Origin of the sequence: Phytoactinopolyspora halotolerans (assembly GCF_010550675.1) — a bacterium.
Taxonomy (GTDB): domain Bacteria; phylum Actinomycetota; class Actinomycetes; order Jiangellales; family Jiangellaceae; genus Phytoactinopolyspora; species Phytoactinopolyspora halotolerans.
This window is the reverse complement of sequence record NZ_JAAGOA010000028.1, coordinates 56,798-99,431: the sequence shown is the minus strand read 5'-3', so window position 1 is coordinate 99,431 and position 42,634 is coordinate 56,798. Positions and strand designations below refer to the sequence as shown.

At 67.9% G+C, this 42,634-nt stretch carries 35 protein-coding genes (1 of these 35 only partly in view); 6 read left to right on the top strand and 29 right to left on the bottom strand.

The features are described 5' to 3' along the window. Positions 1-67 precede the first annotated feature (67 nt). The 9 genes from G1H10_RS28275 to G1H10_RS28235 all read right to left on the bottom strand — a co-directional run bounded on the left by G1H10_RS28275 (position 68) and on the right by G1H10_RS28235 (position 11,841). Positions 68-2,158 carry an amylo-alpha-1,6-glucosidase gene (locus G1H10_RS28275; RefSeq protein ID WP_163744267.1) on the bottom strand — a complete coding sequence of 697 codons (2,091 nt, stop codon included), beginning with the start codon at positions 2,156-2,158 and terminating at the stop codon, positions 68-70. 6 nt (positions 2,159-2,164) lie between these two features. Then, positions 2,165-3,061 (bottom strand): carbohydrate ABC transporter permease, encoded by an 897-nt coding sequence (locus tag G1H10_RS28270; protein ID WP_163744264.1) that lies wholly within the window; start codon positions 3,059-3,061, stop codon positions 2,165-2,167. Positions 3,062-3,081: 20 nt separating this feature from the next. Then, positions 3,082-4,176, bottom strand: a complete 1,095-nt coding sequence (locus G1H10_RS28265; protein WP_216853741.1) for a carbohydrate ABC transporter permease — start codon at positions 4,174-4,176, stop codon at positions 3,082-3,084. A 32-nt stretch (positions 4,177-4,208) separates the two neighbouring features. Further along, positions 4,209-5,525 carry an ABC transporter substrate-binding protein gene (locus G1H10_RS28260; RefSeq protein WP_163744260.1) on the bottom strand — a complete coding sequence of 439 codons (1,317 nt, stop codon included), beginning with the start codon at positions 5,523-5,525 and terminating at the stop codon, positions 4,209-4,211. Between the two features lie 25 nt (positions 5,526-5,550). Then, a complete protein-coding gene (locus G1H10_RS28255) occupies positions 5,551-6,600 on the bottom strand; it encodes a LacI family DNA-binding transcriptional regulator (protein WP_163744258.1) in 1,050 nt (349 codons plus the stop codon). Between the two features lie 163 nt (positions 6,601-6,763). After that, on the bottom strand, positions 6,764-7,582 hold the full coding sequence (locus tag G1H10_RS28250) for a hypothetical protein (protein ID WP_163744256.1): 819 nt from the start codon (positions 7,580-7,582) through the stop codon (positions 6,764-6,766). Positions 7,583-7,690: 108 nt separating this feature from the next. Beyond that, positions 7,691-9,655, bottom strand: coding sequence for an ABC transporter ATP-binding protein (locus G1H10_RS28245; protein ID WP_163744254.1), 1,965 nt, complete (start codon positions 9,653-9,655; stop codon positions 7,691-7,693). A gap of 240 nt (positions 9,656-9,895) precedes the next feature. Beyond that, the gene (locus tag G1H10_RS28240; RefSeq protein WP_312856657.1) at positions 9,896-10,117 is read right to left on the bottom strand and encodes a helix-turn-helix domain-containing protein; all 222 of its coding nucleotides are present in this window, start codon (positions 10,115-10,117) and stop codon (positions 9,896-9,898) included. Positions 10,118-10,242: 125 nt separating this feature from the next. Next, positions 10,243-11,841 (bottom strand): ABC-F family ATP-binding cassette domain-containing protein, encoded by a 1,599-nt coding sequence (locus tag G1H10_RS28235; RefSeq protein WP_163744252.1) that lies wholly within the window; start codon positions 11,839-11,841, stop codon positions 10,243-10,245. Between the two features lie 231 nt (positions 11,842-12,072). Here G1H10_RS28235 and G1H10_RS28230 point away from each other — a divergent pair, with 231 nt between their 5' ends. Further along, positions 12,073-12,768 (top strand): energy-coupling factor ABC transporter ATP-binding protein, encoded by a 696-nt coding sequence (locus tag G1H10_RS28230; protein WP_216853740.1) that lies wholly within the window; start codon positions 12,073-12,075, stop codon positions 12,766-12,768. 25 nt (positions 12,769-12,793) lie between these two features. On the opposite strand, the gene G1H10_RS28225 is transcribed toward G1H10_RS28230, so the two are convergent. The 20 genes from G1H10_RS28225 to G1H10_RS28130 form a co-directional block, all read right to left on the bottom strand. Then, on the bottom strand, positions 12,794-13,339 hold the full coding sequence (locus G1H10_RS28225; RefSeq protein ID WP_163744249.1) for a Uma2 family endonuclease: 546 nt from the start codon (positions 13,337-13,339) through the stop codon (positions 12,794-12,796). Between the two features lie 137 nt (positions 13,340-13,476). Next, entirely contained in the window at positions 13,477-15,528 is a 2,052-nt protein-coding gene (locus tag G1H10_RS28220) for a primosomal protein N' (protein WP_312856656.1), read from the bottom strand. A gap of 59 nt (positions 15,529-15,587) precedes the next feature. Next, positions 15,588-16,778, bottom strand: a complete 1,191-nt coding sequence (gene metK, locus G1H10_RS28215; RefSeq protein WP_163744247.1) for a methionine adenosyltransferase — start codon at positions 16,776-16,778, stop codon at positions 15,588-15,590. 672 nt (positions 16,779-17,450) lie between these two features. Then, positions 17,451-18,710 (bottom strand): bifunctional phosphopantothenoylcysteine decarboxylase/phosphopantothenate--cysteine ligase CoaBC, encoded by a 1,260-nt coding sequence (gene coaBC / locus G1H10_RS28210; protein WP_163744246.1) that lies wholly within the window; start codon positions 18,708-18,710, stop codon positions 17,451-17,453. After that, positions 18,707-19,063, bottom strand: coding sequence for a DNA-directed RNA polymerase subunit omega (gene rpoZ / locus G1H10_RS28205; RefSeq protein ID WP_376778671.1), 357 nt, complete (start codon positions 19,061-19,063; stop codon positions 18,707-18,709). The genes coaBC and rpoZ overlap by 4 nt, the downstream gene beginning before the upstream one ends. A 1-nt stretch (position 19,064) precedes the next feature. Then, entirely contained in the window at positions 19,065-19,682 is a 618-nt protein-coding gene (gene gmk, locus G1H10_RS28200; protein WP_163744244.1) for a guanylate kinase, read from the bottom strand. Then, positions 19,679-19,993 carry an integration host factor, actinobacterial type gene (mihF, locus tag G1H10_RS28195; RefSeq protein ID WP_163744241.1) on the bottom strand — a complete coding sequence of 105 codons (315 nt, stop codon included), beginning with the start codon at positions 19,991-19,993 and terminating at the stop codon, positions 19,679-19,681. The genes gmk and mihF overlap by 4 nt, the downstream gene beginning before the upstream one ends. A 176-nt stretch (positions 19,994-20,169) precedes the next feature. Beyond that, a complete protein-coding gene (pyrF, locus tag G1H10_RS28190; RefSeq protein WP_163744239.1) occupies positions 20,170-21,021 on the bottom strand; it encodes an orotidine-5'-phosphate decarboxylase in 852 nt (283 codons plus the stop codon). After that, positions 21,018-22,127, bottom strand: a complete 1,110-nt coding sequence (locus G1H10_RS28185; RefSeq protein ID WP_163744298.1) for a quinone-dependent dihydroorotate dehydrogenase — start codon at positions 22,125-22,127, stop codon at positions 21,018-21,020. Before G1H10_RS28185 ends, pyrF begins: the two co-directional genes overlap by 4 nt. 2 nt (positions 22,128-22,129) lie before the next feature. Continuing rightward, positions 22,130-25,480, bottom strand: a complete 3,351-nt coding sequence (gene carB / locus G1H10_RS28180) for a carbamoyl-phosphate synthase large subunit (RefSeq protein ID WP_163744237.1) — start codon at positions 25,478-25,480, stop codon at positions 22,130-22,132. Between the two features lie 111 nt (positions 25,481-25,591). Then, positions 25,592-26,743 carry a glutamine-hydrolyzing carbamoyl-phosphate synthase small subunit gene (carA, locus tag G1H10_RS28175; RefSeq protein WP_163744235.1) on the bottom strand — a complete coding sequence of 384 codons (1,152 nt, stop codon included), beginning with the start codon at positions 26,741-26,743 and terminating at the stop codon, positions 25,592-25,594. A 103-nt stretch (positions 26,744-26,846) separates the two neighbouring features. Beyond that, positions 26,847-27,434, bottom strand: a complete 588-nt coding sequence (locus tag G1H10_RS28170) for a PH-like domain-containing protein (protein ID WP_163744233.1) — start codon at positions 27,432-27,434, stop codon at positions 26,847-26,849. Continuing rightward, positions 27,431-28,735 carry a dihydroorotase gene (locus G1H10_RS28165; RefSeq protein WP_163744231.1) on the bottom strand — a complete coding sequence of 435 codons (1,305 nt, stop codon included), beginning with the start codon at positions 28,733-28,735 and terminating at the stop codon, positions 27,431-27,433. The genes G1H10_RS28170 and G1H10_RS28165 overlap by 4 nt, the downstream gene beginning before the upstream one ends. Further along, entirely contained in the window at positions 28,732-29,688 is a 957-nt protein-coding gene (locus tag G1H10_RS28160) for an aspartate carbamoyltransferase catalytic subunit (protein WP_163744229.1), read from the bottom strand. Before G1H10_RS28160 ends, G1H10_RS28165 begins: the two co-directional genes overlap by 4 nt. After that, positions 29,685-30,272 carry a bifunctional pyr operon transcriptional regulator/uracil phosphoribosyltransferase PyrR gene (gene pyrR, locus G1H10_RS28155; protein WP_163744227.1) on the bottom strand — a complete coding sequence of 196 codons (588 nt, stop codon included), beginning with the start codon at positions 30,270-30,272 and terminating at the stop codon, positions 29,685-29,687. The genes G1H10_RS28160 and pyrR overlap by 4 nt, the downstream gene beginning before the upstream one ends. Before the next feature lie 141 nt (positions 30,273-30,413). After that, on the bottom strand, positions 30,414-30,614 hold the full coding sequence (locus tag G1H10_RS28150; protein ID WP_163744225.1) for a hypothetical protein: 201 nt from the start codon (positions 30,612-30,614) through the stop codon (positions 30,414-30,416). Positions 30,615-31,204: 590 nt separating this feature from the next. Next, on the bottom strand, positions 31,205-32,155 hold the full coding sequence (locus G1H10_RS28145; RefSeq protein ID WP_163744223.1) for an ABC transporter permease: 951 nt from the start codon (positions 32,153-32,155) through the stop codon (positions 31,205-31,207). Next, positions 32,148-33,074 carry an ABC transporter permease gene (locus tag G1H10_RS28140; protein ID WP_163744222.1) on the bottom strand — a complete coding sequence of 309 codons (927 nt, stop codon included), beginning with the start codon at positions 33,072-33,074 and terminating at the stop codon, positions 32,148-32,150. Before G1H10_RS28140 ends, G1H10_RS28145 begins: the two co-directional genes overlap by 8 nt. A 12-nt stretch (positions 33,075-33,086) precedes the next feature. Next, positions 33,087-34,448 carry a M14 family zinc carboxypeptidase gene (locus G1H10_RS28135; protein WP_246220057.1) on the bottom strand — a complete coding sequence of 454 codons (1,362 nt, stop codon included), beginning with the start codon at positions 34,446-34,448 and terminating at the stop codon, positions 33,087-33,089. Positions 34,449-34,517: 69 nt separating this feature from the next. Beyond that, positions 34,518-36,215, bottom strand: a complete 1,698-nt coding sequence (locus tag G1H10_RS28130) for a peptide ABC transporter substrate-binding protein (RefSeq protein ID WP_163744218.1) — start codon at positions 36,213-36,215, stop codon at positions 34,518-34,520. A 209-nt stretch (positions 36,216-36,424) separates the two neighbouring features. Here G1H10_RS28130 and G1H10_RS28125 point away from each other — a divergent pair, with 209 nt between their 5' ends. The 5 genes from G1H10_RS28125 to G1H10_RS28105 form a co-directional block, all read left to right on the top strand. After that, positions 36,425-36,979 (top strand): GbsR/MarR family transcriptional regulator, encoded by a 555-nt coding sequence (locus tag G1H10_RS28125; RefSeq protein WP_163744216.1) that lies wholly within the window; start codon positions 36,425-36,427, stop codon positions 36,977-36,979. Positions 36,980-37,061: 82 nt separating this feature from the next. Next, the gene (locus G1H10_RS28120) at positions 37,062-38,096 is read left to right on the top strand and encodes an ABC transporter ATP-binding protein (protein WP_312856655.1); all 1,035 of its coding nucleotides are present in this window, start codon (positions 37,062-37,064) and stop codon (positions 38,094-38,096) included. After that, positions 38,086-39,159 carry an ABC transporter ATP-binding protein gene (locus tag G1H10_RS28115; RefSeq protein WP_163744212.1) on the top strand — a complete coding sequence of 358 codons (1,074 nt, stop codon included), beginning with the start codon at positions 38,086-38,088 and terminating at the stop codon, positions 39,157-39,159. The genes G1H10_RS28120 and G1H10_RS28115 overlap by 11 nt, the downstream gene beginning before the upstream one ends. A gap of 112 nt (positions 39,160-39,271) precedes the next feature. Beyond that, positions 39,272-42,412 carry a S8 family serine peptidase gene (locus tag G1H10_RS34205; RefSeq protein WP_163744210.1) on the top strand — a complete coding sequence of 1,047 codons (3,141 nt, stop codon included), beginning with the start codon at positions 39,272-39,274 and terminating at the stop codon, positions 42,410-42,412. A 61-nt stretch (positions 42,413-42,473) separates the two neighbouring features. After that, a protein-coding gene (locus G1H10_RS28105) for a M48 family metallopeptidase (protein ID WP_163744209.1) crosses the window boundary here: on the top strand, positions 42,474-42,634 show its start. 862 nt of this gene lie beyond the right edge of the window; only the first 161 of its 1,023 coding nucleotides appear in the window; it begins with the start codon at positions 42,474-42,476; its stop codon lies off the right edge, out of view.

The following is a 42,634-nucleotide window of genomic DNA, read 5'->3' as shown; positions in this document are numbered from 1 at the left end:
GTGGGTTTTCTCGTGCCCTACCATGTCTGCAGACCTGGTAGGGCGCGAGAAAACCCACTTCACATGATCATTTAGGGGGCGGCGTGTGGGTGTGGAGTTCGGTGGCGGTGGGTGCCTCCAGTATCTCTGCCTCACTGCCGCGGGCCCGTACGCTGAGCGTGCCGGTGCCGAGCGGGATGCCGTGTACGACGATCTCCTCGTCGTCCGGCAGCACCGGCGCGATCCGAACGATCCCCGACGGCACGTCGGGTTCCAGCCGCAACATCGTCCGCAGCAGCAGCAGGGGCGCGGCGGCACTCCATGCCTGCGGGCTGCACGCCACGGGGTACGGCACCGGCTGGGGAACCTCGTCGGCACCCATCCCGCCGAGAAGCTCGGGCAACCGCCAGTCGAACGTCTCGGCCGTCGAGAGTAGCCCGTCGACGAGGCGGCGGGCCGGTCCCAGGGTGCCGTAGCGGACCAGGCCGGCGATGCCGATCGCCGTATCATGCGGCCAGATCGACCCCAGGTGGTAACCGAGCGGATTGTACGCGGCCGCGGACGAAGCGAGCGTGCGCAGCCCCCAGGTGGCGGCCAGCTCGCGGCTGGTCAGCTGGGCCACGGCGGCGTCGGCGATCTCGCCGGTCAGGACTCCCGTCCATAGGCAGTGGCCGACGTTCGACGACGAGACCGCGAGCGGCTTCTTGTGGCCGTCCAGGGCCATGGCCACCAGCCGTTGCTCAGGCAGCCAGAACATCTCGGCGACGACGGCCTGGATCCGGTCTGCCAGCGCGCGCAGCTCCGGCGCCGCCTCCGGTGCGCCCAGCCGCTCCTCGAGCTCGGCCAGCGCCCGGTAGGCGCCATAGACATAGGCTTGCACCTCTGCGAGTGCGATCGGGCCGGTGGCCAGCGAGCCGTCTGCGTGCACCATCGAGTCTCCGGAATCCTTCCACCCCTGGTTGGCCAGGCCATGCGCGTGGCCGGCGTACTCCACCAGGCCATCGCCGTCGACGTCGCCATGGGTTCGGCACCATTGCACGGCGGCGCGGGCCGCGGGAAGGAGCTCACGGACGTCGTCGTCGGGCGCACCCCAGCGGTGCGCCTCGGCCAGCAACATCACGAACAACGGAGTGGCATCCGCCGTGCCGTAGTACGGGACGCCCGGTTCGACGCCGAAGACCGGCATCAGCCCGGTACGCATCTCATGCAGGATCTTGCCCGGCTCCTCACCGGTCCGCCGGTCCACCTGCCGGCCTTGCCGCGAGGCCAGCGCTCGCAGTACGTCCAGTGCGAGATGCGGCCCCGTGATGAGACTCTCCCAGCCGGTGAGCAAGGTGTCGCGGCCGAACAGCGCCATGAACCAGGGAGCGCCTGCGCCCAGGTAACGCAGACCCATCGACGGGATGTCCACCCGGAGGCCGGCGAGGTCGTCCACCGCCGACGCGGTGCTGCGCACCCACCGGACGGCGCTGCCGCCCACCCGGAGCGTGGTGGGCGGCAGCCGCCCACCCCTTTCCGTTTCCGACTCCGCTTCCGTTTCCGACTCCGCTTGCGTCTTCGGCTCCGTGCCCGGGTCCGGAGACGGCTCCGGATCCTGAGCCACGACCCGCGGGCGGATCGCTACCTCCGCAACGCACGATTCTCCGGCGGCCAGCTCCACATCCCAGCGGAAGCCGGAGGCACTCCGGCGCAGACCGGGTCCGCCGCCAGCGAACTCGACCCGGACGTGCTCGGCCGCTGCGGCGAGGATCTCGCCGTCCGGCACCAGTTCGGCCGGTGCACGACGCCGGCTGCCCCCCTTCAGTTCGAGCAGGTCGGCGAAGTCCGCGGCGACCTCGAGGGTGACGGCGCGGGCCGGCAGCGGGCGGCCATACGCCCGTATCACCAGGCGCTCCCGGACCTCGGCCCCGACCTCCCGGCCGCGTGTCAACACCGCGGTCGGGCTTCCCTCCTCGTCGGTGGCCAGCACGTAGACCCAGTGCGCCGCGCCGGCGCCGGTCCGGCGCGAAGCCAGCAGACGCGGAACGACGCCGTCCACCTGCAGCCGCAGCGACGAGGTGACGCGGACGTCGCGGTGGTACACGCCGTGGTAGCCGGCGGCATCGATGTCACCGGTGGGCCCGCAGACGACGAACGTGGTGCCGCTGACCAACGTGAATACGGTGTCGTGGGACGTCATGCTCCTCTATCCTTTCACCGCCGAGGCGGTGACCCCTTGAATGAAATACCGCTGGAACGTGAAGAAGATGATGGCGACGGGGATCGTGATCAGCACCGACGCACCCAGTAACAGCGGGAAGTCCTGGGATTCCCCCTGTGCGCCCCGTAGGAGTGCGAGACCCACCGGCAGCGTGCGCAGATCCGGATCGCTCGGTGCGGCGATGAGCGGGTGCAGGAACTCGTTCCAGGACGCCTGGAAGGACAGGATCGTCAGGGCGAGCAGCCCGGGCGCGGCCAGCGGCAGGATGATCCGCCAGTACGTCTGGAAGATGGTCGCTCCGTCGATCCGGGCGGCCTCCTCCATCTCCCGGGGTATCGACTCGAAGAACGTCTTCATCAGGAAGATGCCGAAGGCGTCCACGGCCAGCGGGAGGATGAGTCCCGCGTACGTGTCCAGCATGCCCAGCTGTCCGAGCACCAGGTAACGGGGTATCGCCAGCACGATCGGTGGCACTGCGAGGACGGCCACCACGAGCGCGAAGATCAGTGCACGGCCGGGAAACCGCAACCTGGCCAGGGCGTAACCGGCGAGCGAGTCGAGGAAGAGCCGTCCGAGCGTGACCATCACCGTGACCACAACCGAATTCATGGTCCAGCGCGGAAGGTCGGTTCCGGCCATCTCCCGGTAAGCGCGCCCGGTGGGTTCGGCCGGAAACAGCGACAGCGGCGACGCGAGCGCCTCCGGCCGCGACTTGAGCGAGTTCGCCAGTGCCAGCGCGAACGGCGCGATGAACATGGCGGCGAAGAAGATCAGGACGGTGTAGCCGAGAACCCGTTTGGCGACCCGGTAACCGGAGGACTGCCCGCGCTCGGCGACGCGGCCGCCGGGCGGCGTCTGCCGCCGTTGTAGTTGCGCAGTCATGTCAGTGCGGCCTCCATGCGTCACGCCCGCTCCGGCTTGAGGATGCGGCGCTGGACGAGGGTGAAGACGATGATGAGGGCGAACAGCAGGAACGCGACGGCGGTGGCGCGTCCCATCGAGAAGTTCTGGAACCCTTCCCGGTAGATGAGGTAGGCCGGGGTCAGCGTCGTCTTCTGCGGGCCGCCGGCCGAGATCACGAAGATCTGGTCGAACACCTGCCAGGTGCCGATCAACCCGATGGTGAGCACGAAGAACAGCGGCTGCTTCATCATCGGAATCGTCACCAGCCGGAACCGCTGCAGCGCCGAGGCTCCGTCCACCCGGCTGGCCTCCTCGACGTCGGGCGGGATGTTCTGCAACCCCGCGAGGAAGATCAGCATCATCGTGCCCGTGGTGGTCCACGTCGCGAGGATCATGATGGCGAACAGGGTGACGCTGGGCCCGGAGAGCCACTGCCACAGGCTCAGCCCCAGCACCGAGGTGTCCGTCAGGATCGCCGGCGGCGTGTCGACGCCGACCAAGCCCACCGCGTTGTGCAGTACGCCGTCGGCGTTGTCCAGCCAGTTCATCCGGAACTCCGCGCCCGGGAGCAGCCCGCTGATCAGCTGGTTGATGGCGCCGCTGCGCTGGAACAGGAAGAGGAAGACCAGCGAGATGGCGATCGACGACGTGATGGACGGGAAGTAGTACGCGGTCCGGAAGAAGCCCTTGCCCCGGAGGAACTTCTGGTTGACGATCACCGCCAGGATGAACGCGATGGCTGTCTGGGCGGGAACCACGCCGAGCACGTAATAGAGGTTGTTCCGGACGGCCATGGCGAAGTCACGACGAGGGTCGCCCTCAGCGGTGACAAGCTCGCGGTAGTTGTCCAGGCCCACGAACTCCGCCTGTTCCGGCGGGCTCAGGCCGTTCCAGTCGGTGAAACTGATCCACAACGCCATCCCGATCGGCACGATCAGGAACGTGCCGATACCGACAAGCACGGGGATGACGAAGATCCAGCCGGCGACCCGCTCATCGGTCGCCGCCCGCTGTCTGAGTGCACGCACGCTGTCCTCCGGTATCCGGGCCTGGTGCGGAGGTGCGCGGCGGCCGGCCGAGGTGTGGCTGGTCACCGCCGCGCACCGCGCGGGTGCCCGAGCCTCGGTTAGCCGCCCAGGGCGGCCCGGCCGGACTCGTCGACCTGCTGGATGACCTCGTCGATCTCCCGGTTGCCGGCGGCGATGCCCTGGATGCCGTCGTCCAGAGTGTCGACGACGCCGGCGAAGCCAGGCACGAATTGGAACGGGCGCGCGTACTCGGCGCCGGTGAGGAACGCTCCCAGGTCCGGATGCGCCTCGGTCCATGCACCGGCCAGCGACTCCCGGCCCGGCATCACCGGGAACTGCTCGGTGAACTGGAGCAGTGCCTCGTCGCTGACCAGGTAGTCGACCAGATTCCACGCGGCGTCCGGGTTCTCACTCGCAGCCGGAACGGCGTAACACACGGTGAAGGCGAACGTGCCGGGGCCTGCCGGTCCGGCCGGGAGCTCCGTCACCGCCCAGTTGACGTCGGGGAAGTCGTTGTTCAGCGCGCCGACGATCCAGTTGCCTTCGATCGTCATCGCGGCGCGCCCCTGCCCGAACGCCTCACCGGCCCAGCCGGCGTCGAGCTCGGTCGGGGTCGCGGCATAGCCCTGCGCGTAGAGGTCCCGGAGGAACTCGAACGCCTCCCGATTGGCGTCGGAGTCGATGGTCATCTCGGTGACCTCGTCATCGGTGACCGCTCCCCCGGCCTGGAACATGAACGAACCCCAGCGTGGATACTCCGGCACCAACGCCAGCCCGGTGCGGTCGCCGTCGGTCAGCGCCTCGGCCGCCGTCGCCAGTTCCTCCCAGTCGGTGGGCGGTTCCAGGCCCGCGTCGTCGAACATGTCGACGTTGTAGACCAGTGCCAGCGTCGAGAAGTCCTTGGGCGGGCACCAGAACGTGCCGTCGTAGGTGAACGCCTCACGCAGTGAGGGGTAGAAGTCGTCCTCGTTCCGCACCCGTCCGTCGGCGGGTGCCAGCGCTCCGGCCTCGACGAGGTCGGGAAGACGGTTGGAGTCGACGTAGATGACGTCCGGCGGAGAGCCGCCGGCCAGGGCGGCCTGCAGTGCGGTGTCGTACTCCGGCACCGGGTTGAAGCGCGCGGTGTTGGTCGACTGCTCGTTGTACGCGTCGATGATCGCGTTCAGCGCCTCGTCTTCCGCGGGACCGGACGAGAATCCCATCAGGGTGAGCGACGAGCCGTCGTCGCCGCTCGACTCGTCGTCCTCTGCCTGCGCGGCACCGTCGGTCTGCCCCGCGTCGTTCTGATCGTCGTCGTCGGCGCCGCCGCCGCTGTCGCTGTCGGCGAAGTCGGATCCGCATGCGGCGACGGCCAGGGCCGTGCCGGTGAGGAGAACCAGTAACTGCGCGAGTCTTCGTGGTCGGGTGCGCATCATTCGCACGCTCCTTCGATGGATGTCGTCAGTCCGGTCGGGTGCTCGCGCGGGTGACCAGCTCCGGCGCGAGGAGCTCGCCGGCCGGTTCGGTAGCCGGGTCGGCGAGCGCTGTGGTGAGGTTCGCGACGATGCGATGTGCCACCGCTTCAAGCGGCTGACGCACCGACGTCAGGGGTGGGGTGAGCAGCGGAGCGAGTGGCGAGTCGTCGAAGCCGGTCACCGCGAGGTCGCGGCCGACGACGAGTCCGCGTGCGGCGGCCGCACGCAGGACGCCGACGGCGTGGGCGTCGCTGATGCACACGATCGCGGTCGGTGGCACATCGAGGCTCAGCAGATGCTCGAGTGCTTCGGCGCTGCCCGCGATGTCGTCATCCACGCGTACATCCAGCACGTCGTCACCGGTCAGCCCGAGCTCCCCCGCCGCGCGCAGGAACCCCTCGGCCCGCCGGTCTCCGGTAGCGGACCCGGCCGGCGCGCCGATGAAGGCGATCCGTTCGTGTCCCAGCTCCGCCACATGCCGCACCGCCGCCGCGGTGCCCGCCGCGCCGTCGACGTCGACCCACGAGTGCGGTGCGGCGATCTCCGGGCGGCCGAACGTGACGAAGGGCACACCCCGTTCGGCCAGGGCGACGGCGCGCGGATCACCGTAGTCGATATCGGACAGGACGAAGCCGTCGACCGTTCGGGTGCCGACCAACTCGTCGTAGGCGGTGACCAGGCCGTCCTCGTCGGGGGTGAAGAGCAGCACGTGGTAACCGTCGTTCTCCGCGGCCTCGACGAGCGCGTGTACGAAGCGGTCGAGGACGGGGTTGAGCACACCGAGCCGCGAGCGGGTGATCTCGTAGCCGATCATCCGCGACGCCCGGGTCTTGAGGTTGCGCGCCAGCCGGTGCGGCCGGTACCCGAGCTCGTCGATGGCCTGGCGGACGCGTTCGGCGGTGTCGGGCCGGACCCGCCCCGGGGCGTTGAGGACGTTCGAGACGGTCTGCCGGGAGACCCGCGCCACCCGTGCGACGTCGTTCAGCGTGGCACCGTCGGCCGTGTTGCCGCCGGAGTCTGCGCTGGTGGATGCCATCGTCTTCCCTTGTCCACGTGGATTTGAACGTGCAAATTTGTACGTTCAAATCAGCATGGTGGAGAGCCCGCGATGTGTCAACGGATCGTGACGGTTTCGTTAACTCAGCCCGTCGAGAAGACCTCACCGCACCGGTAACGGCGCGCAATATCCGGCGCCGACGTCAGCCGGGCGGCTCCGGGAGCGCTTCGACGGCGGCCTCGGCGAGCTCCAGGATGTCCCCCTGTGCGACCCCTTCGACCTGGATGGAACCGCCGGTGATGTAGACGTCGGAGACCTGGAACTGGAACATGTCCGCCCGGACCTTTCCCTCGTCCGCGCGCAGCACGTACCCGTCCATACCCGCGACCGTCACCTTCTGCGCACCGTCCACGTCCGCCAGATCGGTGCCGACCAGCTCGTGCGAGAAACTCACCTCGACACTGGCGATCGAATCGCTGGTGTCCCGCCAATCACAGGTGAGGATCGCGACGTCTTCCGTCGGCGGCACCTCGACGTACTCGAACTCGTCCGTGATGCGGTCCCCGACGCTGCGCACCGCCTCCGGACACTCCGGCGGGATGGGAATCTGCGGAGGTTGTCGAGGTTCCCCGCCGTCATCCCCCGCCGTCGGCTCGCCGTGCGGCTCTACGCCGACGTCATCGCCGCCGGTGGCATCGTCCCCGGCGCCCGCATCGCCGTCCCCTGCGCCCGCGTCGTCGTCATCGTCGGTACCGTCCGTGCCTTCAGCGCCGGCCGATCCGTCCGTCGCGTCCTCGGACGGTCGGCCGTCGGGGGTCGGCTCGGTGGTGCCCGCGTCTTCGGCGGCCGGACCGCCGTCCGTGCTCCGGCCGTCCGAGCCGCAGCCGCCCAGACCCACGGCCGTCACGACAGCGACCACGGCCATCAAGGCGGCATGTCGCGGGATGTGCAGAGAAGAAGACGACGATTCGCCGAGCCGAAACCGCCGCACGCGGCGAGCCCCGCCGTCTACCAGGTGCATGAGCCCACGATACAAACCTTCAGGACGCTAGGACGAATGTCTCCGCGTCGACCGTTTCCGGTGGCCGGCCGGCTCCCGGTGGGCCGGCCGGATCCGTGTGGCAGGCGGCTACGACGAGGCGTGCTCCTGGGTGGCGAACTGCGTGCGGTACAGCTCCGCATACAGGCCGCCCTGCAGCAGCAGCTGTTCGTGGGTGCCCCGTTCCACTATCCGCCCGGCCTCCACCACCAGGATGCTGTCCGCGTCCCGCACGGTGGACAGCCGGTGCGCGATGACCAGCGACGTCCGTCCGGTCAATGCCGTCTTCAGCGCGCGCTGAACGGCGGCCTCCGACTCCGAGTCGAGGTGCGCCGTCGCCTCGTCCAAGACCACCACCTGCGGCGCCTTCAGCAACAGCCGTGCGATGGCGAGCCGCTGCTTCTCGCCGCCGGACAGACGGTACCCACGGTCGCCGACGACCGTGTCCAGTCCGTCCGGAAGGGCTCGGATCAGATCGCCGATCTGCGCGGCGTCGGCCGCCTCGAACAGCTCGGCGTCGCCGGCCTCCGGCCGGGCATAGGCCAGGTTGGCGCGGACCGTGTCGTGGAACATGTGCGCGTCCTGGGTGACCACCCCGACCGCGTCGTGCAAGGACTCCAGCGTCGTCTCCCGGACGTCGCGCCCGCCCACCCGGACCACACCGCGGGTGGGATCGTAGAGGCGGGCGACCAGCCCGGTGATCGTGGTCTTGCCGGCGCCGGACGGTCCCACCAGCGCGACCAGTTGCCCGGGCTCGATGCGGAAGGAGACACCGCGCAGCACGTCGTGGTCGTTGCCACCGGCACCGGGCCGGGCCGCTGATTCCAACGACGCCAGCGACACCTCGTCGGCCGACGGATAGCGGAACCAGACGTCGTCGAGCTCCACCGAGAGCCGGCCCGTATCCGCGAGCGGGCCGGTGTCCGAGCGCTCGGCACCACCGTCCGGCGCGCCGTTCCTGCTTGTGGCCGCCGCCGGTACCGGCAACGGCCGCGCGTCCGCGCTGTCGGCGACCATCGGTTTCAGGTCGAGCACCTCGAAGACGCGCTCGAAGCTGACCAGCGCCGTCATGATGTCGACCTGAACGTTGGACAGCGCCGTCAGCGGTCCGTAGAGGCGCGTCAGCAGGGCCGCGAGCGCCACCAACGTCCCGACCTGCAGCGTCCCGTCCACGGCCAGCCAGCCGCCCACCCCGTAGACCAGGGCGGTCGCGAACGACGCCAGGAAACTCAGGCCGATGAAGAAGTACCGCGCGTACAGCGCCTGCACCACGCCGATGTCGCGCACCCGCGCGGCCCGTTCGCTGAAGCCTTCGTTCTCTCGCTGATACCGGCCGAAGATCTTCACCAAAAGCGCGCCGGAGACGTTGAACCGCTCCGTCATCGTCTGGCTCAGCTCGGCATTGAGCTGCATCGACTCCCGAGTGATGTCGGCCAGTTTCCGGCCGATGAACCGCGCCGGCAGCAGGAACAGTGGTACCAGCACCAGCACGACGACGGTGATCTGCCAGGACAGCAGCAGCATCGCGCCGAGCGCAAGCACGAGCGTCACGACGTTGCTGACCACCTGTGACAGCGTGCCGGTGAACGCCTGCTGCGCCCCGACCACGTCCGAGTTCAGCCGGGAGACCAGTGAACCCGTCTGTGTGCGGGTGAAGAAGGCGACCGGCTGGCGCTGGACATGGTCGAAGACCTGACGCCGCAGGTCGAAGATGAGACCTTCACCCACCCGAGCGGACATCCATCGCCCGATCAGGTTGAGACCGGCATCCAGCACCGCGAGCACCGCTACCGCCACCGCGCCCCAGACGACGACGCCCCGGTCGCCCGGGACCACGCCGTCGTCGATGACGACCTTCAGCAGCAACGGCACCGCTGCCGCACTGGCAGCCGACGCGACGGTGGTGGCCAGGAAGACGGCGATCTGCCGACGGTACGGCCTGGCATAGGCCAGAATCCGCCGAGTCGTCCCACGGGCGAGCCGACGCTGAGTCACACTCCGATCGCGGGAGAACGACCGCTGCGCCATCCACCCGCTACCCATGGGGCTACCCATCGCCACCGTCCGGCCTCCTCGCCAGTTGTACGTACCAGATCCGGGACAGCATCGTCCCAGATCCGACAACACGGCGACGAGCCACTCTCTTCCAGCCCGGCCGGCAGACGGCAATGGACCGACGAGCCGCACCCGACGGTCGAGGCCCGGGCAGGCGCTGAAGGACGCCGCAAACGGCATCTCACGCACCCGCGCTCGATGCCGCGTGTGCGGCTGTACCTCAGCGCCTACCCGAAGCCGTCAAGCCTTCTTCCGAGCCTTCCCCCGGGTCGCGCCGCCGCGCCCGCGCAGCGTAACCCCGGCTTCCGACAACAGCCGGTGCACGAAGCCGTATGAACGGCCTGTCTCCGATGCGAGCTCGCGGATGCTCTTGCCGCTTTCGTACTGCTTCTTCAGGTCAGTGGCGAGCTTGTCGCGCGTGCCTCCACTGATCCGCGCGCCCTTTACCAACTTCTCGGCCACGCGTCCTCCCCGTTTTCGTTGTCCTCCATGACAGAGGACCATGATCTGTCCCATTACGGTTTTTCGCCACCCGAACGCAAGATCGATCCCACATCGTGCGCGAAATCTCCTGCTAGGTCGCAGTATCAGGCTAACGTGACAAGATCCGCATAGTCTGCATTCCAGAGGTCTTCGGCGCCGTCAGGCAACAGCAGTACGCGTTCCGGCGCCAATGCCTCAACTGCTCCCTCGTCGTGCGTCACGAGCACAATCGCCCCCTCGAACGAGCGCAGCGCCCCCAGCACCTCCTCTCGGGACGCGGGGTCCAAGTTGTTGGTCGGCTCGTCGAGCAGAAGCACATTAGCGCTCGACACGACCAGAGCAGCCAGGGCCAATCGCGTCTTCTCCCCGCCCGATAGCACCGAGGCGGGCTTGTCCACGGCGTCGCCGGAGAAGAGGAAAGATCCCAGCACCCGTCGCACTTCCACATCGGCGAGATCCGGCGCCGCACTGCGCATATTTTCCAGCACCGTTCGAGATGTGTCCAGCGTCTCATGCTCCTGCGCGTAATAGCCCAGCCGCAGACCATGCCCGGCCTCTACGACACCCGTGTCGGGCTGCTCAATTCCACTCAGCAGGCGCAGCAGAGTCGTCTTACCGGCACCGTTCAATCCCAATACGACCACCCGGCTGCCCCGGTCGATAGCAAGATCGACATCGGTGAAGACTTCCAGAGATCCATAGGATTTCGACAGTCCGGTAGCTGTCAACGGGGTCTTTCCACACGGCGCCGGCTCCGGGAAACGCAGCTTCGCCACCTTGTCCGCGCGGCGCTCCGCCTCCAGGCCGGCCAGCAGGCGCTCCGCCCGGCGATCCATATTCTGCGCCGCCGTCGCCTTCGTCGCCTTGTACCGCATCCGGTCTGCCTGCGCCTTGAGCGTCGCCGCCTTCTTCTCGGCGTTGGCGCGCTCGCGGCGCCGGCGTCGTTCGTCGGTCTCCCGTTGCTCCAGGTACGTCGTCCAGCCCACGTTGTATACGTCCAGGGCGGCACGGGTGGCGTCCAGATGGAAGACCCGATTCACCGTGTGGTCCAGCAGTGCGACGTCGTGGCTGATCACCACGAGGCCGCCGCGGTAAGCCCGCAAGAAGTCTCGCAACCAGAGGATGGAGTCGGCATCCAGATGGTTCGTCGGCTCATCCAGCAGCAACGTCTCCGCGTCGGAGAACAGGATCCGGGCAAGTTCCACCCGCCGGCGCTGACCACCGGACAGGGTGTGCAACGGCTGCCCCAGCACGCGCTCGGGCAGACCCAGGCTGGCGGCGATGGTCGCGGCCTCGCTTTCGCTGGCATACCCGCCCAGGGAGAGGAACTCCGCCTCCAGCCGCGCGTAGCGGCGCATCCCGCGTTCATGCTCGGCGTCGGAGTCCGAAGCGATCTGCTGTTCGGCGCGGCGTAGTTGAGCGACGATCGTGTCCAGACCGCGGGCGCCCAAAATCCGGTCCCGGGCCAGGACGTCGGTGTCCCCGGTACGCGGATCCTGCGGCAGGTAGCCGACCGAACCGGAACGGGTCACCTCACCGCTGAACTGCTGCCCTTCCCCCGCGAGAATCCGGGTGAGGGTCGTCTTTCCGGCGCCGTTACGGCCCACCAGACCCACCTTGTCGCCTGGGGCGATCCGGAAACTCGCTCCGTCGAGCAGGATCTGCGACCCCGCGCGCACCTCTACCTCGTGGGCGGTGATCATGTCAGCTACGTCTCCGTCGAAATCGTGACATGCGGACATCACACCTGACGCCAGGTCACCCTCGCGCCGAGCGTTCATCCGCTGGCAAGCGTGCACATCGCCACGGGAAACCCGTGAACGGACCCATTCAACGCGCCCGCACCCGAGATCGACACTGAATTTCCCGGCGCGGACCGACCGGCGCAACTCCCCGGCACGATGTCGGTCCGGAGCAAGTTTACAGTTGAGCACGTGATCGAGGTCGAACGCGTCAGCCACGCGTACGGTGACCGCCGGGTGCTACGGGACGTGGACGTCCGGCTCACCGAACGACGCGTCGCCGTGATCGGCGCGAACGGCTCCGGCAAGTCGACCTTCGCCCGGCTGCTCAACGGGCTGGTCGTCCCCCAGCACGGACGGGTGCGCGTGGACGGTCTGGACACCCGCGCGGACGGCGCCGCGGTCCGGCGGCGGGTCGGCTTCGTCTTCACCGATCCGGACGCGCAGATCGTCATGCCCACGGTGGCCGAAGACGTCGCGTTCAGCCTGCGCAGGCAGAAGCTGGGCCGGGACGAGACGGCGCGGCTGGTGGCCAAGCAGCTGGCCGACTTCGGGCTGGACGGTCACGCCGACCATCCGGCGCATCTGCTCTCCGGCGGGCAGAAGCAGCTGCTGGCGCTGTGTTCCGTTCTCGTGACCGAGCCCCAGATCCTCGTCTGCGACGAGCCGACGACGTTGCTGGACCTGCGGAATGCTCGACGCGTGTCGACGCTGCTGGCTGAACTCCCTCAGCAGGTGATTCTGGTCACACACGATCTGGACGCGGTTCTCGGCTTCGACCGGGCGCTGGTCTTCGATGACGGCGCCATCGTCTTCGACGGTCCGGCCGACGCCGCCGTGGAGCACTATCGCCGACTGGCCGCTTCCGACGACGCCACCGGGCACTGACCGGCCACACCCGCCGTCGGCAGAGCTACCGGGCCACCAGGGCGTCCGGAACGATGGTCACCGGGATGGGATGCCCCAACGTGATACTCTCCGTGCCCTTCGCCCGTCCGACCTCACGGTAGCCGTCGCCGGCGAGGTCATACGCGACCAGCGAAGGCTCTTCCGGATCGACGATCCAGTAGGACGCCACGCCGGCCTCGGCGTACTTGGAGAACTTCAGCAGCTGGTCCTTCCGGCGCGTACTGGGCGAGAGCACCTCCACTGCCAGCAGCAACGGCGCGGTGATGTTCTCCTCGCCGACATCCTCGCGCCGCACGACCAGGATGTCGGGCTGAAACGACGTGCGCCGGTCCGGCTGCCAGTCGATCGGCGCGAAATACGCCCTCAGATGGGCAGGCAGCCGGGCGTCGAGAACCTTGATGAGCTCGTGCACGGCGTCTTGGTGGACAGGTCGTGGTGCCGGGCTCACCAGCAGCATCCCATCGAGGAGTTCATAGCGCAGGCCGTCGTCCGGCAGCTGCTTGAGGTCGTCGACCGTCCAGTCGTGCGAGCCACGCGGCATCACCATCATGGTTGTCATGGTGCCCCTTCCGGGCTGGATTCGCCATCCAGCATCCATGAAGATCAGATCGGAGGAAAGCCATTCAGCCGAGAGCTAACAGACGCACACGAGCGCAATCGTGCGCTAATCCGACGATCTGACAGGGATCAACTCAAGTCGACCGGATCGATCCTGACGCGGACCGACTCGCCGGAACGGCGCGCCGAGCGGACACCGGCGGCCGCACGAAGGGAAGCAGCCAATCCGGTTCCTGCGGCACGCGGCACCCGGACGATGGCCTGTACCGTCACGTCGTCGATCGGAGCGGGCCCGAGGACTTCGGCGATCTCGGGCAGTTCGGCCAACGACAGCAGCTCGTCGACATCCTGCTGCGCACCGCGCAGCTCCGCGACCCGGGCCGCCGGCGGGAAGTGCAGCTGGCTGCGCTCCGACAGCTCCCGGATGGCGAACCCGCCCGGATCCCATCGGACCAGAGCCTGCACCGCGGGAGCCGACGGCTCGGCGACCACCACGACCTCTCCCCCGGCCGACCGGGATCGCACCAGCGCCGCCGCCCGCATCCATCGCCGCAGCGCCTCTTCCCCCGCCCGCAGGCCCGGCCGGTTCAGCATCGACGTGCCGTCCAGCAGGAGCGCCGCCGCGTATCCGTCCGACGGGACCGGTTCCGCGCCGTGTGTGGCGACCACCAGGGCCGGCTCGGGCCCGACCTCGTCCCGCACGATGTCCTCGTCGGCGGCGGTGCGCCCGCCGCCCCGCGACACGACGATCGGGACCTCAGGGAACGCCCGGCCGAGTTCCTCCGCAGTACGCCGCACACCGACGACGCCCGCCCGGAGACGATCGTGCCCGCATTCCGAGCAGCGCCAGGCGGACGCGACCGTACCGCACGCCTCACACTCCGGTGCGCCGTCCGGCCGGGTCAACCGCAACGCCGCGCCACACGACGCGCACAGCGCGGGCGCACGGCACCGCGCGCACGCCATCGCGGGCAGGTAGCCGGCCCGCGCCACCTGTACCAGCACCGGTCCACGATCCAGGCCGGCGCGGGTCACCCGCCACGCCAGCGAGGGCAGCCGGGCGCTGCGTGCGGCCTCGTCCCGTGCCTGCTCGTAGTCGTCGCCGCTGGTATGGATGTGTGGCGCATGCTGGCGCGCGGTGGCGCGATCCGGCTCTACCGGCTGCGCCCAGCCCGTCTCCAGCAGAAGCTGGGCCTCGGCGCTGCGGGCGAAACCGCCGACGACGGCCGCCGCCCCCGCCTGGTGGGCGCGGAGCAGCAGCACCTCACGCATGTGCGGATAAGGTGCCCGCGGTTCGGCATGCAGGTCGTCGCCGTCGTCCCAGATCGCCACCAGGCCCAGATCGTGCACCGGCGCGAACGCGGCCGATCGGGTACCGATCGCTGCGCGCACCGAACCCCGCAACACGCGCAGCCACCGCCGGTACCGCTCGGCGGGCCCGAGCTCGGCGCCGAGCACCACGTGATGGTCCGCGCCGATCAGCCGCTGCAGCGCCGCATCCAGCCGCGCGGTGTCCCGGCCGTCGGGAACCACGACGACCGCGCCACGGCCGGCGGACAGCGCCGCTGCGATCAGCCGGGCCAACAGATCGGACCAGTCCGCCGTCGGCATCGGCGACCAGACCGCACGCGGCGCGGAACCGTCTCGCGCGACGGCGTCCAGCAGCGCCGCACCGTGCAGATGTGCGGCCCAGGCGCCGGGAGCGGGGCGCTGTGGCGGGGCCGCTGCCGCCGGGCTCGGCTCCTTCTCGGTGGCGGCGTGCCGGGGCGGTATGGCCAGCCGCAGGACGTCCGCCAGGGTGCCCGCGTACCGGTCGGCGACCGACCGTGCCAGCCGGTTCAGCTCCGGTGAGAGCACCGGCTCGGCGGACACCACCCGCCGCAACGGCGACAGCCGGCCGGCATGTTCGCTGTTGTCCGCTCGCTCGACGATGAACCCGTCGTGGTCCGCGCCGGCGAATTTCACCCTGACACGTGCCCCGGGCACCGCATCGGCAGCCATGGCGGCAGGTACCAGGTAGTCGAACGCGCGGTCCAGGTGCGGCAGGCCCAGATCGACGACGACGCGGGCGATCGGGCGCTCCGCCGCGACCGGACGGGCCTTGGCGTTGCTCGCCCGTGGTCGTTTCGGCGAGGGCGCACCGGCCAAGGCCAGCTGGTCGGTCTCGCCGCTGTCGCTCACTCGACGTTTCTACCTCATCGGCGTCGCCGTTCTCTGCCCGCCCTTGGCGGCCGACGGCCTCAGCCGATGGCGTCCTTCAGCGCCTGCGCGCGATCGGTCCGTTCCCAGGTGAACTCGTCCAGCTCCCGTCCGAAGTGGCCGTACGCGGCGGTCTGCTGGTAGATCGGCCGGAGCAGGTCCAGATCGCGGATGATCGCCGCCGGCCGGAGATCGAAGACCTCGGAAACGGCGCGCTCGATCTGTGCGGTGGGAACCTGTTCGGTACCGAAGCACTCGACGAACAGGCCGACCGGCTCCGCCTTGCCGATGGCATAGGCGACCTGAATCTCGCATCGTCGTGCCAGCCCCGCGGCCACGACGTTCTTCGCCACCCAGCGCATCGCGTAGGCCGCCGAGCGGTCCACCTTGGAGGGATCCTTGCCGCTGAACGCCCCGCCGCCGTGCCGGGCCATCCCGCCGTAGGTGTCGATGATGATCTTCCGCCCGGTGAGCCCGGCGTCCCCCATCGGACCGCCGATCTCGAACCTGCCCGTCGGGTTCACCAACAGCCGCATCGAGCTGGTGTCCAGCGAGAACTGCTCGAGCACCGGTTTGATCACGAACCTGGTCAGATCCGGGGTCAACAGGTTCTCCACGTCCACATTCGACGCGTGTTGGGTGGACACCACCACCGTCTCCACCCTGGCCGGACGGTCCCCGTCGTACTCGATGGTCACCTGCGTCTTGCCGTCCGGACGCAGGTACGGCACGGCGCCGGACTTGCGCGCGTGCGCCAAACGCTGCGCCAGCCGGTGCGCCATGGTGATCGGCAACGGCATCAACTCCGGCGTCTCGTCGCACGCGTAGCCGAACATCAGCCCCTGGTCCCCGGCCCCCTGCCGGTCCAACGGGTCCTCGTCGCCTTCGACGCGGCTCTCGTAGGCGGTGTCGACGCCCTGCGCGATATCCGCCGACTGCGCGCCCAGAGCCACGTTCACCCCGCAGGACGCACCGTCGAAGCCCTTCGCCGACGAGTCGTAACCGATGCCCAGCACCGTCTCCCTCACAATGCCCGGGATGTCGGCGTAGGTGCTCGTGGTCACCTCACCCACCACATGCACCTGCCCGGTGGTGACCATCGTCTCCACCGCCACCCGGCTCGCCGGATCGTCAGTCAGCAGCGCGTCCAGGATCGCGTCGCTGATCTGGTCGCAAATCTTGTCCGGGTGCCCCTCGGTGACCGACTCGGACGTGAACAAACGCACGGACATGTGCCCCTCCTTTTGCACAGCCAGTGTAGGGCGTGTGCTGGGCCGACGACATCCGCAGACTCCGCTTCGTACGCCGCGGTAGACCGCGCCGCGTCGACCCGACGCCCCGCTGACCGCCGTGCGACCCGTCGTGCCGGCACCGACCGCCGTCACGCCACCTGTGCGACCGGTCGTGTGTATTCGAACCGCTCTACGCACCATCCGGTACGTCGTGAGCACGGCCGTGTGACCTCGAGCGGCTCACAGCGGCTCAGATTCCCACGACACGTCTCGCGACACCCACGAGCGGCCTATGACCACACGACTCGGCACACAAGCGCTGCACACGAGCGCTGCCCACGGACGTCGCCGATGGCCGCGAACCATGCCGCCACCTAGCTCGCGTCGCCGGCGTCTTCCCGGCCGAGACCAACCGAAGCGTGCGAACGGGCCGGGGGGTTCTTCGAGCGATCTTCGATCGGCGGCAGATCACGCAACCAGCTCTTCAAACCGCCCGCCGATCGCGTGAGAGCGAGAAGAACTCGCCGGCCCACCCAACGCAACCAGCCCCGCCCGCCGACCGCGTCAGAGCGAGAAGAACTCGCCGGCCCGCCCAACGCAACCAGCCCCGCCCGCCGACCGCATGCAGAACTTCCCGGCCCACCCAACGCAGCCCACTCGGGCAGCGGTGCCCTATCCGGCCGGCCGCTCCACGAGGGTCACAACCCGATCCCACACCGCATGCGCCAGCACCGACTTCGGACCGTACGGAACCTCCGTCGAGGAGCCGTCCGAGCCGAGGATGACCGCCTCGTTCTCCTCGGACTCGAATCCACGGTCGCGTCCGACCTCGTTCACCACGAGCAGATCGCAGCCCTTGGCCGCGAGTTTCGAACGGCCGTAGTCCAGCACGCTGCCCGTGCTGTCGCCGGTCTCGGCCGCGAATCCAACTACCACCTGGCCGGGTTTGCGCCGGGTCTGGGACAGTTCGGCGAGGATGTCTTCGGTGCGTTCCAGTTCGATCGATGGAGCGTCCGTGCCTGCCGTCTTCTTGATCTTCGTGCCCTGGGTGGCACGCGGCCGGAAGTCCGAGACCGCCGCCGCCATCACCACAGCGTCCGCGGTCGACGCCGATTTCAGCATCGCCTCCCGCAGTTCCGCCACCGACTCCACTCGCACCATGTCGGCTCCGGCGACGTCGGCAAGCGTCACGTTCGCCGCCACCAGCGTCACTCGCGCTCCTCGGCTCACCGCAGCTCGGGCGAGCGCGTAACCCTGCCGGCCCGACGAACGGTTGCCGATGAACCGGACCGGATCAAGGTACTCGCGGGTGCCGCCGGCGGAGACCGCCACGTGCAGCCCGGCCAGATCCGGGCTCCCCGGGCCGGCGCCGCTGACCGCGTCAAGGGCGGCGTCGACGATCGACTCCGGCTCCGGCAGCCGCCCCTTGCCGCTGTCGGCACCGGTCAGCCGGCCGACGGCCGGCTCGATCACGACGTTCCCACGGGCGCGCAAGGTGGCCACATTGGCGACGACGGCCGGATGCTCCCACATCTCGGTATGCATCGCGGGCGCAAAGACGACCGGGCATCGCGCTGTCAGCAACGTCGACGTGAGAAGATCGTCTGCCCGTCCAGTCGCCGCTCTGGCTAGCAGATCAGCCGTGGCGGGTACCACGACCACCACGTCCGCGTCCTGGCCGAGCGCGACGTGCGGGACCTGATGCACGTCATCGAAGACGCTGGTGCTCACCGGATGCCCGGACAAAGCTGCCCAGGTGGGTTCACCGACGAAACGCAGCGCCGACTCCGTCGGGAGTACACGTACATCGTGTCCCCGCTCGGAGAGGCGCCGCAGTACCTCACATGCCTTGTAGGCGGCTATACCCCCGCTGACGCCCAGTAGCACCCGCAGACGGCCGGGGCCACCGGGAGCGTCAGAGGTGAGGCTCATTCCTGTTCGGGCTGACCGGCCGCGGCGATGTCCTCGGGGGTGACGTCCGCGGCGGTGATCTCCGCAGCCTGGTCGTCTGCGGCCAGCTCGGACGGATCCACCTCTTCCGCGGTGAGCAGACCCGCGTCGATCTCGCGCAGCGCGATCGACAGCGGCTTCTCCTGCACCCGGGTCTCGACCAGCGGCCCGACGTACTCGAGCAGGCCTTCACCGAGCTGCGAATAGTAGGCATTGATCTGCCGCGCCCGCTTGGCTGCGTAGATGACCAGGCCATACTTCGAGTCGGTCTTGGAGAGCAGGTCGTCAATGGGAGGGTTGGTGATGCCCTCTGCGACGCCTTGAGTTCCAGACACGCTAATGCCTCCGGGCTGGATCGGGGGATGAACCCATTAATCCTACCAACTCACGGCACACGACGCCGACCTCGGTGTTCACCACGGTCAGATCGAATTCCGATTCGGCCGCGAGCTCGTCCCGGGCTGTCTGCAGCCGGCGGGCGATCTCAGCCTCGTCCTCGGTTCCCCGACCGACCAGCCGACGGACCAACTCGTCCCAACTCGGCGGAGCGAGAAAGACGAAGAAGGCTTCCGGCATGGACGAACGGATCTGCCGCGCGCCCTGGAGATCAACCTCGATCAGAATCGAACGACCGGCATCGCGTGCCTCGTCCACCGGGCCACGAGGTGTGCCGTACTTGAATGTGCCGTGCACGACCGCCCACTCCAGGAAGTCGCCGTGTTCGATCTTCCGGTTGAACGTGACGTCGTCCACGAAGTAGTACGGCGAACCGTCGACCTCGCCGCGCCGCATCGGCCGCGTGGTCACGGTGGGTGCTATCAGCAACTCCGGATGTTCGGCCCGGAGCCGCCGCATGACAGTCGTCTTGCCGACCGCCGACGGTCCCGAGAGGACGATCGCTCGTGGGTCGCCCTCCGGGACCGTCGCTGACGGCCGTGGCAAGTCTTCGCTCAACCGCTGAAACGCTCGATGAGCGCAGCCTGCTGGTTGGCACCCAGGCCACGCACGCGGCGCGTCTCAGCGATGCCGATCTCTTCCATGATCTGCTTGGCGCGGACCTTGCCGACGCCGGGCAGCGACTCGAGCAGGGCGGAGACCTTCATCTTGCCGATGACCTCGTTGCTCTCACCCTCCTTCAAGATGTCGCTGAGTTTGGCACCGGCGTTCTTGAGCCGGTTCTTGACTTCTGCCCGCTCCCTGCGGGCCTCGGCAGCCTTCTCGAGAGCGGCCGCGCGCTGTTCTGGAGTCAAGTTTGGGAGCGCCACGAGCGGGTCACCTCTGTTGTGTCGATCGGATAGCGGACAGTACCAACAAACTGGAACCTAGCGGGTGAACCACCAGGTCAGCAACGTGACCACGGTACCCCTACTTGGCAAGAGCGCACGCACCGACACCCGATTTTCTTGCTACGTGTCGCGGGTGTTCTGGCGAGGCCGAACCCTCACTTCTCGATCAACATCTCTTTGACCTGCTGATTCAATGCAAACGCGCTGGCGGCGAGCGCGGCGACGGTCGGACCGTTTCGCAGAATTTCTCGCGACACGGCGGGTAACACGGAGTGCACCACCGGCCCGAAAACCGCGCGGAGATCGCTGACACGCGCGCCCTGGGCGCCGATTCCCGGTGCCAGCACAGGGCCGTTGACGCGCAGATTCTCCTGGTTCACCCCATCCGCGCCATCCGCCGCGATGGTCGCTCCGACCACACAGCCGACACTGCCCAACGGCTGCGCGTCCGAGTTGACCTCCCGCACGCGGTCGAGCATCGTCTCGGCGACGGTCCGACCGTCGGAGCCACGGGCCCGCTGTACCTCCGCTCCCTCGGGATTGGACGTCCGGGCAAGCACGAATACGCCGTTGCCATGCGCGAGAGCGGTGTCGATCAGCGGCCGCAGCGAGCCGAAACCCAGATAGGGCGAGGCCGTGACGGCATCCGCACACAGTGGTGAGGAGGGGTCGACGTAGGCATCGGCATACGCCTGCACGGTGGAACCGATATCGCCTCGCTTGGCGTCCATCAGTACCAGCACGCCCGCGGAGCGCAAGTCGGCCAGCAGCCGCTCCAGTACGGCGATCCCGGATGAGCCGTGCCGTTCGAAGAACGCCGATTGCGGCTTGACGATGGCCACTTCGCCGCCGAGCGCCTCGACCACCGTGCCGCAGAACCGCTCCAAGCCGGCGACGTCGTCGTTGAGCCCCCAGTCGGCGAGCAGGCCCGGGTGCGGATCGATCCCGACACAGAGCGGACCACGCCGGCGAATCGCCTCGTGCAGGCGGGCACCGAACGACGTCACCCGGCCACCTCCCCATTCGATCGTGCAAGGTCTGCCAGCTCACGCTGGATCCGCGTCGGCCAGAGCGGGCCGCCGTAGATGAAGCCGGTATACGCCTGCACCAACGTGGCACCGGCGCGGAGCCGTTCCTGGGCATCGTGCGCGGATTCGATTCCACCGGCCGCGATCAGCAGGGGGCGCCGCTGACTCCCGGACGCCGGCGCCGTCTCGTCCAGACGCGTCTTCAATACCAACAGGACCTGCAGCGCACGTTTGGCCAGCGGTGCACCGGACAGTCCGCCCGATCCCGCGTGTGCCACCTCCGCCGGCGCGGACGCCAGGCCGCTCCGGGAGACGGTGGTGTTCGTGGCGATGATGCCGTCCAGACCAAGCTCGACCGCCAGATCGGCCACCGCCACCACACCGTCGTCGCTCAGATCCGGCGCGATCTTGACCAGCAGGGGGACCTGGCGCGCCGGTCCCGTGACGGCATCTGCCTGCTGCCGAACCGCACGCAGCAGTGGACGCAGCTGGTCCACCGCCTGCAGATCGCGCAAGCCGGGCGTGTTCGGCGAGCTGACGTTGACCACCAGGTAGTCCGCATACGGCGCGAGAAGCCGCGTGCTGGCCTCGTAGTCGGCGATCGCCTCGTGGTCCGGCACGGCCTTGCTTCTGCCGATGTTCACACCGACGACGACGGGCAGCGCCCGCCGCCGGCGTCGCCGCCGGGCCAATCGGGCCGCCACCGCAGCCGCACCGTCGTTGTTGAAGCCCATCCGATTGACGATGGCCCGGTCGGCCACCAACCGGTGCAGCCGCGGCTTCGGATTGCCCGGCTGCGGGCGCGCCGTCACCGTTCCGACCTCGACGAAGCCAAAACCGAGCGCACCCAGCGCGTCAATGGCCACGGCGTTCTTGTCGAACCCGGCGGCGATCCCGACCGGCCCCGGAAACCGCAGCCCGAGCGCCTCGACGCCGAGTTGGGGATCGTGCGGCGACATCCGTCGCCACGCGGTGCTGCGAGCGACGGGCAGCGCTGCAGCCGCTCGCATCGCCGTCATCGCCACATGGTGCGCCGTCTCTGGATCCATCCGGGTCAGGACGGAGTCGAACAGTCTCCGATACAGGGTCACGCCGGAGCACCCGCAGGGTTCGCCTCCGCCGCATCCGCGGCTCCCCCGTCCGATCCCGGCTGCCCGATCGTCGCCCAGGACTGCAGAGACCGCACGTTCTCGCTACCCGCGCGCAGTGCCTCGATCCCCTGCACCGCGGCCGCCAAGCCCTGCACCGTCGTGACGCAGGGCACGTTGGCTTGGATGGCAGCGGTGCGGATCTCGTAGCCGTCGGCGCGTGGGTTGCCGGCGGTGGTGGTTCCGCTAGGGGTGTTGATGATGAGGTCGACCTGGCCGTCCAGGATGCGGCCGATGATGGTGGGGGTGCCGTCGGGCTCGTGTCCGGACCAGCGTTTGCGCACGACTTCGGCGGTGACGCCGTTACGGCGTAGCACTTCGGCGGTGCCGGCGGTGGCGATGATGGTGAACCCGAGGTCGGCGAGGCGTTTGACCGGGAAGATCATGTGCCGTTTGTCCCGGTTGGCCAGCGAGACGAAGATCGTCCCTTGGGTGGGAAGCGGGCCGAACGCGGCCACCTGGGATTTGGCGAACGCGGTGCCGAACTCATGATCGATGCCCATGACCTCGCCGGTGGAACGCATCTCCGGGCCGAGCAGGGTGTCCACCGTGCGCCCGTCCGGAGTGCGGAACCGGTTGAACGGCATCACCGCTTCCTTGACCGCGACGGGTGCGTCGGCGGGCAGGTCGACACAATCGCCCTGTGCGGGCAGGATACCTTCGGCGCGGAGTTGGTCGATCGAAGCGCCGAGCATGATGCGGGCGGCGGCCTTGGCCAGCGGCACCGCGGTGGCCTTGGACACGAACGGCACGGTCCGCGACGCGCGGGGGTTGGCCTCCAGCACGTAGAGCACGTCATTCGCGAGCGCGTACTGCACGTTCAGCAGGCCCTTGACACCCACGCCCTCAGCGATGGCCTCGGTGGACGCTTTGATGCGAAGGAGTTCGTCCCGCCCGAGTGTGGTGGGCGGCAACGCGCACGCGGAGTCACCGGAGTGGATGCCGGCTTCCTCGATGTGTTCCATCACCCCGCCGAGGTAGAGCTGTTCGCCGTCGTAGAGCGCGTCCACGTCGATCTCCACCGCATCGTCGAGGAAGCGGTCGACCAGCACCGGATGCTCCGGGGACGCCTCGGTCGCACGGGTGATGTACGAGGCGAGGGAGTCCTCGTCGTAGACGATCTCCATCCCCCGCCCGCCTAAGACGTAGGAGGGCCGCACCAGCACCGGATACCCGATATCGGCCGCCACCTGGCGGGCTTCGTCGAACGATGCCGCCAGGCCGTGCTTCGGCGCCGGCAGCCCGGCTGCGTGCAACACCCGCCCGAACGCGCCACGCTCTTCCGCCAAGTCGATCGCGGCCGGTGTGGTGCCCACGATCGGCACCCCCGCCGCCTCAAGAGCCCGCGCCAGCCCGAGCGGGGTCTGCCCGCCCAGCTGAACGATCACCCCGACGACCGGGCCGGCTTGTCGCTCGGCATGCACGACCTCGAGGACGTCTTCCAGGGTCAACGGCTCGAAGTACAACCGGTCCGCGGTGTCATAGTCCGTCGACACCGTTTCGGGGTTGCAGTTCACCATCACCGTCTCATAGCCCGCCTCGCCCAGCGCCATCGCCGCATGCACACAGGAGTAATCGAACTCGATCCCCTGCCCGATCCGGTTAGGGCCAGACCCGAGAATGATCACCGCAGGCTTCTCCCGCGGCACGACTTCGGTTTCCTCGTCATAGGACGAGTAGTGATACGGCGTCTTCGCGGCGAACTCCGCCGCGCACGTGTCCACCGTCTTATACACCGGCCGGATCCCCAGCGTCTCACGCACCCCGCGCACAATGTCCGCGCTCGTGCCACGCAGAGCGGCGATCTGGGAATCGGAGAACCCGTACCGCTTTGCCCGACGCAACAACTCCGGCGTCACATGATCGGCACCCCGGACCTCATCGGCCACCTCGACCAGCAACAACAACTGATCCACAAACCACGGATCAATCCACGTCGCCTCGTGCACCTGGTCCACCGAAGCGCCGGCCCGCAACGCCGCCACCACATCACGCAGCCGCCCGTCATAACCACGCGACACCTTCGCAAGCAACGCCTGCACATCGCCGACCTCGCCGGTGAAGTCCAGCTCGGCTCCGGCCTTCTCCGCCGAACGCATCGCCTTCTGCAACGCCTCAGTAAAACTCCTACCGATCGCCATCGCCTCACCGACGCTCTTCATGTGCGTGGTCAACGAAGGATCCGCCGCGGGGAACTTCTCGAACGCGAACCGCGGCACCTTGACCACCACATAGTCCAACGTCGGCTCGAACGACGCGGGCGTCTCGGCAGTGATGTCGTTCGGGATCTCATCCAGCGTGTACCCCAACGCGACCTTCGCCGCGATCTTCGCGATCGGAAAACCCGTCGCCTTACTGGCCAGCGCCGACGACCGCGACACCCGCGGATTCATCTCGATGATCACAATCCGCCCGGTCTGCGGATGCACCGCGAACTGGATATTGCACCCACCGGTGTCCACCCCCACCGCACGGATCACATCGATCGCCTGATTCCGCATCACCTGATACTCACGATCAGTCAGCGTCATCGCCGGCGCCACCGTCACCGAATCCCCGGTATGTACGCCCATCGGATCCACGTTCTCGATCGAACACACGATCACCACGTTGTCCGCCCGATCCCGCATCACCTCCAGCTCGTACTCCTTCCAGCCCAGGATCGACTCCTCCAGCAACACCTCACTGGTCGGAGACAACGCCAGCCCCAACCCGGCAATGCGCTCCAAATCCTCGGCATCGAACGCCATACCCGAGCCGGCACCACCCATCGTGAACGACGGCCGCACCACCACCGGGAACCCCAGCTCCTCAACCGCCTTCACACACTCATCCATCGAGTGACAGATCGCCGAACGCGCCGTCTCCCCGCCGATCTGCTCCACGATCCGCTTGAACGACTCCCGGTTCTCCCCACGCTGGATGGCATCGATCGACGCGCCGATCAGCTCCACCCCGTACCGCTCCAACACCCCGGAATCATGCAACGCCACAGCAGCGTTCAACGCCGTCTGACCACCCAACGTCGCCAACAACGCATCCGGCCGTTCTTTCGCGATCACCTTCTCCACAAACTCCGGCGTGATCGGCTCCACATAGGTCGCATCCGCGATATCCGGATCCGTCATGATCGTCGCCGGGTTGCTGTTCACCAGCACCACCCGCAACCCCTCAGCCCTGAGCACCCGACACGCCTGAGTCCCCGAATAATCGAACTCACACGCCTGCCCGATCACAATCGGCCCAGAACCGATCACCAACACACTCGAAATATCCGTACGCCGCGGCATTACTTGGCCTCCATCAGCTTGGTCGCGCTCCGCTCCATCAGCTCGGTCGCGCTCCGCTCGTCATTCGCTCCGCGGACGGCTGCTCGTCCCTCACAACGCCGACCACTCCGCTCACTCCTCACGTCGCCGCTCCATCAGCTCAACGAAACGGTCGAAGAGGTACGCGGCATCGTGCGGACCGGCGGCCGCCTCCGGGTGGTACTGCACCGAGAAGGCCTTCAACGCGCCATCGCCGCCCCGCAGTACCAGCCCTTCGACCACGTCATCGTTCAGGCAGACATGGCTGACCTCGGCAGTGCCGTACGGCGTCTCGACCGGAGCGTACGGGCGGCCATCCGTGCTCCACTTCACCGCGAACCCGTGGTTGTGCGCCGTCACCTCGGCCTTGCCCGTCGTCAGATCCTGCACCGGCTGGTTGATCCCTCGATGGCCATAACCCAGCTTGTACGTGCCGAAGCCCAGCGCCCGGCCGAAGACCTGATTGCCGAAACAGATACCGAAGAACGGCAGGTCCCGCTCCAGCGCACCACGCAGCACCGCCGCCTGTGCCTCGGCGGTCTCCGGGTCCCCGGGACCGTTCGACAGAAACAGCCCGTCCGGGCGCACTGCCAGCACGTCTTCCAGCGTCGACCACGCAGGCAACACGTGCACCTCGATACCCCGCTCCGCCATCCGCCGCGGCGTCATCGTCTTGATCCCCAGATCCAACGCGGCCACGGTGAACCGACGCTCCCCCGCCGCCGGCACCACGTAGGCCTCCTGGGTCGACACCTCACCGGCCAGCTCAGCACCGCTCATCTGCGGGCTGGCCAGCACACGCTCGCGTAGCGCATCGGGGTCTGTCTCGATCGAGGAGATCCCTGCCCGCATGGCTCCGCGCTCGCGCAGGTGCCGGGTCAGTGCCCGGGTGTCCACACCCGAGATGCCCACCACGCCCTGGGCGGCGAGTTCCTCGTCCAGGCTGCGCCGCGCCCGCCACGACGACACCCGCCGCGCCGGATCACGCACCACATATCCGGCCACCCAGATCCGGCCGGACTCAGGGTCCTCGTCGTTCACCCCGGTGTTGCCGATATGCGGCGCCGTCTGCACCACCACCTGTCGGTGATACGACGGATCGGTCAGCGTCTCCTGATAACCGGTCATGCCGGTGGCGAATACCGCCTCGCCGAAGGTCTCACCTTCGGCACCATAGGACTCGCCGCGAAACGTCCGGCCGTCCTCCAGGACCAACAACGCCGGTGCACGCGTCGTCATCGTCATTCACTCTCCTTGTGCCTGATCGGCCGTGCCGTGCGCGCACACCCGTGGGCGCGCGCCGCCACAACTCCGATCGATGTCTGCCGGTTCAGCTGCGCAATGGCCGTCACTGGGATGCCTCGGGCCGGGCGGTCGCGTTCCGCCGGCCATCCGCGCCGTCCGTTCGGTCGCGTGCGGTCGCTCCGAGCGCGGCGACCGCGTCCACCAGCCGGCCGCGGTCGTCCCGGTGACGCGGCCGGACCGCGGTGTCCAGCTCCATGTCACCGTGTTGCCATGTGATGATCACGTACTCGCCGCACCGCACCGCCCGGCCGGCGCCGGCCCGGTCGATGCGGACCGCGCGCAGCGACGACGCGGGTATCGAGAAACTCGGCTCCGTGCCGCGCTCAAGCTGGATGCCGCTCGGGTCGACCGTGATCGACACCGAGCTACGCCGGCCCAAGCCGTGCGCGACCACCCGTTCCAGCCAATCCCCGGCCGTTGTCGTACCGGCGTAGGACGCCTCGACCGTGATGTCCGCGGGGCTCTCCGAGATGCTCACGGCATCCGTGGAATGCACCGACGATGCCTCCGTGATCGACGGTAGCGGCGGCAGGTCGACGTGGGCGTGCGTCCGTCGTCGCCACCCACGCCACATCGACACGTAAGACGCGACCAGGATCAGCCCGAGAATCGCGACGGCGACGGCGGTCACGTCAGTGCTCCGTCCTCGACGGTCGGACGTCCGCGCAAGAACGTCGCCACCACCTGACCGGGCAGTTTCATCCCCTCATAGGGACTGTTACGCGACAAGGACGCGGACTGCCATGGGTCGACGGTACGAGACACCGACGGGTCGACCAGCGTGATGTTCGCCGGCTCGCCGACGGCCAACGGCCGCCCCTGTGCCGCCGTTCCCGCATCGCAGCGCCCGATCCGAGCGGGCGCGAAGGACATGCGATCGGCGACGTCGGACCAGCTCAACAGCCCCGTGTCCACCATGGTGTGCTGCACGACGGACAGGGCCGTCTCCAACCCCAGCATCCCGAATGCCGCCGCGTCCCACTCGCACTCTTTGTCCTCGACCGGGTGCGGAGCGTGGTCTGTCGCGACGATGTCGATCGTCCCGTCGGCCAGCCCTTCCCGGACCGCGGCCACGTCGTCGGCCGTCCGCAGCGGCGGGTTCACCTTGTACCGCGCGTCGTAGGTCGCGACCAGTTCCTCAGTCAGCAGCAGGTGGTGCGGCGTCACTTCCGCGGTGACGGGCAGGCCGCGCGCTTTCGCCAACCGGACGATCTCCGCCGATCCCCGAGTGGAGAGGTGGCAGATGTGCAGGCGGGAGCCGACATGAGCGGCGAGCAGCACGTCCCGGGCGATGATCGCCTCCTCGGCGACGCTCGGCCAGCCGCGCAGTCCGAGCCGCCCGGAGAGCTCGCCCTCGTTCATCTGCGCGCCCTCGGTCAGCCGCGGCTCCTGCGCATGCTGGGCGACGACGCCGTCGAACGCCTTCACGTACTCCAGTGCACGTCGCATCAGGATGGCATCGTCGACGCAGCGCCCGTCGTCGGAGAAGACCCGGACGTTCGCCGCGGAGTCGGCCATCGCACCCAGTTCGGCGAGCCGCTCGCCGGCCAGACCGACGGTGACGGCACCCACCGGACGCACGTCGGCGTGGCCCGCCTCGCGACCGAGTCGCCACACCTGCTCGACCACACCCGCGGTGTCGGCGACAGGGTCCGTATTGGCCATCGCATGCACGGCGGTGAACCCGCCGAGTGCGGCTGCGCGTGTGCCCGTATCGACGGTCTCGGCGTCTTCCCGCCCTGGCTCGCGCAGATGTGTGTGCAGATCCACCAGGCCCGGCAACGCCACCAGCCCGTCGGCCTGCACCACCCGGGCGTCGCCGGCGTCGATGCTCTGTCCCAGCTCGGCGATCACGCCGTCGCGCAGCAACAGGTCCGCTGGTTCGCCGCCAAGCACCCGGGCACCCTTGACCAGCACCGTCTGCGGACTCATGCGGCCCCCTCGTGTACGTCGTCCGCGGTCTCGTCCGCGCCCGCGAGCATCAGATACAGCGCCGCCATCCGGACGCAGACGCCGTTGGAGACCTGTTCGACGATCACGGACCGCTCACTGTCCGCCACATCCGCGGTGATCTCCATCCCGCGGTTCATCGGGCCTGGATGCAGGACGATCGCCTCGTCACTCAGTAGCCCGAACCGGCGTGCGTCGAGCCCGTACCGCCGGCTGTACTCCCGCGCCGACGGAAAGAAGGCAGCGTTCATCCGTTCCCGCTGCACTCGTAGCATCATCACCGCGTCGGCGTCCGGCAGCACCGGATCCAGGTGGTAGGAAACGTCACAGGGCCAGTTCTCCACCCCGAGTGGAAGCAATGTGGGCGGTGCTACCAGGGTGACCCGCGCGCCGAGCGTGTTCAGCAGTATCACGTTGCTTCGCGCGACGCGGCCGTGCAGGACGTCCCCGACGATGACGATCTTCCGCCCGTCGAGGTCTCCGAGGTGCCGACGCATCGTGAACGCGTCCAGCAGTGCCTGAGTCGGATGCTCGTGGGTGCCGTCGCCGGCGTTCAACACCCTGGCGTCGATCCAGCCGGATGAGGCCAGCCGGTACGGTGCTCCGCTCGCCGAGTGCCGCACAACGACGCCGTCCGCGCCCATCGCGGCCAGGGTCAGCGCGGTGTCCTTGAGGCTCTCCCCCTTGGAGACGCTGGAACCCTTGGCGGAGAAATTGATGACATCCGCAGAGAGCCGTTTCGCCGCCAGTTCGAACGATGTGCGTGTACGGGTGGAATCCTCGAAGAACAGGTTCACGACGGTGCGCCCGCGCAGCGTCGGCAACTTCTTCACCGACCTGCCCTCCGTCAGTCGCAGCATCTCCTCGGTGGTGTCCAGGAGGAGCGTCGCGTCCGAACGGGACAGATCGGCGGCGGACAACAGGTGGCGGATCATCGGGCCTCCCCCGCGTCGGCATGGTGTACCACGTCGTCTGCCGCACCGACTAGGACCGCGTCCCGGCCGTCGGTCTCGGAGAGCAACACCTTGACGCTCTCGCGCAGCGACGTCGGCAGATTCTTGCCGACGTGGTCAGCTCGGATGGGGAGTTCGCGGTGCCCGCGGTCGACGAGCACGGCCAGCCGCACCGCACGCGGGCGGCCGACGTCGTCGAGTGCGGTCAATGCGGCCCGGATCGTGCGGCCGGAGAAGAGGACGTCATCGACGAAGACGACCACCTTCCCGTCGACACCGCCGGGTGGTATCTCCGTGCGTTCCAGAGCCCGCGCCGGGCGCAGCCTCAGGTCATCGCGGTACATCGTCACGTCGAGCGCGCCGACGGGAACGTCGACGCCGTCGACACTGGACACTCTGTCCGCCAGCCGGCCGGCCAGCGGAACACCACGAGAGGGAATGCCCAAGATCACGAGGTCGGATGCGCCCTTGTTGCGCTCCACGACCTCGTGGGCCATCCGGGCCAACGCCCGGTTGATTTCGTCCTCAGAGAGGACGGTCCGAAAATCGGACAGGTCACGAGACATGGTTGTATGGACCCCCTTCCCCGCCTCACAGGACGGGATTTAAAGGACGCCGGTCCCCATGAGCGTACCAGGAGTCAAAGCGAAAGTGCCGGTGGCGACGGTGTGCACATCGTCACCACCGGCACGTCGCCGACGCGACCCTCAGCTGCGTCCCTCGCCCTCGATACCCAAGTGCCTCTTGATGGCGCCAAGCCCCGTGGTCAGCTCTGCCCGAATCTGCGCCTGCCCAGCTGCTAGCGCGTCCAGCTTGCTCGTGTGCTCATCGAGCTTCACCCCATGCGCATCGAGCTTGGCGCCGTGCGCATCCAGCTTGGCGCCGTGCGCATCCAGCTTCGCCTCCATGCTCGCCGAGGACTCGCTCGTAACGATGCTGGCCAGCCAGCAACACACCCAACGTTTCCCCATGCTCCAGCTGCGTCTTCCGCAGCTCCTTCAGCGTCTTCCTCATTCCCCACCGCCTCGACTTCGCGCCCATCGCATCGTCTCCGCCAGCCGCGAGCAGCAGCGCGTCCTCAGCCTGCCTCAGGACCCGCTCCCGTTCCTTCTTCCATTGCACCGATTCTTCACTCAGTCTGCTCACTTTGCCCTCGACAGCGCTGACGCGTCGCTCTAAATCTTCGACAGTCGCCATTTTGCCTCGTTTTCACTGCGATAGCCTCCGTGAGCGCATGTGCGCCCTTGTGATAGCCATTAAGGTATCGGTTCGGCGTGGCTATTCCAACTCCATACTTGACACGCTGGCGACAGCCATGTTCATCGTACTTGCGCGTCACATGCGCTGTTGCCACATGTTTGCGGACGTTAGCGTCGACCGCTCCGGGTTGCGGTGTGCCGCGGTCCGAGCAGCGTCAGCAGCTTACGAAAGCTCCGGCTCGTCAACGCCGGCAACACCGTGGATGTTGCGGGGATCTGCCGAACTACCGGTCACATGCCTACCGCAGCCGCGGGTCAAAGGCGTCGCGGATCACGTCGCCGAGCACGATGAAGCTGAGCACTGTCACGCTGAGGAAAATCGACGGGTAGATCAGCAGATGCGACGCAATCTGGAAGTCATTCTGCGCGTTGGACAGTTGCAGCCCCCAGGAGATCGCCGGCGCCTGTAGGCCGACGCCCAGGAATGTCAGCACGGCTTCCGCCACGATCGCGGTACCGATCGCGATGGTAGCCATTACCATGACCGGGGCGATGGCGTTGGGCAGGATGTGCTTTCGCACCAGCCACCAGCCGTCGGCGCCCAGGCCTCGTGCGGCCACGACGTAGTCCATCTGTTTGACCGACAACACGGACGACCGCATCACCCGTGTCATCGTGGGCCACCCGAACAGCGCGAGGACGAGCGACACCGTCCAGATATTCCGGACGTTCATGCTGACCAGAATGACCAGGGCACCCAATATGAACGGGAAGCCGAAAAAGATGTCAGTGACCCGGGAGATCAGCGCGTCCACCCACTTCCCGCGGTACCCGGCGGCGGCACCCAGTACCACCGCGATCAGCAGCGAGAGCACCGTGACCAGCACACCCACGCTGATCGACGCCCGGGCACCGTGGATCACGTTCGCGTAGACGTCGCATCCTTGCTTGTCGAACCCGAACGGATGCCCGGCTGTCGGACTTTCGTTGCTACGACCCAGGTCGCACACCCGCGGATCACCATTGCCGAACCAGCCGGCGAATAGGTCGGGAATCGCGGCCAGCACGATCATCAGTAGCACGAGGAACCCGCTGATCCAGAACAGCGGATTCCGACGCAGATCCTGCCAGGCGTCGCCGCGAAGCGTCGCGGCACGCACGGTGACCTCTTGGTCCGCGTTGGGACCGTACACCGCGACAGTGACGCCAGCGCCGCCGTCGGTCGGTTCGGGGCCGAAACGTTCAGTCATGGCGGATCCTCGGATCAAGTACGCCGTACAACAGGTCGACGACGAGATTGGCGAGCAGGAAGATCAGCACCAGTGCCGTGGCCACGCCGACCACTACCGCGCCCTCTTGGGTCTGCAGCGATCGGAACAGGAGCTGGCCGACGCCGGGCACGTTGAAGACACCTTCGATGACGATCGTGCCTCCCAGCAGGAATCCCAATTCAATACCGAGAAAGGTCACCGCGGCGATCAGGGAGTTACGCAAAACATGCACCGAGACCACCCGGCGACGCGACAAGCCTTTGGCCACGGCGGCACGTACGTAATCGGCCCGCAGGTTCTCCAGCACGCTCGCGCGCACCAGCCGGCCGACCTGGGCGGTGCCGAATGCCGCCAAGATGAGCGCCGGCAGGATGTAACTCCTGGGCCAGCCATCCGAGATGCCAGATACAGGAAAGATGCCGGCGTTCACGCCGAGGACGAGTTGCGCGGTGTAGGCCAGCACGAAGATCGGGATCGAGATGACCGCGATGCTGAACAGGAGGATGGTGTGGTCCGGCCACCGTCCCCTGCGCAGCGCGGCGATCAAACCGAGGACGATCCCGACGATCGCTTCGATGACCCACGCCGTCAGCGCCAGTCGCATAGTCACCGGCCAGCGCTGCGCCATCTGGTCCCAGACCGGCCGGCCACTGAAGTCAGTACCGAAGTCACCTGACAGCAGCCCGCCCATGTACTTCAGGTACTGCACCAGCAGCGGATCATCGAGGTTGTGCTCGTCCCGCAGCGCGTTGATCACGCTCTCCGAGAGCGGACGGTCACCGGCCAGCGCACGGATCGGGTCGCCGGGAAGCGCCCACACCGCTGCATAGATGAGCAGGGTGACCCCGAAGAAGACGATCACCAGCTGAGCCAGCCGGGAGACGATATATCGGCCCATGGATACGACCGATCAGGACTGCGGCGCAATGGCGTAGACGCACGTGGCCAGGATGGCCGCATACTGGACGGCGGCCAGCTTTCCGAGCGGGATCGGCTCGGAGGAAGTCCCCGCCTCGGCTTCGGCCACCCAGGAATCGTAGACGGCGGAGAGGGCTGCGTGCTGCTCCCGGATCGTCGGCGTGCCGTTGCCGATCGCCAGCTCACCGTCGAACGCGCGTAACAACATTCCGCCGTACCGCAGCCGGAACATGTGCACCAGATCCAGGCATCCGAACCGTTCGGCCTTCGTCGCCTGGCGCGCCGCCTCGGCCTGTTCGGATCGATAGTGCTCCTGCTGAGCCACCTTGACGAACGCAGGGATGAAGGCGCGGGACGCGCGGAGGAACGGCGACTGGACGGACAGATCGGGCTCCGCCGCGCGCAGCGTGTCACCCAGCATCGTCGCAAGTTCGTCGAGCCCTTCCGCGCGCACCTTCAGGACCTCGGCATATGTCTCCTCCGTAGGCTCCCCGTCATTGGCGTCCGGATGTGACCAGTACGGCACCTCGGTCACCAGTGACAGCGTTCCGTACTTCTCCGCGTACGCCCAGCTCGACGTGCCCGCATCCCGGTCTGCGGGGTCCAGCCCGGCGGCCTCGGTGAAGTCGTAAGCTTCTTCACTCCCTGCAGCACGGAAGATCGCGTCGGCCAGACGCGGCACGTACGGGACCTCGGGTTCGCCGGTATCCAGTGGCAGTCCCAGTTCCTCCGGGATGGCGTGCAGATGCTCGTAGAGCCCGGGAGTCTCGCGGGAGACGTAGTAATAGATCCCGCCGTGCTCACCGTTGTGCAGCGAGCACATGAACGCAGGCTTGGTGTCGTCGATCAGCCGCATGAGCGCCACTGTCTCCGGCATCATCCGGTCGAAGTACGCCCGTTTGTAGGAGAACGGGAATGTCCATTCGACCTGCTCGTCCGGCGCCGGCCGGTAGAAGTGCCGGGCGTAGTGCCCGCGCGTGTACGGCCCGGCGAACCAGGCCTCGTTGAGCCGCGCCCCGTCCGGGTCGATGCACGGCACGATGTGCCAGGTGTAGCCGAGACGCTCGCGCAGGTCGTCGTCGTCGACGAGGGTCCGGGCCAGATGGGTGGCCGTCAGCGCCCCGATCGGCTCATTCGGATGGACCCCGCCGAAAACGACCGCTTGGGCCGGCCCGTCGCCGACGGTCAACGCCCACAGCGGCTCCCCCAGGCGCGAAGTACCGATCCGCCGGAGGGGCGCACCGGCCCTCTCGGCGATCTCGGTGAAGTCGCGGTTGAGCTCGTCGACACTGGGGATGGTGGCGAACTCAGGGATCCGCTGGAGTGCTTCCTGGCCGGCGCGGGCCGGAGTCATGGTCACGATCTGCTGCTCCTCGGGTCGTCGGCGATGATCGCCGTCGTGGTGTTCTGCTGGCTTGGCTTCCTAGCTGTTGACGACGACGTCGGTCAGCTCGATCTCGTCGAAGCCGACGATCACGTTGGACACGTTCTCGCTGTGCGCGAAGTTGTACGTGGCGTAGAACAGCGGCACGCCCGGGAAGTCGTCCATAATCAGCGCCTCGGCCTGCTTGTACAGCTCGTTGGCCTCGTCCAGCGTCGAAGCCGCATCGGCTTGCTGGATCAATGCGTCGACGTCGGGATTCTCGTACGAACCGGCACCGGCACGGCCGGATCCCATGGAGCTCCAGACCTCAGTGAGCTGGTTCTGCATGGTGGGATAGAGCGACCCCCAGCCGCCCCGGAACATCCCGGTGGCGCTGTGCTCCTCGAGTGCCTCGATGAACGCCGGGAAGCCAGGCTGCGTCTGCAGCTGCACCTCGTCGATGGCGTCCAGGTTCTGCCGCACCTGGTTGGCGATCGCCTCGAACGTCTGGTCGTAACCGACTCCGCCCGGGTACCACAGTTCCAGCGTGGAGTCGGTCCAACCGGACTCCGCCAGCAGTTCGTTGGCACGTTCCGGGTTGAACTCGCAGTACTCGCCACAGAGGCCTTCGGTACCGCCGCCGCCGACGTTCGCTCCGTGTAGTGACGTCGCGGGTTCGTAGATTCCGGCGAAGATCGCCTCGTTGATCTCGTCCCGGTCAATGGCCATCGAGATCGCCTGCCTGAGCCGCTTATCCTGGAACCGCTCATCCCATAGCGGGAAGCCCACCCAGTCCAGCCGCACCGCCTGGAACGAGATGAATCGATCACCGAAGTCCTGTTCGACCTGCTGGAACCGGGTCTGCGGCACGGAGACGATATCCACTTGTCCGGCAACCGCATCGGTGTATGCGGTCTCCTGATCGCTGTAGATCTTGAAGATGACACCGTCGGCGTTGGGCTGCGGGCCCCGATAGTCCTCGTAACGGACCATGCTGATCTGGACGTCATGCTCCCATGTGCCGTCCATGCGGAACGGACCATTCCCGATCGGGGCCTCGTCGAAGGCATCAGGGTCCTCGAACGCCACCGCGGGCAACGCGTAGAACCCGGGGAGTTTCAGTTTGTACGGGAACTGGCTGTCGGCAGACTTGAGGGTCACCTGGAACTGCCGGTCATCGATGACCTCGAGACCGGAGAGCGTATCCTGCTCCGGCTCCCCGTCCTGCGGGTTGAGTTCGTCGTATCCCTCGATGTTGGACAGCTGGGCATTGTTCGCCCAACCGTTCGGGCCGTACGCGGTCGCGTTCCAAGCGTCCACGTAGTCTTCTGCCACCACGGGCTCGCCGTTGTGCCAGGTCCAGCCGTCCTTGAGGGTAATGGTCCAGACGATGTTGTCGTCAGACTCAATCGATTCGGCATGCAGGTTCTTCGGTTCGGTACCGTCGCCGAACTCGACCAGCCCGGAGAACAGCGCGTCGACCTCGTTGAACGCACCCGTCATACGGTGCGGTGTCAGGTGATCCGGCTCATCGGTGCCCACCGAGAAGGTCCCGCCGGTGTTCTCCGCCGCACCGTCACCCTCGGACCCCGATTCACCGCTGTCACCGCCGTCGTCCGAGCCGCATCCGCTCACGATCAGCAATGCGCCGACGACACCCGCCAGTAGCACACGGCTGCCCGGCCGGCTGGTGAGGCGTGGACTGGACGCGCCGCGGTTCCCGCGGCGGCGTCTGAAGCCGAAGCGGCTTGCGCTCATGGCTGCTCCTTAGTCGAGACAGGAGCCTCCCAGGCACACGACGTTGACCTGCCCGGGCGGCTGTGCCGATCTGATGGCGTCCGAACATACTGTAGTAATCTAAACATCGGAAGTTTCAGTAGGAATTGAAACTTCTTTGTAACGCGCCAGGCTGGCCTCAGAGCCGGTGAATGTTCGAGGATGATCCCTACACACCTGGAGGGAGACCGATGGCGGCATCGCACCACGACCACGCCGACGAATCCCCCGGCGGCCTCTCCGCCACCAGCGAGGACCGGCTGGATGAGGAGCGGCGCGCGCAGTACGCCGAGGAGATCGGCATGCTCTTCCACGAGCGGGGCTGGCCACGGATGGAAGGCCGCGTCCTCGGGTATCTCGTGATGAGCAACGCGCCGCACACCTCAAGTGCAGACCTGATCGGCGCGTTGCGCGCTAGCGCGGGTTCGATTTCCACCGCCACCCGGAATCTCGCCCAGGCCGGGTTCATCAAGCGGGTGACGGTGCCCGGCGATCGCAGCCACTATTTCCGGGTCGAAGACGATGTCTTCGGCACATTCCTGGCTACCGAGCACCAATACCTTCTGCTGCGCGCCAGGGGAATCGAGAAGATCCTGGGCGCCCTCGGGGAGAACGAGTCCGGACCCAGAAGGCGGCTGGAGAACATGCGCGACTACTGCATTTGGCTTTACGAATACCACCACGGCCAGATGCTCCAGGCATGGGAGGAACGTAAACGGGAACGTGACGCAGCGCGCGACGCGTGACCGAAGTGCCGACGCGATGCAGCAGTCGGCGTCTGCCCGCCCACCGGGTTACAGTCCCCGGGATCAAGGAGGAGAATCCGTCGTGAGCACGACTGAGACATCGGCGATCGCCGACGACCCTGTCCCGGACGCGGCACCTCTGCTCGAGGTAGACGACCTGCACGTGGAGTTTCGTACCCGGGAAGGCATCGCGCGAGCGGTCAACGGCGTGTCCTACCGCGTGGACGACGGTGAGACCCTCGCTGTGCTCGGCGAATCCGGCTCAGGCAAGAGCGTCACCGCGCAAGCGATCATGGGCATCGTCGACAGCCCACCGGGCTACATCACCGGCGGTGCCGTCCGTTTCCGCGGCCGCGACCTGCTCCCGCTGCCCGAGAAGGAACGAAAGCAGGTCCGCGGCAGCCAGATTGCCATGATCTTCCAGGATGCGCTGTCCGCGCTCAATCCCGTCTTTCCGGTTGGCTGGCAGATCGCCGAAATGTTCCGCGTTCACCGGGGGATGTCCAGGTCCGACGCGCGCAAGCGCTCCATCGAGTTGATGGACCGGGTGCACATCCCGGCCGCACGCGAACGAGTCCGCGACTATCCACACCAGTTCTCCGGCGGCATGCGGCAACGCATCATGATCGCCATGGCGATCGCATTGGACCCCGCCGTGCTCATCGCCGACGAACCGACCACCGCACTGGACGTGACAGTGCAGGCACAGATCATGAACCTGCTGCGGGAATTGCAGCGAGACAGCGGAATGGGCCTCATCCTTATCACGCACGATCTCGGGGTGGTGGCCGACGTCGCTGATCGGATCGCCGTGATGTACGCGGGCCGGATCCTCGAGCAGGCGCCCGTGCATGACATCTACGCTTCGCCTGCGCATCCGTACACCAAGGGTCTACTCGAATCGATTCCCCGAGTTGACCTCAAGGGCCACGCACTCGCGGCCATTCAAGGTTTGCCCCCAACGCTGACCCGGATCCCGTCCGGATGCGCCTTCCATCCGCGCTGCTCCGCCGCCGAAGCCCTGTGCACCACGGACCGCCCACCGCTGCGCACCGTAGCCGGGGGACGCTCCAGCGCGTGCCACTTCACCGAGGAGGTACTGAGCGGTGTCCGCTGAACCCACCGCCGAGCAAGGTGCCGGCTCGGGCCGGTCTGCGGGCTCTGGTTCCGGGCAAACGTTGCTCGAAGTCCGCGACCTGGCCAAGCACTTCCCGCTGTCGGGTGGTCGTCTGCTGCGCCGGCACGCCGGCACCGTGCGGGCGGTCGATGGGGTCTCGTTCGAACTGCGCAAAGGCGAGACGCTCGGCGTCGTCGGCGAGTCCGGCTGCGGCAAGTCGACGCTGGCCAAACTGCTGATGCGGCTGGAAGAGCCGACCCGCGGTGAGGTCCGGTTGAACGGCCGGAACATCTACGAGCTCACCGGCAAGGAACTGCGCGCGCTGCGACGCAACGTGCAGATGGTCTTCCAAGACCCGTACTCCTCGCTGGATCCGCGGATGACCGTCGGCGACATCGTCGGCGAGCCGTTCGATCTGCACCCGGAGGTCGAGCCGAAGAGCGGGCGACGACGACGGGTACAGGAGTTGCTTGAGCTCGTGGGGCTGAACCCCGAGCACATCAACCGCTACCCGCACCAGTTCTCCGGCGGGCAGCGGCAGCGTATCGGTATCGCGCGCGGTCTGGCGTTACGTCCCGACGTCATCATCTGCGACGAACCGGTCTCCGCGCTCGACGTCTCGGTTCAGGCACAGGTGATGAACCTCCTGGCCGGCCTGCAGCGGGAGCTCGGGCTCTCGTACATCTTCATCGCCCATGACCTCTCCGTCGTGCGGCACATCTCCGACCGGGTGGCGGTGATGTATCTCGGGAAGGTGGTCGAGGTCGGGACCGACGAACAGATCTACGAGCACCCCAGTCATCCGTACACTCAGGCGTTGCTCTCCGCTGCACCGGTGCCGGATCCATCGGTCCGCGGACAGCGTGAGCAGATCGTCCTCTCGGGTGACCCGCCCAGCCCGGCCAGCCCGCCCAGCGGGTGCCGATTCCGCACCCGTTGCTGGATGGCGACCCAGACGTGCGCCGACGAGGAGCCGGCCCTGGTCGTCCGCGACCGCACTGACCACGAGGCGGCCTGCCACTACGCCGCCGCCCGGGAGGACATCGTCGTCCGGCGCGATTGAGGCGAGCAGCCGTGGCTGTCGGAGATCTTCGATAGTGTTCTCCACGACGGCTGGCCGGCGAGTCAGCGTACCCATGGACCGCTGACCGGTGACGCACCCAGGAGGACGGCACGTGTCGAGCACAGCCCGCATGCGGCGGCACATGTCCAGGATCGCCACGACGACGGCCGCCGCCGGGCTTGCCGTCGCCACCGCCCTGGCCGGCGCCGGGTACGCGCTCGCGGCCCCTGATGACGACGCCGGCCATCCTGACCTCGCCGATCCCGCAGCCCGCGGCACGGCCGAGTCCGGCGGCCTTCCGGATCTCCTCGGTACTACGCTCGGCGACGGTCTGCTCACTCCTCCGACGTCGTTTCACGACGACGGCCGATACCTCGTCGTGCTCGCCGACGCGCCCGCGGCCACGTACACCGGCGGCGCCGACGACCTCCCGGCCACCGCCGCCGACGGGCAGGGGTTCGACGCCGGCACCAGCGCGGCCCGCCGCTACCGCGATCATCTCCACGGGCAGCAGGCCGAGGTCGCCGCCCGTGTCGGTGCCGATCCGGCGCAGCAGTACAGCGCGGCCGTCAACGCATTCGCCGCAGACCTGGACGCAACGCAGGCGGCAGAGTTGCAGCAGGATCCACGGGTGCTCGCGGTGGTGCCGGACACCGCGCAGCCGCTGGACACGGTGCAGTCTCCGGATCACCTCGGTCTACCCGGCGACGACGGTGTGTGGGAGGAACTCGGCGGCGTCGACAGCGCAGGTATGGGCGTCGTCGTCGGTATCGTCGACTCCGGGCTGTGGCCGGAGAATCCGTCGTTCGCCGGTTCGGCGCTGCCGTCGGCGCCGTCTGAGGACGTCGGCCGGCCGTACCGGACGTCGGAGACGGAAACGGCCATGGTGAAGGCGAACGGCGAGCTGTTCACCGGTGAGTGCCAGACCGGCGAGCGCTGGGATGCCGACGACTGCACGGACAAGGTGATCTCCGCTCGCTACTTCGCGGACGGCTTCCTCGGCAGTGTTCCGCCCGGGGAACGTGATGACGACGAGTTCGCTTCGCCGCGGGACGGCCAGGGACACGGCAGTCATGTCACCGGAATCGCCGCCGGCAACACGGGTGTGCCGATGTCCATCGACGGTCAGGACCTCGGTGCGGGTTCAGGCATGGCACCGGCGGCGAAGATCGCGGCATACAAGGCGTGCTGGACAGCGCAGGACCCCGAGGCGGGCGGCTGCTTCCTCTCCGACGTCGTCGCCGCCGTCGACCAGGCCGTCGTCGACAACGTCGACATCCTGAACCTGTCCATCGCCGGCTTCCGCGACACCGCCGCCGACGTGATATCACTCGCGCTTCTCTCCGCGGCCTCGGCGGACATCTTCGTCGCCGTATCGGCGGGCAACCACGGGCCGGGCGCCTCCACCGTCGCGCACAATAACCCCTGGGTCGCCACGGTGGCCGCGGGCACACACGCCGGCTACCCGGGAACGGTGGAGCTCGGCGACGGGCGTCGATTCCGCGGCGCGATGCTCCACCCGGGTGGGCTCGACGAGCAGACGCCGCTGGTGAGGGCCGGCGACATCGCCGCGAGCGGCGCAACCGCGGACGAGGCGACGCTTTGCATGCCGGACAGCCTGGATGAGGAACGTGCCGACGGAGCGCTGGTCCTGTGTGACCGCGGTGAGATTCCGCGCACCGACAAGTCCGACGAGGTCGCCCGTGCCGGTGGCGTGGGCATGATCCTCGGCAACACGGATCCGGACGAGACCCTCGACCCGGACAGCCACGCCGTCCCGACCGTACAGCTGAGCGCGGCGGACGCCGACCATGCGCGCGAGTACATCGCCGAGAGCGCCCCCGACGGTGCGACAGCGGCCCTGCTTCCCGGCGACCAGACCGACCTTCCGCCTGCACCGTCACCGGTCCTGGCCGGCTTCTCATCCCGCGGACCGGCGCTGGCCAACGACGGCGACCTGCTCAAACCGGACCTCACGGCGCCCGGTGTCAACGTCCTCTCGGCCGTCACGCCCGGCTACACCGGGCAGGACGGCGACGCGCAGTACGGCTTCCTCTCCGGCACCTCGATGGCGTCTCCGCACGTCGCCGGGATCGCCGCCCTGCTACGCGCGGAGCACCCGGACTGGTCGCCGGCAGCGATCAAGTCGGCACTCATGACGTCCACGTCCGACCTGGTCGACGCGGAAGGCTCGCCGGATCGCGACCGATTCGGCTCCGGCGCCGGGTACGTCGACCCGGGTGCCGCGCTCTCCCCCGGCCTCGTCTACGACGCCACCGCGGACGACTGGCTGTCGTTCCTGGCCGGAACCGGCGCCGAGCTGGACATCCCCGGCGTGGAACCGATCGATCCGTCCAACCTGAACTACCCGTCGATCTCGATCGGCGCGCTGGCCGGTAAACAACAGGTCGTCCGGGAGGTGACCGCGACCCGTCCCGGGCTGTACGTCGCCGACGTCGACGTCCCCGGCTTCGCCGCCCACGTCAGCCCGTCGGTGCTGTTGTTCACACAGCCGGGTCAGACCAAGCGGTTCCGGGTGGTGCTCACCCGCGACGACGCCGACCTGGAGCAGTATGCGCACGGCACGCTGACCTGGCGCGGTGCCGGCACCGCCGCGCGCAGCCCCGTCGTCGTCAATCCGGTCGGCCTGGACGCGCCGGACGAGGTGAGCGGTGACGGACCATCCGGCCAGATCGAATTCGACGTGGTCAGCGGGCAGGACGCCGATACCGGGGTCACGCTGCGCGGCCTGGCTCCCGGTGAGGTCACCGACGGCTCGCTGACGCCCGGGGAGCCACCCAAGACGGGCGGGAACGCCTCCTCGCATCTGGTGAGTCTCGACGTCGGCGACGGCGCTACACTCGCCCGGTTCGACCTCGTCGCCGGTGCGGCCACCGCAGACTTCGACATGTATCTGTTCGGGCCGGACGGCCGGCAACTCCCGGTGGAGGCGGCGACGGCCGCGTCGAGCGAGCGGGTCGACCTCCCCGACCCCGAGCCGGGCACGTATTGGGCTCTGGTGCACGTCTACTCCACCGCCGACGGTGAGCCGGTCGACTTCAGCCTGCGTAACTTCGCAGTGGGTGGCGGGCCTGCCGGCAACGCCACCGTCGCACCGGAGCGCATCGTCGGCGAGCCGGGATCGTCCACCCAGGTCACCGTTGAGTACGACGGTCTCGGCCGGGGCGTCCCCTACCTCGGCGTGGTCGACTACGACGGGACCGGGCCCGGCACCGTCGTGAGCATCGGCTGAGGTCTTACGAGCCCGCGCCGCCGGGGCTCCCAACGGGTCGCATTGTGCATACGATGGCTTCATGTCTACGACGCCCGACCGGACCCGCATCCGATTCCCTGACATCAGCTCCCGTGCCTACGAGCATCCGGCCGACCGTGGTGCGCTCGTCGCGCTGCGTTCGCTGCGCGGCTTCGATACTGTGCTCCGCAAGATGGCGGGCCTGTTCAGCGAGCGCTCGCT

Excerpts from the sequence above, each read along its gene's own strand:
- G1H10_RS28275 (WP_163744267.1), bottom strand. The coding sequence starts at position 2,158 with ATGACGTCCCACGACACCGTATTCACGTTGGTCAGCGGCACCACGTTC.
- G1H10_RS28270 (WP_163744264.1), bottom strand. The coding sequence starts at position 3,061 with ATGACTGCGCAACTACAACGGCGGCAGACGCCGCCCGGCGGCCGCGTC.
- G1H10_RS28260 (WP_163744260.1), bottom strand. The coding sequence starts at position 5,525 with ATGATGCGCACCCGACCACGAAGACTCGCGCAGTTACTGGTTCTCCTC.
- G1H10_RS28255 (WP_163744258.1), bottom strand. The coding sequence starts at position 6,600 with ATGGCATCCACCAGCGCAGACTCCGGCGGCAACACGGCCGACGGTGCC.
- G1H10_RS28250 (WP_163744256.1), bottom strand. The coding sequence starts at position 7,582 with ATGCACCTGGTAGACGGCGGGGCTCGCCGCGTGCGGCGGTTTCGGCTC.
- G1H10_RS28245 (WP_163744254.1), bottom strand. The coding sequence starts at position 9,655 with ATGGGTAGCCCCATGGGTAGCGGGTGGATGGCGCAGCGGTCGTTCTCC.
- G1H10_RS28235 (WP_163744252.1), bottom strand. The coding sequence starts at position 11,841 with ATGATCACCGCCCACGAGGTAGAGGTGCGCGCGGGGTCGCAGATCCTG.
- G1H10_RS28225 (WP_163744249.1), bottom strand. The coding sequence starts at position 13,339 with ATGATGGTGATGCCGCGTGGCTCGCACGACTGGACGGTCGACGACCTC.
- metK (WP_163744247.1), bottom strand. The coding sequence starts at position 16,778 with ATGTCCGTGCGTTTGTTCACGTCCGAGTCGGTCACCGAGGGGCACCCG.
- coaBC (WP_163744246.1), bottom strand. The coding sequence starts at position 18,710 with ATGAGCCTCACCTCTGACGCTCCCGGTGGCCCCGGCCGTCTGCGGGTG.
- carB (WP_163744237.1), bottom strand. The coding sequence starts at position 25,480 with ATGCCGCGGCGTACGGATATTTCGAGTGTGTTGGTGATCGGTTCTGGG.
- carA (WP_163744235.1), bottom strand. The coding sequence starts at position 26,743 with ATGACGATGACGACGCGTGCACCGGCGTTGTTGGTCCTGGAGGACGGC.
- G1H10_RS28165 (WP_163744231.1), bottom strand. The coding sequence starts at position 28,735 with ATGAGTCCGCAGACGGTGCTGGTCAAGGGTGCCCGGGTGCTTGGCGGC.
- G1H10_RS28160 (WP_163744229.1), bottom strand. The coding sequence starts at position 29,688 with ATGATCCGCCACCTGTTGTCCGCCGCCGATCTGTCCCGTTCGGACGCG.
- pyrR (WP_163744227.1), bottom strand. The coding sequence starts at position 30,272 with ATGTCTCGTGACCTGTCCGATTTTCGGACCGTCCTCTCTGAGGACGAA.
- G1H10_RS28150 (WP_163744225.1), bottom strand. The coding sequence starts at position 30,614 with ATGGAGGCGAAGCTGGATGCGCACGGCGCCAAGCTGGATGCGCACGGC.
- G1H10_RS28145 (WP_163744223.1), bottom strand. The coding sequence starts at position 32,155 with ATGACTGAACGTTTCGGCCCCGAACCGACCGACGGCGGCGCTGGCGTC.
- G1H10_RS28140 (WP_163744222.1), bottom strand. The coding sequence starts at position 33,074 with ATGGGCCGATATATCGTCTCCCGGCTGGCTCAGCTGGTGATCGTCTTC.
- G1H10_RS28135 (WP_246220057.1), bottom strand. The coding sequence starts at position 34,448 with ATGACTCCGGCCCGCGCCGGCCAGGAAGCACTCCAGCGGATCCCTGAG.
- G1H10_RS28130 (WP_163744218.1), bottom strand. The coding sequence starts at position 36,215 with ATGAGCGCAAGCCGCTTCGGCTTCAGACGCCGCCGCGGGAACCGCGGC.
- G1H10_RS28125 (WP_163744216.1), top strand. The coding sequence starts at position 36,425 with ATGGCGGCATCGCACCACGACCACGCCGACGAATCCCCCGGCGGCCTC.